Origin of the sequence: Novosphingobium barchaimii LL02, assembly GCF_001046635.1 — a bacterium.
Classification (GTDB): Bacteria; Pseudomonadota; Alphaproteobacteria; order Sphingomonadales; family Sphingomonadaceae; genus Novosphingobium; species Novosphingobium barchaimii.
In genome coordinates this window covers 112,911-167,187 of record NZ_KQ130458.1, presented here as the reverse complement: position 1 = coordinate 167,187, position 54,277 = coordinate 112,911, and the positions used below count along the sequence as shown (strand labels likewise).

Here is a 54,277-nt window from a genome sequence, read left to right as displayed (position 1 = left end):
CGCACGCGCCACCTCATAGAGCTGGGCGGCCTCGTCCAGAAAGCCGGCCTCGTCGAGCTGGCCGACGACGATCGCGCTACCCTCTACGGCGCGCTGCTCGATTTGGCCGCCCGCGCGCGCGACGAGAGCAATGCGCTGGCGCTCTGGAAGCGGCGGGGCAAGCGCGCGTTCGACGCGGAAGCGGAAGCAAGGGAGGCACCATGAACAGGCTCGATGTCGAAGCGATCCGCGCCCAGGTCCGCGCGCTCGATTATGTGCGCGGCACCTCCGCCGAAATGGCGATGTGGCGCGAAGGCGATGCCGAAGCTCGCGCCAATCTCGCGATCGAAGGCATGGACCTCGACGCCGACGAACACGTACTGTTCGACATGCTGCGCGAGGAAGCCGTGCCCCCTCCCCTCGCCACCGCGATCGTCCTCAAGCTGCTCGATCATCCCGACGCCGACCCGGCGCTGGCGATCACGCCGGCGACGATCGGGGCGGCGACGATCGCCGGCGACAGGTAAGCGGCTATGGAATGGTTCCGCCAGCTCGGCCGCGCAATCCGCAACCTCGCCCGCATCGCGCGCGAGCAACCGATATGGGCGGTCACGGCCCTCGTCACCAGCCCGGTCGTGCTCATCCGCCACCTGTTCGGCGTCGTGGTCCTGTTCCTCATCACCGGCCTGGTGCTGGGCCTCGGCGTGCCGCTGATCCTCGGCAAGCTGCTCGGCCTGCCCCGCGACTCCCATATCTACCAGATCGTGACGATGCTGACGGGCCTGGTCATCATCCTCGTCACGCTGCGCGCCCTCTTCCAACCGCTGATCCTGCGCTATGGCGGTCCTGCCGGCGACGACACCCACGGCTCGGCCCGCTTCGCCACCGATCGCGAGACAAAGCCCCTTGCCCAAAATGGCGACGGCTTACTGATCGGCCGTGATCGCAAGTCGGGCAAGCTGTTGCGCTATGCCGGCCCCTCCCATCTGCTGACGATCGCGCCGACGCGCACTGGCAAGGGTGTCGGCACCATCATCCCCAATCTGCTCGATTATCCCGGCCCGGTCGTCTGCATCGACCCCAAGGGCGAGAATGCCCGCATCACCGCCCGCCACCGCGCGAAGTTCGGCCCGGTCCATGTCCTCGACCCGTTCGGCGTCACCGGCCTACCCGCCGCCGCGTTCAACCCGCTCGATCGCCTCGACCCGGACGGCCTCGATCTCGCCGACGACGCCATGACGCTGGCCGACGCGCTGGTCTATGACGCTCCCGGCGAAGCCGGCGAGGCGCATTGGAACGAGGAAGCCAAGGCGCTGATCGCGGGCATCCTCCTGTGGGTGGCCTGCGACAGCTATGCGCAAGGCGAGGATCGCACGCTGGAAGCCCTGCGCGACTGCCTCACCTTCGCGCCCGACAATTTCCAGAAGATGCTCCGGGAAATGTCGCGCAGCACGCAGGCGCGGGGCCTGATCGCGCGTGCCGCCAACCGCCACCTGGGCAAGTCCGACCGCGAGGCGGCCGGCGTGCTGTCGGCCGCGCAACGCCATACCCATTTCCTCGATTCCCCGCGCATGTCGGCGGTGCTGGGAAAGTCGGATTTCACCTTCGCCGACGTGAAGGTGCGCGCCACCACCGTCTATCTGGTGCTGCCGCCCGATCGGCTCGCCACCTATGCCCGCTGGCTGCGCCTGATGCTGGCGCAAGGGCTGACCGATCTCGCCCGCGCGCCGGCCTCCCCTGCCCGCCCGGTGCTGTTCCTGCTCGATGAATTTGCCGCGCTGGGCCGTCTCGAACCCGTCGAGCGCGCGATGGGCCTGATGGCGGGCTACGGCATCCAGCTCTGGCCGATCTTGCAGGACGTTCACCAGCTCCGCGCGCTCTACGAGCGCCGCGCCGGCACCTTCCTATCCAACGCCGGCGTCTTGCAGATATTCGGCGTCAACGATCACGACAGCGCCAAGCTCGTCTCCGATCTGCTCGGCCAGGAGACGGTCGTGTTCGAGACCATGAGCCGCGCGATCGACAGCGACGAAACCGGCATATCGTTCGGCGTCCAGCATGTCGCGCGACCCCTGCTCACGCCTGATGAAGTCCGCACGCTGCGCGACAATTTGCAGCTCCTGTTCCTCGCGGGGCAACGGCCGATCGTCGCCGCCAAGCTCAAATACTATGCCGATCGCGAGTTCGCGGGCCGCTTCGACAAGGCGTGAGGGCGTTTAAACGGCAGCCCGTCAAATCGCCATCGTTCCGATATACAAACAATATCGAAGTGATGGCGTTCCGCGCACATCATGACCCAGCTAAATCGCCTGAAAGCGCGGAAAAGCGCGCTCTGGCGTGCGAAAGGTGAGTTTTGGGGTATCGGCTCACCGTTCGCATATCGCGCGGCGGTAGATCTCGGGGCGGAAAAATCGGCCGCCTGGGAAGCCCGTAGAGCGTCATGGGCGGTTTCGACGTCCGAAACCCTGCTCAACGGTCGGAATCGCGTTGTGCGGCCCGGAAATCGCCCCTGCCGGGACGTTTCCGCGTCCCCTGCCCTCTCCGATCGAGCGTGGCCCTATCCGCTTGGCTTTTCTGGAAAGCCATTTGCAACGCTGGGTTTAGGCGGTGTGCTTGCGATAGGAGCGCGAGGCTTGCCTTCATCCCCAAATCATCAAAAGCGTGCCGGCGAAGCCGGCTCATCATGGGGATGCCGGGTGGGAGGATCGCGTAGCGATCCGGGGCGGCCGAAGGCCGCGAGCCGGCGGGGCGAAGCCCCAAGAGGCGGTGCTTTTCTTCTTCTTCGGGCGTGTCGGTGCCGCTGGCTCAGAGTTATCCACAGGCAGGGATACCCCAAAACTCACCGTTCGCCTTCTGATTCAAAGATTCTTCTTAGATTCAAGATTCAGGGTGCCTCAAACCCGCAGAAAACTTGGAAAAATGGCCTCGAAAAGTGAGTGTTGGGGTCGAGTCGCGTGAGTTTTGGGGTGGCCTTCGGTGAGTTTTGGGGTCGGTAAAAGTGAGTGTTGGGGTCGAGTCCGGTGAGCTTTGGGGTATCCGCCAAATCGACGGTGAGTTTTGGGGTAGCCCCTCCCCTGATCGCGATCGGCGAGCTTTAGGATTTGCCTAGCTCACCGTTGCTGTTAAGGTGAGGGCATGGCTTTAGCAAACTCACCAGTGAAGGAAGGCAAGGCAAAGACTGCCTCGGGTGACGAAACCGCCCTCACGCTCGCCCAAAAGGGGCGCGGAAATCCGTTCGATCCCGCCAATTACGGGGAAATCGTCAAACCCGGCGAGCTGGTCGATATTGTTGAGCTGTCGCCCCTCACCCTCGCCGATCGGCGAATCTACAATCTGCTGATCGCGAACGCCTGGGACCGGATCGGCGAGCCGGTCATTCATCGCATCGCCAAATCCGCGCTCAAGGGAACGCATCAGGGCAATGAGCGCATAGAAAGCTCGCTGCTGCGCCTGATGGGCACGATCGCGATCGTCACCATCCGCAAGGCCGGCAAGAGCTACAAGCGCCGCGTCCAGCTTCTCGGCCCCAGCGACGAAAGCCTCGAAAAAGACGGCTTCCTCTATTACCGGATTCCCGAAGAACTGATCGAGATATTGCGTAACAGCGAGGTCTATGCCCGCCTTAAGACGCAAGTGATGTATTGCTTCGAGTCGAAATACGCGCTGTGCCTCTATGAAATGATCGAACGGCGGATCGGCCTCGAATACAAGCAAAGCGAAGAGTTCGCGATTGCGGAGCTGCGCGGGCTGCTCAACGTGCCGGAAGGCAAGTTGGAGCGCTTCGCCGATTTCAACAAATACTGCCTCAAGGTCGCGCAGGACGAAATCAACAAGCTCTGTCCCTTCTGGGTCGAGTTCACGCCGATCAAGAAAGGCCGCAAGGTCGAGCGGGTTTCGATGATGTGGCTCCCGAAAACCATGAGCGGCCGCCGCGACGCACAAAACCTGATCGACCAGCATAGCATCGTGCGGCGCGCGAAGCTGCGCGGCGACATACCCGAAATGCCGGTGCTGGTGGATTTCAGCGCGCCAGCGGCCGAACGGTGAGGACCTACCCCAAAACTCACCTTTCGCGCGCTAGGGCCGCCTAGCCTTCGGCAGCTCGGCCCGCGCCGCGTCTATCCCTCGCCGGCCCTATCCTTCGCCGGCATCGAGCGCGCGGCTGACGGTGAACTGAATCCACGCGCTCCGGCTGATCCCGCGCCGCTTGGCCGCAGCATCGACCTTGGCGAGAAGCGCGCGATCGAAACGCAGCATCACCGGCGACTTGCGCGGCTCGCCCCCCTGCCCCGCCTCGTCGGCCTCGGTCGCGATCGGCGCGGCCTCGGGCTTCGCCGCGCCAGCTATGAAGGCATCGGCCGCCGCCTCGTCGATCGGCGGCTTGGGCTTGCTGTTCGGTTTACGGGCGATAGCCATTAACACGCACTCCGATATTATCTTGATATACAAACCGCGCCGATCAGCGCCGTCAATTCGTCTATCGCCTTGGGGTCGCGCGGGGTCTGCTCGATAACCGCCCTGCCCTCGGCCGCCGCGTTCGGGAACGCCTTGCGCCGCACGATCGACGTGGGCAGCACTTCGATGCCGTCGATATCGCCGATCATCTCCAAGGCGGCTTCATTGTCGGCCCCTTGCGCGTCCGCGCCGTTCAGCACAGCGACGGCGCGCAAGCCCTCGTTGATCTCGCGCGCCTCGGCGACCAGCGCCGACACCTGATCGAGCGCCCACACGTCGAAGCTGCGCGGCTGCACCGGCACCAGGAGCGTGTCGGCGACGGTGAGCGCGGCGCGCAGCGAGCCGGTGTCGCGCCCGCCGACGTCGATGATGATATCGTCATATTTGCTGGCGAGCTGGCGGACCTGGCTGCGCAGCGCAGCGCCGGTGAGCGCCACGGCGGTATAGCCCGCTTGCCCAAGCCGCTCGGCGCGAAGCTGGGTGAAGGTGAGGGGGCTCTGTTGCAAAGATTGGCGGCAGTCAGAGGTAGGCTGTCGCTCTGCGCCGATCAGGCGGCTGCTGCGAAATGGTGGTTGAGCATGCCCATGGCCTCCGTCAGCGCCGAGGGCCCAATGCCAAAAGCTCTCTCCACAAGGCGCACCTCGCCCCTGATGCCGGGCTGCAGGCACCAGGGGCGAGCCTGTCCTTTGCGCAGGGCTCGCATGACTTCGAATCCCTTGATCGTGGCATAGGCCGTGGGGATCGATTTGAAACCGCGCACCGGCTTGATCAGTATCTTGAGCTTTCCGTGATCGGCCTCGATCACGTTATTGAGATACTTCACCTGCCGGTGGGCCGTCTCCCGGTCCAGCTTTCCTTCGCGCTTCAATTCGGTGATCGCTGCACCATAGCTCGGCGCTTTGTCGGTATTGAGCGTGGCAGGCTTTTCCCAGTGCTTCAGGCCTCGCAGGGCCTTGCCCAGGAACCGCTTCGCTGCCTTGGCGCTGCGGGTCGGCGACAGGTAGAAATCGATCGTGTCGCCCCGCTTGTCGACTGCCCGGTACAGGTAGGTCCACTTGCCCCGCACCTTGACGTAGGTTTCATCCAGGCGCCAGCTCGGATCAAAGCCACGCCGCCAGAACCAGCGCAGCCGCTTCTCCATCTCCGGGGCGTAGCACTGGACCCAGCGATAGATCGTCGTATGGTCGACCGAAATGCCGCGTTCCGCCAGCATTTCCTCAAGGTCGCGATAGCTGATCGGATAGCGACAATACCAGCGCACCGCCCACAGGATCACATCACCCTGGAAATGGCGCCACTTGAAATCCGTCATCGTTCCGTCCGTCCAATCTCCGCCAAGCATGCTCAAGCTTCACGATTTTTGCAACAGAGCCCGATCGGCGGCGAACGTAGCCAGATAGGGCCGCGCCTCGTCCGTGGCGATCCAGCGCCAGAAAGCATTGCCCTGGCCGAATAAGCCGCTCTCGAACATATCGAGCCGTGCTTGTGCGAAGTCGGTCAATTTGCGTCTCCTGACAATCGGGCGGTTCGGCAAAAAAAGGGAGGCCAAAGCCTCCCTTTGTCTTACTGGAACAGTTTGATGAAAGCGGGCGCGAGGCCAATGACTGCGAGGACGAAACCGACGCTGCCGATGACCCAAGTTTGCGCCGTCAGCTTGCTTTCGATTCCCTTGTTCGCCTCCTGAACCTTCACGGCGATATACTCCTCAATAGCCTCTACAACTTCCGCTGCGGCGTCGTCGGACAGATTAGCCGCTTTCAGTGCTCTAAACAATTTGATGTGCATCCGGTTCAGCGGCGCGGCGGCGTCGATCTGGTCGGCCATCGTCTCGATCACGCGCGCGCCCCATGCCCAACGGATAGCGCCGGAAGCATCCGAGTAATCGGATCCTCCGTCAGTTTAATTGCCCGAGCGGTTGCGCGACACGTCCGCATAAGGTTTGCGGCGGCACTGGCTGCACCGAAGCCGCGCGATGAGTTCGTATATGCGGGTATCGAAAGAAATGCGGCGTGAGCGGGCGAAGTCGCCCAGCGGGGCGACGACGCGGCGACCGCAAGCGCACTGGATGCGCAGATAGCAGCCTTGCCGATACCAGATAGGATCAATGGGCTTGGGGCGGTTGTAGTTCGCGGCCATTGGGCGCTTATGCGCCAAACGGAACAGGAGGGGAACGCGCCGCGCGCACGCCGGCTATTGGATTGGCAAGGGAAAAGGGCTATATAGGCAATGCTTCGTGTGCTGATTCATTTCACGCACCTACCTGAACCCGCCGTGCTGTCACACGGCGGGTTCAAACTTTTAGGGCGGGCGGCCCTGTCAGACCACCCGCCCCGCTGGATCAGCCCTTATCGGACTTCCCCAGCTTCACAATTGCAATCACGAGCGCGACGGCTGCGATCGTCAATTGAGCTGCTTCATATGCTGTCAAATCACATCACCTCCTTTGAGCGAGAGGATTTGCGAAAGGCCGCTGTCACAGTCCTTCGCCCTCGCTCGATGAAGGCTATACAACGGATTGACGACAATGCGCGCGAAACGCTCTTCACATTTTCGTGAAGCCATTGGATGATCGCCGGCGACCGTTGATGAAAAGGGGAAGCTATGGGCCTCGTATCGCAGGTTAGCGCCGATGACCGGGAAAGCGCATGGCGAATAGTCCGTCATCGCGAAATCATGGAACGACTGATTCCGCTTTGGGCCGTGCTCGGCGTTGCGCTGGTGTTGATGGGCGTGGACCTGGGCGGGCGTCTGCTGTGGACGCTGCCGATGATCGGATATGTCTTTGGGGTGATGGCGGTCGATCATGGCCCTGATTACCGCGCCGCGAATTATTGGGTGCCGGTCCTGGGAAGCCAAGCGGCGGCGCTGCTGCCTCTCATCACCAAATTCTAGATCTCTCTGGAGCGGTGGCAGCTGCCACCGCTCCACGCGCGTCAAGCTCTGCCCTCGAAGCGGGCGATCAGCTGCTCCGCTACGGAAGCAATTTCGGCGGGGTCGGCGGTTTGAGTGCAATCGCCGCCTACAACAGCGCCGAGCGTGCCGCCGTCCAGTTGGACAACGTGGACACGCCACACGTCGCGCCGGAGTTCGTATTGATCGGGAAGCGGCCTCTGCATGATTTCATGAAACACTAGGTCAACCCATTGGCGCGCGTCCGGATCGGAAGACGCATCGGCGTAGTCGGCGCGGCTCGCCATGACGCTGTATCGGTCGCCTAGCATGAATTGGCGTTCGCGCGCGCGCCGGTCCTGCTCGATCCGCGTTACGCGATCTTTTTCCGCCCGCTTCATCGCCTGTTTCATCCGAACATCGTCGGCGCTGCGCGTCAGCGCCGCCATGATGTTGGGGACGCGCGCGGGCATATAATGCCCCGCGCGCTCGGCCGCCTCGATCACAAATTGCAAATCGCTGATCTCGGTAGGCGAGAGGGTGACGCGAACGGCGCTCGCCGTGTTGCTGATTTTCATGGCTGCGGCTCCGGCTCTTCTTTCGCCTTGTAGGCGGCAAGGCCGATCCATGATCCGTTGTCGCCGCGAAACTGGCGCACAACATCGCCGCCGTCCCAATGGCCGGTGAAGATGCCGCGCCGGTTGATGCCGCCGACGGGGCGCGTGCGCGCCGCCAGAAGGCGGGCGCGGCGCGTGTCTCGATCTAGGTGGCGCATGGGTTGCATGGTCAATCCTTCCTATTCGCTGGCGGTGTCGAGGTTTGTGCCGATCTCGTCGGCGTCGAAGTCTTCAAGGGCTGAAATCGCGCTTTCCAGTTCGGAAACTGCGGCGTCCATCGCCTGCGCACGTTCGCTGTCCTCAAGGCTGGGTGGTAGATTCTCGCGGGCGGCCTGTTCGTCATCCTTGACGGTTTCAAGCATGTCGCGCGCCTCATCCAACAGGGCTTTGCCCTTGTCGATCAGCACGCGGGCGGCGGCGATCTGCTTGCGGCGTTCGCGGTTCATGCCTCTGCCCTCACGTCGCCGCTGTCGATCTGGAATCCTGCGCGGGCCAGCTCGTCACAAAGGGCGTGCTGCCTCTCTTCGCGGGTGCCGCTGGTGGCGATATAGCTGCATCGCCCCCAATGGAACGCGAAGCCTGCACGTTTCAGGCATCCGCGAAACCGCTGGTGGGTGCGGTCGCTCCAATCCAGTGTGCCCGCATAGTTGCGGAAAGCGGCGACGGCGCAGACGGAACCATAATTCTCATCACGCCAGCTAAGCTCGATAACCGGGGGCGATTTGGTCATGATGGCCTCCCTCAATATTCACTGGTTAGGAGAATGGTGAGCACGCGGGTTGTGGCATCGGGATTCCACGGTTCGGCGCTGCCAAATTCAAGATCGCGGTCGTAATAGTCGAACTTCCACATGACCGAGAGGGCTGGGCGCGTGCTGTCGTCAGTCCAGCGGGTATGCCATTGGCCGATCACATCGCGATAAAGGAAACCAGCGTCATGCTCGCCGTGCGGGTCGTTGTCGGGTGTGAAATCCTCAAAGCCTTCGATCATCTTGAGAATGTCGGTCTGCGTATTCTCGTCCAGCGCCGCGATGCCTTGCGTAATCACGGTGCGACAAGTCACGCCCATCGTTCGCCGCGCAATGTCGTTCAGCGCCGCGACGGTGGCGATCTGGTCAGTTGTCGCTTCCATTTTCCTCACTCCTTTAGGCGAAGCCGCTGCCTGCGGCCTGCGGCTCTGACCCGCTGGCGAAGCGCGGGATGGGGAGGGGGAAGCAAAATCGATGGGAGTGGTGCGGGCGGCACGGTTAGGGAGGCCCCGGCGCGCGCGAGCGCGCCGGAACTGGCCGAACTTGGCGTGCAACCCGGTCCTGTCGATTATGCTTCGGGAACGAAAGGGCGGGTGCCCTTGGTGTTCCCCGGTGGCAGCTGCCACCACTGGCAAGGCGCGGCCCTGGGCCGCTCGATCCTATGTGGCCCCTGTGCATTATCAGGACACGGATTCACGGTAGCGGTTTGATGAGCAGCGGCATGAGGCCGTTGGCGTCGAGATCGAGGTGATCGGACCAGACATAATCGCCGGTGAGATTGATGCGATCCCAACCCAACGGCGAGAGCCGGGACAGCATAGCTGGATCGATGGGGCTTCCTCGACGACGCATTTCGTCGACGGCGCGCCCCAGATAGCGACAGTTGAACAGGATAATCGCTGCGGTGACGAGGTTGAGCGCGGCCGCTCGGGTCTGCTGGTTCTCCAGGCCACGGTCGCGAAAACGGCCGAGCCGATGGAAGGCGACCGCCCGGGCAAGGCTGTTGCGGGCCTCGCCCTTGTTCAACTCGGCAGTGACGGTACGGCGCAGAGCCGGATCCTCGAACCAGCGGAGCGTGAACAGCGTGCGCTCGATCCGCCCGATCTCCCGCAGCGCCGCAGCGAGGCTGTTCTGCTGGCGGTAGGCGGACAGCTTCTTCAGGATCAACGATGGCGTGACGGTGCGGTGACGGATCGCGCCAATGACACGTTCAATATCGGGCCAGTGGCTGACGATCAGGTCCCGGTTGAGCCTGTGACCGAACAGTGGCGCAAGCCTGCCATAGCGCTTCGAGGGTTCGAAAGCGTAGAGGCGCCGGTCGGACAGGCGAGGAATGCGCGGCTCGAAATCGAGCCCGAGGAGATGCATCGTCGCGAATACGATGTCGGAAACGCCGCCTCCATCGACGTGCAGCGCGGTCAGATCGGCGTTGCTGTCATGGCCGAGGAGCCCATCGAGCGCATGGATGGCTTCTCCTGCCGTGCCGGCGATCACCGTCTGGTGCAGCGGCGCGTAGCGGTCGGTGATGGTGGTGTAGATCTTGACCACTGGGTCGCGACCATAATGGGCGTTGACCGCTCCGCCGGCTTCGCCCGGCCCGCCCAGGTAGAAGGCCTGGCCATCCGCGGAAGCCCGGTGTCCTTGCCCAAACCAGGCGGCGATCGGCTCGGCGTGGATGGCGTCGGTCAGACAGGCGAGCGCCGCCCGAAAGGTTTCCTCGCGCATGTGCCATGTCTGCATGCGCAGCAGCGCGCGGCGTGACCCTGCGCCGCATACCTCGGCCATGCGCGACAGCCCAAGATTGGTCGCTTCGGCAATCAGAGTGGCGAGGAAGGCCTGCTCATCGCCAGGCGGCAACCCGGTCGAGACGTGCCCGAAGTGCCGGGTGAAGCCGGTCCAGCGTTCGACTTGCGACAACACGTCGGTGATACGCGTGGCAGGCAGCATGTCGTAGCAGGCAAGCGTCAGGCGCCGTCCTTCGTCGTGCCTGGCATCATCGTCCTTCAGTTCCTTGGGAAATCGCAATCGCTCGCCAGCGAACAGGGCAGCATCGCGTCCGGCCAGATTGTGGGCGACGTCGCGCAAGGCGCTGTCGAGCTGCGCGGCGCGCTGATCGAGCCATGCGTGTGGATTACCGAGCGAGAACGGCGGTTGCAGCGCTGCGCCGGATAACGGCGCGAGCAGCACGTCCAGCGACCTGTGCAGCCTTGACCTCGGCACCCAGATATCACCCGAGGCCAGTGCATTGGTGAGCGCGCCGTAAGTCGCCATCTCCCAGTGCGTCCGGTCGATCTTGCCGGCGACCACGACATGGCGGTGCCAGCGCCGCTCGACATGACCGAGCGGAACGTCGGCAGGGAGGGGCTTGCGCCAGTCGCCATCAAGATTCGACAGGATCGCCATCGCGTCGCGCAATGCCGCGGTGCCGGCCCGACCGTGGAAATCGAGCGCTTGCAGGAATAGAGGCCCTGTTCGCTTGAAGGTCCGGTATTCGGCTGCGATCTCGCTCAGCACATCGTCCCTGTGAGGTGCCGCGGTACGACGGATGATTGCGGCATCAGCATCGAGCATGTCGAGAGGCACGATATCCCTGAGGGCCGCACCGATATCTCCGCCGGCGCGTGCTGCCTGGCTAACTGTTTCCAGCACAGTGGCGATCCGCATCAGCCGATCGCGGCCTTCGCGTCCCGAAATCGCGACCCTCTGCTCCAGGCGTTTGCGAGCACGAAGGTGAGCGCGTCCCATCAAGGCGCTGAACATGGCGATCGCCGCGTCGGTAAGCGTGGCCTCCATCTCGCGCAGCGTTGCAAGCAGGATGACCCGCCTGCGGGAGACGCGCATCTGTTGGAAAGCCTGGGCTGTATATCGCACGCCTTCGCGGGCGAACTGCGTCAGGCGGGGCTCGTGCAGGGGATCGACCGGAATGCTGGAAATACCGGTCCTATGGATTATCGCGACCTTCTCGAGGATTTCGGCAAGCGAGGCTGACGCGACGCGGGGCTCTGGTTCGCGCAGCCAGGACAAGCGGCTCTGCCGGTCATGTACCTTCTCATCGATCAGCATATCGAGACGCTGACGCATATCCGCATCGAGTTTAGCATCGACCGCGGCGACCAGATCGGTTTCCGTCCGAAGCATCGCCTCGGCCGCCATCCGCTCAACGACGCTGATGCCAGGGATGACGATGCGTCGCGTGCGCAGCTCGTCCAGCAATCGATCAAGCAAAATGCGCCCGTCCACGATAGCCATGGCTTCGGTTTCCAGCCAAGTCATCATGATGCCGCGCGCTGGCCGGCTCAGATCGGTGAATCCGAAGCGCGCCTTGATGGCGGCAAGCTGATCGTAGCGGGTCGGCGCTCGCCGCGCGAAGTCGGCGACGACGCCTGCATCCACTCCGACCTGTTCGGCGATGTGGTCGAGCATGATTGCAGGCAACAGCTCGCCTGTGCGCAGATGTCGCCCCGGATAGCGCAGGCAGCAGAGTTGCAGGGCATAGCTCAAGCGGGTCGCCGGAGTGCGTGCGAAGCCGATCGCAGCAAGGTCCTCGGCATCGAGGCCATGATGTCGCACCACCGCCGCCTCGCTGTCGGGCAAAGCAAGCAACGCGGCGCGCTGCCGCTGGGTCATCGGAATACGTGCGGGCATGTTTCATCCTCCAAAAACCTCTTGCCTTTTGTTGGCTTAGTGAAAGAGGATTGTGAAAGACCCAAGGCTGCGGAAATTGGTGCATGCTGTTTCCGCCTCCAGATACGGCCGTTTGTGAAAGGCAGGATTTGACCAGGGCACCCTATCTGATCGGCTATGCGCGGGTGTCGAAGGGTGACGAGCAGTCGAACGCCGCCCAGCGCCGCGCCCTCGACGCGGCTGGGTGCAGGCGCGTGTTCGAGGAAATTGCCAGTGGCGGGCGCTGGGACCGGCCAAAGCTCCTGGAGATGATCGGCCAGTTACGCGACAGTGACGTCGTCGTCGTCTGGAAACTCGACCGGCTATCGCGCAGCCTCAAGGATCTGCTGCACATTATGGAGCGGATCGAGGCGGCGGGCGCGGGCTTCCGCTCGCTGACCGAGGCGATTGACACCACCACGGCCGCAGGTCGCATGATGATGCAGATGGTCGGGAGCTTCGCCGAGTTCGAGCGCGCCATGATCCGCGAGCGCACCTCCGCCGGCCTCGCCCAGGCGCGCGCCGAAGGGCGGATCGGCGGACGCCGGCGCAAACTCGGCGAAAAGCAACGGCGCGAGATCGCGGAGTCCGTCATCTCCGGACGAAAATCCGGCGCCGAGATGGCGCGGCTCTATCATGTCAGCGAGCCGACCGTTTCGCGCATCGTCGCCGCGCACCGACAGACTATGGAGCTACCGGCATGAAACGCGGCCACGACCTGACCGGGCTGATGAAGTTCGCGACACGGCCCGAGTGGGCCGACGACCTGCATGACGCGCTCGACGATCATCTGGGGCCGGTTCTCACGCAGTTCGACATCGATTCCGACGAACTGCCCGGCATCATCGGGGATCACTGGGCCATGACCTTGTGGGGCTGCGCGTTCGAGGACCTGGTGACCCGCGTCTTCGAGCCCGATGGCCGCAACATCGTGGACGAATATCTCAAGCGCCGCGGATGGAACGAGGCCGGCCCCAACAAGCTCTACATGCGCGCGCTGAAGACCTCCGTCATGAGCGTCTATGAAGTCAGCGCGATCGAGCCCGGCGTCGGCTTCCTCGCGCGAGATCTGATCCGGGGCGGTGATCCCGTCCAGGTCCGCGAGCGCACCGCGTCCAGGACGCTGGGCCCGTGGGATCGGATCGGCGTGCGCATCATTCCGGTGAGCGGGCATAGGATCCTGGCAGGCGGCCTGCTGTCCTTTACAGCGGAAGCCACCAGCGCCCTTCTCGAGGCATTGCGCCTGGGACAGGGCAAGCGCGGCCCGCGCGCGAAACTAGTGATCGACGATGATCAACTGCGCGACCTGGCGCCGCTCATCTCGATGGTCTGGCTGTTCGACATCTTGCCCAGGATGCTCGAGCCTGTCGCCATCCCCACGCTGCATAACGCCGATGGCGAGGAGGTTGTTTTCCACCGTGTCCGTTTTCCGTTCACGCGGGGGACGACGCAGGCACTCATCGGCGACCGCCTCGATACCGTGCCCGCCCTGCAGCGGGAAACGTCACATTTCTGGAACTGGCTCGGCACCAGAACAAAACAGGGCAAGAAAGGCACCGGCCAGATGGCGTGGGGTGTGTCAATGGAAGACGGCACGCCGGTGCTTGGGAATCTGGAACTCAAGGGCCGCGCTCTGATCCTCTCCGTCACCTCGGCCGAACGTGCAGAACGCGGCGTTGCACTCGTCACCCAGGCGCTCGGCGCCCTGGTGGGAACACCTTTGACCGAGATCGAGACGATCGAACAGGCGATGGCTGCGCGTCAGGAAGGACGAACCGTGTCGGAGCCGGCACCGGACATCCCGGTCGAGGTCGCCACCCCGCTTGTCCACGGCATGCTCGATCGTCAATACCGGACACTCCTCGATGAGCCTGTCCCGATGCTCGGCGACAAAACGCCGCGACAATGCGCCGGCAGCAAGGCCGGACGCGACCAACTCGCCACGTGGCTAAAACATCTCGAAAATCTCAGTGGGAGACACGCTGACATCGATGATCCGATGGCGACGTACGACTTCGGGTGGATATGGCAGGAACTCGGGATCGAAGAACTGCGCCGGTGACGGCTTGACCCCGCAACGATGAAGGACATGCTGGCCGCCTGATAGACACTGGAGCCGCCTTCACCAACGGTGCCTGCGGATTTGTATTGCGCACGGCTGCTCGCAGGTGCAGCATGAGGATGCCTTTCAGGCATCCTCTCCTAAAACTATGGCCGGCCGTTGTGCCGGCCTTTTTGTGTGGCCGCGACGGCTTACGTAGCGCAATCCCTGGCAGAGAAGCTGGCGCCGACGTCCCTCAAGCTCGCCTACCGTGAATCTGTGGCCGAATAATGCACAGGGGCCGTATAGCCAAGAAAAAACCCTCCCGCAGAGCAGGAGGGTTTCTCACTTATCGCGATTTGAGAGGGTCGCGGATCAGAGCGTAAAGCGCAGACCGACCTGAAACAGCGAAGCCTTGGTTTTACCGAGGCGATATTCCACGTCCTCGTCCCCGAAGTTCAGCTTGCCGCTGCCGGTCTGACGATAGGTGTAATCGGCGGTCAGATCGATGCCCTTCGTCACCTTCACGGCTGCACCGGCGCGGAGCTGCCATGCGAAGCGAACCGAGCCGTCATCCTCGCCCAGCGCCTTGAGGTGTGAGCCGACCGCGCCGAGGCCCACGCCGACATAGGGCTTGAACGTGTTGCCGCCGAGCGGAATATCGTAGGTGACATTCGCCATCACGGCGAGCTGGCGCAGCTTAGCGACGGAGCCGTTGGTCGCGCTGATCGTGGTGCCGTTAATGTCAACGCCGTCCAAATCATCGACGCTGATAATGTCGAGTTCGCCAAGACCTTCGACAACATCGGAGAGGTCCTCGGCCGTGATCGCGGTGCCGTTCAGGCTCTTGAGCGTGATGCCCTTCACCTTGTTGCGCTGATAGGCCAGTTCGAGGCCGACGCGGACGCCGCCGAAATCATAGCCCAGCTCACCGCCAAAGGTTGCAGCGGACTTGGTGTTGAGCTTCGTGTCGAGGCGATTGTTCGGCTCGGACCATGTGTCGATGATGGCGAAATCGGGATTGTTGAGGTCAGCAACGCCGGTGCGAAGTTGGAAATACATACCCTTGTCGGCTTCATCCTGCGCGAAAGCAGGCGTAGCAAGAGCGGCAGACGCAAGAACGGCGCAAGTAATAATCTTCTTCATTAATAAACCCCCTAAGTAAACACGAAACATGACTAATTTTCGCGACCCTAGCGGGGGGGGGGTAACTGCTAAACTAAAAAATACAAGAAATATTTTGAGGTCAACTGAGTTTTTTCTAATATGTTGCGAAACCGCAACAATTTTCTCAATGGATTCATCACTATCCGCTAGGGCTGTCGCCCTGGCGGCCGAACAGGCGCGACCAGAAGCCGGGGCGGGAGCTGGGCTGCGAGACAGCGCGCTGATCGGTGAGGGCGAGCCGTTGGGCTTGCTCCCGCCAAGCGTTCCGTTCTTCACGCAGTTCGGCAACCTGCTCCCGCAACAGCCTGTTTTCAGCCTGTAAACCGGGGGTGTCACTGCCTGTTATGTTAGGCTGTAAAGGTTGCTGCACCCCATTTACAGGGGGCCAGACACGAAATAGCTCGACAGGTTCAATGCGCCATTCGCCGTTATCGGATTTTTCGGCGGAAACCCGGCCTGTCTTGATCGCCTTCATGAGCGTTTGGCGGGTGACACCGACCTTTTCGGATGCTTCTCTTAGGGTGATACCCATGATGTCACTCGCTGTTAAGTCGGCCTGTATAGTATCTATATATCGGTTGCATCGTCAGGGGGAGAGGCATCGGGCGCGCGGAGCCTGTTTCCTAGGCCGATGACGAGCTGGGATAGTTCCTCTTGCATCGCCGGATCGAGGTTCTGCTGTTCGGTGGCGGGCAGATCAGGCTCAATTCCATCTAGGAACGGTTGCGAAGGAGGGGGAAGTCCGTCGCCGTGCGGTAGCTGACGCTCACCTATCGGGGGAAGGCGGCGTAGTGGTTCTTGCTTGCCCAAAGTATCGCGGTCCGGCTGTTCGCTGTCGGAGACGACGACAGTTGCAGAAAATAGGCTGTATCTTAGCCCTTCACGTGGTCCAGACCAAACAACTCTATCGTTCAACACATATGCGTTGACAGTGCCGTTTTCACCAATCCGCCTGACTTCAATCCAATTTCCAGAAACAAGTGCAGTTATTGCTGTCTTAATAGTTGTAATTGATCTAACCCCTAGCAATTCTGCTAATGTCTTGTGACTTACTACAACAGCATTATTATCTCCGACCCGAGCGGCAAGCAGATGTAGTAAGGCCCCAGCCTTGGGGTTTGATGCGCTTAAGCGCGCCCAAGCCTCATGCGATGCACGGTCAGTCTGGACCCATCGGCTAGGCTGAGGCTTGGTGGCGGGCAAGGTGCGCGTATCTGTCACAGGGGTGTGACTCCAGTGTCGAGAAATCGGACATAGATTGGCTAGGGGCAGTCAATCTATGTCCGATTATCGCCAGAAAATTATCAAAAATCAACGTCAATTATCGACAATAAATTGGTGAAAATCGACAGACCCTAGCCAATCAGCTACTGGCTACCCCTAGCCAATCAGCTACTGGCTACCCCCCCCCGCCAACACATTGAAATTACGCAATAAAAAATCTCGCCCTTCTATATGATCTAAAGGGGGTGCAAGCGCGGACCTAAGCGCTGGCGAAGCAGCCCCTTTAGATAGGAACAAAAAGTGAACAATGAGCGCCGCTAATCGCGGCGCGCGTTATGGGTTGGAGACGCCCAGCTCATACGGTCGCATATTCCCGCAAAGGGCAGTTCCTACGGCAAAGTTCCTACGGGCTATCAGGGGGTGTAGGAGGCGATTTCCGGCCCGTAGGACGCAGGGAGGCGCTTGGGGGTGGCTTTTGTGCCATCCAAAGGCTCGGCGGCGCCCCTGCGGGACGCCAGAGGCAAATCGGAGTGAAGGAACTTGCGGGGGAGCAGTCAAAGAGGTATCATGTAACTTAGCATGATACCTATGGAGATTCACATGGCCGCGATCAAGCAAAGGGCTGACAAGGTAGATCGGCACCGCCAGCGGATGCGTGCGGCGGGGTTTCGGCCCGTCCAATTCTGGGTTCCCGACACGCGCGGGGCTGACTTCGCGGAGCGTGTGCGCCAGCAATGCTTGAAGTTGAAGGGCGACCCGGCGGAGCTGGACGCGCTGCGGTTTGTCGAGGAAGCGGCGGCGCAGGTCGAGGGCTGGCAGTGAAGCGAGGCGATATTGTCGCGGTTTCGTTGCAAGGTGACTACGGCAAGCCTCGCCCGGCCCTCATTGTGCAGTCGAATCTTTTGGCCGAGCTGGAAAGCCTCGTGATCTGCCCGATCACCAGCGCCGTGCGCGACGCTGCCTTTCGCATCACCGTCGAGCCGGACAACGCCAATGGGTTGCGTGTGCTCTCGCAGGTGATGGTGGACAAGCTCTCGACCCTGCCCCGCTCGAAAATCAGCAAGCCTTTCGGGCGGCTTGACGATGAGCGGATGAAGGCCGTGGACCGCGCCTTGCTCCTTGTCGTCGGGCTGATTTGAAGGGCGTCGGTCATTCCCTTGCCTGCAACGGCACCCAGTCGCCTTTGCACTTGCCTGTTTTGGCGTCCCATCGTGCGGTGCAGCCGTATAGCCGCTGTTCAATCTTGGGTTCCTTCGCCCACTGGTAGGCGAGGGCCGCGGCGAAGATCAGGCCCAGCCCGATCAGGGCGGCCGAGAGCCATTCCTTCAGCCGGTCCCACCATATCCCGGCACTGACCCGCTGGAGCTGCCCCGCCACGCGCTGGAGATCATCGACCGCCGTTCCCATCCGTTGCCCCCATTCGAGGCGCTGGCGGGCGTCCTGCTCGATCCGCTGGACCAGCGCGGCCGACTGCTGCGCGATCCCATCGGCCCCGGCCTGCCGCATCGCATCGAGCAGGACGCGATAATCCGCGCCGGGATCGGCAGGGGGCGGGGCGTCGAACTCAGCGGGGTCTAACGGGTCAGGCATCGGCGGGGCCGCCCTTGAAGGTCCAGCCATCGAACGCCTTGCGATCCTGATCGCGGCTGATCCGGCCCATCAGGTCATTGAGGCGGGATTCCCATGCGGGGTCTTTCATCGCGGCATCGAGGAGCAGGCCGCCGAGGATGATCTTGCGGCGGGCGTCCTGTTTGCGGTTCAGGGTGGCGGCGCGCGCTTCCAATGCCTGCAACCGGGCCTTGGCCTGTTCGACCTTGCGGCGGGCGTTTTCGATAGCCTCTGGCGTCGGAGCGGCCATGCACAATCCTTTCGCTGAGTGATATTGATAGCACCGGACCCGACTGAACGAAAGAGAGGAAGGGCGCACTTATGCAAACTTGCGTTTGCGTGCGGGAGGGGATACCCCTCCACCCCAGCGGGCTATCGCCCGCGCCATGCTCCCGCATGGCAAGGTAGGGCGCGGCGATGGCGAGTTTCCATCTTGCGGTGAAGGCGATAGGCCGTTCCGCCGGTCGCAGCGCGACGGCGGCGGCAGCCTATCGTGCGGGCGTCGAAATCACGGACGAGCGCACCGGCCTCGTCCACGATTACACCCGCAAGCAGGGCGTCGAGCATAGCGAGCTGATGTTGCCGACCGACGCGCCGGAGTGGGCGGCCGACCGCGAGCGGCTATGGAACGCGGCCGAGCTGGCGGAGACGCGCAAGAACGCGACCGTGGCGCGGGAATATGAAATCGCGCTGCCCGTCGAGCTGTCGGCCGACGAGCGCCGGGAGCTGGCCTTGGGCCTCGCGCGGGAAATCAGCGAGCGGCATGGGGTGGCGGTGGACGTGTCGATCCATGCACCTGGTCGCGAGGGCGACCAGCGCAATCACCATGCCCACCTGTTGACGACGACGCGCCGCCTTGGCCCTGAGGGGCTGGGGGAAAAGACGCGCGAGCTGGACCAGAAGCAGAGCGGCGAGGTCGAGCGGTGGCGGGAACGATGGGCCGAGATGCAGAATCGGGCGCTGGAACTGGCGAACGTCCCCGACCGGGTGGACCATCGCAGTCACCAGCGGCAGGGGATCGAGCAGGAACCCACCGTGCATATGGGGCCGAGTGCGACGGCGATGGAGCGGCGGGCCGAGCAGGTGGCCGCGCGGGAAGGGCGGGCCTATGAGCCGGTGACGGCGGTAGGTCAGCACAACGCCGGCGTCGTCGAGCGGGCCGGCCTGCGCCAGTATATCGAGCGCGGGACGGAATGGCTGCGAGACATGGGGCAGCGGATCGCGGGCAGGCTGCACGATGTTGCGGCCAGCTTGAGCGGTGCGGTCGAGCGCGATCGGCGCGAGGCGGCCGAGGTGCAACTCGCCCGCGAAGCGCAGGAGCGTCTAGCCGCCGATCGCGCCCGTCAGGAAGCGCAGGAGCGCCAGCAGGTGCGGGAACGCGAGCGGGTGGCCGAGAAGTTCAATACCATCGCCGGGAAGCGCGAGGCGGGCGCGCATGGCTATGGCGACCATAACAGCGACTGGAAGGCGACCCCGGAAGCGCTCCGCAAGGCGGTGGACGCCTATAACGGGGCCAACCAGCACACCAAGGATCTTTATATCGAGCAGATCCAGCGTGAACCGAAAATGGCGCGCGCCGTGGGTCAGCTCATCGGTGAGCGGGAGCTGATCCTGCAACGCGACCGGGGCATGAGCTTGTGACGGCGATATACGATCCGATCATATATGATTCGGTCGCATATGATCGGATCGTATAGGCCTCTGTACATTATTCGGACACAGATTCACGGTAGCGGCTTGATGAGCAGCGGCATGAGGCCATCGGCATCGAGGTCGAGGCTCTCGGACCAGATATAATCGCCGGTGAGATTGATGCGGTCCCATCCCAGCGGCGACAATCGGGACAGCATGGCGGGATCGACAGGTGTGCCGCGGTGCCGCAGTTCATCGACGGCACGACCGAGATAGCGGCAGTTGAAAAGAATGATGGCGGCCGTGACGAGGTTGAGCGCTGCCGCGCGGGTCTGCTGGTTCTCCAGGCCACGGTCGCGAAACCGCCCGAGCCGATGGAAGGCGACAGCGCGGGCCAGGCTGTTGCGTGCCTCGCCCTTGTTGAGTTCGGCGGTGACCGTCCGGCGCAGATCGGTGTCGTCGAACCAGCGCAGCGTGAACAGTGTGCGCTCGATCCGTCCGACCTCCCGAAGTGCCGCAGCAAGACTGTTTTGTTGACGATAGGCGGACAGCTTCTTCAAAATGGGGTGACTACACGAAAGTGACGCATCCGCACGCTAAGCGCGAACGTATGGTGAACGTCACGCGGCAAGTAGGGAGTTGACGGCGCGCAGCGGTCGCAAGGCGTCCGGATCGGGTTGATCTTCAACATTCCAGCTATAGTCACCGGTCAGCGAGATATGCTCCCAGCCCAATGGCGCGATGTGGCGTGCGATTTCGTCGGCTGTGCCGATGTCCGCCAGCGCCATTTCGAGATAGCGAGTGTTCCACAAGATGATGGCGGCGACGAGCAGGTTGAGGCCGGAGGCGCGATAGGTCTGGTTCTCGAACCGACGATCGCGCAGTTCGCCGAGCTGGTTGAAGAAGAGCGCGCGGGCGAGCGCGTTGCGGGCTTCGCCTTTGTTGAGGCCCGCCTGGGTGCGCCGGCGCAGGTCGATGTCGCGCAGCCAGTCGAGCATGAAAATCGAGCGTTCGAGGCGGCCCAGCTCGCGTAGTGCGAGGGCCAGTCCGTTCTGTCGCGGATAGGCGGACAAGCGGCGCAGCATTGCCGAAGCAGTGACGGTGCCGGTGCGGATCGACGTGGCGAACCGCAGCAGTTCGTCCCAATGCGCCGCGACATGACCCAATGCGATCGGTTCGGCCGTCATGCCGGCAAGCAAGGGGCCGGATTCTTGGCCGGGAAGGAGGTGTAAACGACGCTCCTTGATGTCGCGCAGGCGCGGCGCGAAGCGGTAGCCGAAGAAGGGCATGAGGCCGAACACATGGTCCGATGCCCCGCCTGTATCGGTGTAGTGCTCCTCAATCGTCAGGCCGGTCTGATGATACAGCAAGCCATCCAGCACATAAGGCGCTTCGCCGGCAGTCGCCGCGATCACCCTGCTCGCGAAGGGATCATATCGATCCGAGACATGGGTGTAGAAGGCGACGCCCGGTTCGTTGCCGCTGCGTGCGTTGATGTCGCCGATCGCGGCCCCACGACCGCCAGCGTGAAATTGCTGTCCGTCGCTCGACGAAGTGGTGCCGTCTCCCCACAGCGCGGCGAGTGGCATGGCGCGATGGGCGTCGATCAGCCTTCCCAGCGCTTCGCCATAAGCGGCCTCGCTAATATGCCAGTCGTGAAGATGGGCGAGCTGACGCAGACTTGCGCCCCGGCAGGTTTCCGCCATGCGTGTGAGGCCGAGATTGATGCCATCGGCGAGGATGACCGTGAGCAGCGCATTGCGATCGTCGGCTTCCCGGCCCGAACGACGATGGATGAAGCATTCGCTGAACCCGGTCCAGGCATCGACCTCCAGCAGAAGATCGGTGATCTTCACGCGCGGCAGTCGATCATAGGCGGCGCGACGGGCAATCTCGGTGGCGGGCGGTGTTGCCGCCTTCAGCGGCGAGATGATGAGACCGTTTTCGTCAAGCTTAACCTGGGGCAGCTCCCCTTGCCGTGCAAGGACCGTTACCTGCTCGATCGCCGTGTCGAGCCTGGTGCGCCGTTCCTCGATATGGCGCTCGAAATCCGTTTCGATGGCGAGCGGCAACGGCCCCTTCTCGCGCAGCGCCGCAAAGGTCGCCGGCGGTATGAGATAGCTGTCGAAATCGCGAAACTGCCGGCTTCCCGCGACCCATATATCCCCGGCTCGCAACCGCTCGCGTAGTTGCGACAAGGCGCATAGTTCATAAGCGGCACGATCAACGATGCCATCCCGCAGGACGAACGGGCGCCATGCGGGCGGCACAAAGCGTAGCGGCACGCGATCAGGCAAGCGCCGTTTGCCGGTCCGGTATAGCTCCGCGATGATGGTAAGCGCCGACAGGAGTCCCTGCACCGCACCGGCGCCGCGAAATTCGAAGGTGTTGAGAAAGGCACCGGCAAAGAGCTTCACCGTGCGATGCCGCTCGATCAATTCAGCGGTGCGATCGACGGTTTCCGGTCGCCCGAGTACTTCGGCCCGCGCGACCGCCACGGCGAAGCGCTGCCAATCCAGCGCCTCGATCTGCGCCAGAGAGTCCACACCGTTGGTGCGCGCTTCGATGAGAATGCGGCAAGACCCTGTGAGCGTCCGGAGATGGCCTTGCAACTCGCGCACCGTCTTGAGGGCTTTGTCACGGGTCCGGTTCTCGGCGCGACGCGACATGCTGCCCAACAGCTTGTCGAACATCGTCAGGGTGGCATCGGTCAGGCTTTCCTCAAGACGGATGCCCTGCGCCGCCAGCGTCGCATGGCGGCGCAGGGCATTGAGTTCGCCAAGGTGCTGGGGTGTGATCCGGCTGCCTTCGTCCGCCAGCCTGTCAAAAGTCAAAGCCGGGATCATGTCGGCACGGGCGCGATCGAGATCCAGCGCGCGGATATGAGTGAGCCGTTCGATCAGGCGTAGGATGTTGCGCGCTGCCGGCGACTGTGGTGCATTGCGCAGCCAGGATAGCCATGTCGCGGCTTGCCCTGTTCGTCGGGCCAGCAGATCGTCCAGCCCCTGCAGCGTATCGGGCCGCAGGCCGTTCGTGAGCACTTCATAGGTAAGCTGTTCGGCCTGCTGGCGAGCACGCCGGAGTACCGCTTCGAGAACCGATGAAGAAGGCAGGAGGATCTGCCGGCGCCGAAGTTCGTCAACGATGACCCCCGCCATCTGGCCGGGGTGGACGATGGTCTGTGCGATCGGGATCGAGAATGCGACAACTTCGTGGAAAGCCTTGCGGTCGAAAATCCTGAACCCGTGCGATCGTCGGATTTCAACGAGATGTTCGCGACGGGTCTGGTCCCGATGGGCGGCTCTGTTGCAAAAATCGTGAAGCTTGAGCATGCTTGGCGGAGATTGGACGGACGGAACGATGACGGATTTCAAGTGGCGCCATTTCCAGGGTGATGTGATCCTGTGGGCGGTGCGCTGGTATTGTCGCTATCCGATCAGCTATCGCGACCTTGAGGAAATGCTGGCGGAACGCGGCATTTCGGTCGACCATACGACGATCTATCGCTGGGTCCAGTGCTACGCCCCGGAGATGGAGAAGCGGCTGCGCTGGTTCTGGCGGCGTGGCTTTGATCCGAGCTGGCGCCTGGATGAAACCTACGTCAAGGTGCGGGGCAAGTGGACCTACCTGTACCGGGCAGTCGACAAGCGGGGCGACACGATCGATTTCTACCTGTCGCCGACCCGCAGCGCCAAGGCAGCGAAGCGGTTCCTGGGCAAGGCCCTGCGAGGCCTGAAGCACTGGGAAAAGCCTGCCACGCTCAATACCGACAAAGCGCCGAGCTATGGTGCAGCGATCACCGAATTGAAGCGCGAAGGAAAGCTGGACCGGGAGACGGCCCACCGGCAGGTGAAGTATCTCAATAACGTGATCGAGGCCGATCACGGAAAGCTCAAGATACTGATCAAGCCGGTGCGCGGTTTCAAATCGATCCCCACGGCCTATGCCACGATCAAGGGATTCGAAGTCATGCGAGCCCTGCGCAAAGGACAGGCTCGCCCCTGGTGCCTGCAGCCCGGCATCAGGGGCGAGGTGCGCCTTGTGGAGAGAGCTTTTGGCATTGGGCCCTCGGCGCTGACGGAGGCCATGGGCATGCTCAACCACCATTTCGCAGCAGCCGCCTGATCGGCGCAGAGCGACAGCCTACCTCTGACTGCCGCCAATCTTTGCAACAGAGCCGATCGACCGATTGCCGATCATCGGTTGACGATACGCGCATGTAGCCAACGAGCATGACGGAAAACCCCCAAAACCATGTTGTCGGACACATTTACAATCCGACAGTGTTTTTCGGACATTATGCGGGATCAGAGAGGCCGCGCAATAGCGTGCGCGGCGGAGATCGTCAGGAGTTGCGCCACGGCATGACGGGATTCAGGTGAAATCCGTGATTCGCCCCTAGCCCCTATAGGCCGATAGGGCACGCCGATACGCCCCTCGGCAGTGCCGCGCCGGCGTAGGGTGGCGGCGATATGGCGCTCGGCCGCTACGCGATCGGCGAAGGCATGACGCTGAGCTTGGCCGCGCGCGCCGATCAGCGGTCATTGTTCGCCGGCTTGACCTCGATCGTGCAGCGCACCGTCTTTTTCGCCTTGGCGGCAGCCGCGCCGCACGCTTCGATCGTCTCGCGATTGTCCCGCGCCAGATTGGCGGCCGCGACGATCCCCTCCCAGCTCGCCGGCGATGCGCGCTGCATCAGATGCGTGCCGGCATCCCATAGCGTCGGTTCGGCAAGCGCCCGCGTCGCCATGCGCTCCGGCAACTGCCAGCTATCGGGCATGGCGCGCGCGATCAGGCCGGCGAGAAGCGCATAGAGCAATATCCCCAGCACCACGCCGCCCAACCCGATCCAAAACAGCCACCGATCCTGTTGCCAGCGCGCGCGCGTCGTTCCGATCAGCCCCCGCAATTCCCGCGCCGCCTCGCTCATGTCCGATCGCGTGCTGTTCACCAGGTTGTGCAGCTCGCCCGTCGCACTCGCCACCGAAGCGTTTACACGCTCTCCCATCGTCTCCGGGGTGAGTTTCATCGCGGGGCTTTTCGCGATCACATCGACCCGCTGGGTGAGCGCCAGCAATATCTTCTCGGTGTTGGCGAGCGTCGGCTGATAATCGGGAATCTCGATGGACTCGCGCGCGCGGGCTAACCCCTCGACCGCAAGGCGCACCAGCGCCACCTCGCCGCGCAACTGCTCGAACGCCGCCTGCGGATCGTCGCCGGCCCTGCCGTTGTTGCGATAATTATCCTCGTCCATCATCCTCTCCTTACCGGCTCATTCCGCGCCCCATGCCTATCCCTAAATCCCGCGCCAGCTCGCGGCCAAGGTCGCCGCTGTTCATGCCGCGCCCCCGGCCCATGCCGATCTCAAGCCCCAGCTCGCGGGTGCGATTACGCAGGACCAATTCCACCTGGGGATCGCGCTCAAGGCTTTTCGCCATGCCCGCCATTTCCTTGCCCGTGCGCTCCCGGCCCGCCATGTCGCCGGCGCGATAGAGGCGGTCGCGCTCCTGTTTGAGGCCCTGCCAGCGTTCCACGAACCGATCGGCGCGCAAGTTCGGATCGGCCCGCACGCGCGCCTCCTGGGCCATCGCCTCGATCATCGGGCCGCTGCGCCCCGCCGCCGCCTCGCGCAGCAAGGCGGGATCGCGCTGCATCGCCGATGCGAGGTCACGCGAGGCTCCCGGCCTGATCTGGTCCAGCGCCTGTGTCGTGCGCTCGAGCGCGACCTTTTGATGCTCAAGGACCGGAGCGCCCGACGCCCGCGCCTGCAACACCGCCTCGGCCGAACGCGAGGCCCGCTCGACCGCGCGGGCATAGTCGCGGCCCTGGCCGCGATCGGCAGGGACCGGCGCGCGCTCCGCGCCCTTCAGCGGCGCGGCCGACAGCTTCAGCCCGTCGAACATGCCGCGCTTGGGGGCCGCCTTCTCGCGCTCGCCTGCCGGCGTCGATTCCGGCGCTGGGCGCTGCGGGGCAGGCCGGAAGCCGTCGAACATGCCTCGCCGCGGTTGCCGCTCGGCCGCGGCTTGTCCCGCGCCAGCGCCGCGGTCGCCGGCATCGCGAACCGTGCGTGGATCTTCGCCCATCTGGCGCATGGTTCCCGCGCGCGGGCCAAGGATCTCCACCGGCGAGCGTTCCGCCCGTTCCGGCAATCGGATCTCGCCCGACAATCCGCGCCGGTCGGCGAAAGCACGAATCTCCGCATCCCGGTCGCGGCCATAGTCGGACGCCATATCCTTCGCCCGCTCGCGCGACAGCGTGCGGACAAGCCGGCGATCGTCGCCGAAGTCGTCGCGGCCGTAATGGAGCTGCACCCCGTCGCGGTGCCGCGACAACGCCACATAGGCCGAATGGCGGTCCATGCCGGGGGTCGCCAGCACATGCGCGCGATCGACCGTCACGCCCTGCGATTTATGGATGGTGGCGGCATAGCCGTGATCGACATGGGCATAATCTTTCAGGTCAAACGCGACCGATCGGCCATCGTCCAGCTTCACCGCCATGCGCTCCGGCGATACCTGCTCGACCTTCCCCAGCGTGCCGTTCCTCACCCCTAGCCCGCGCTCGTTTTTCAGGAACATGATGCGGTCGCCGGTCGCGAAGTCCCGCGCGCCGCGCTCGGCCGACACGCGCACGTCCGGCCCCAGCTCGCCGGCGTCGCGCAGCCGATCGCGCGCGGCCAGGTTCAAATCGCGCACCTCGGCATTGGTATGGGTGAGGATGATCCGCGACTGATCCGGCGCGGCGATGCGCTCGGCATCCCAGCGGTCCACAAGATCGGCGCGGGCCAGCTCACGCGTCTCGGCCGCCTGCACCATGCCATGCGCCTCATAGGCATGGATCGCCTCGCCTGCCCGGCCCGTCGCCAGCGCCTTGGTCGCGTCGCGCTGCCAGTCCTCGCACTGCCGGCGTATCTCGGTGATCTCGGCCCAACCGTGGCGCTCGGTCACGGCCCGGAACGCCGCCCCGGCCTCGATCGCCTGCAACTGCTCGGGGTCGCCGACAAGAACGACCTTCGCGCCCGCCTGTTCGGCATGGGACAGCACGCACTCCATCTGGCGCGTGCCGATCATGCCGGCCTCGTCTATCACCAGCACGTCGCGCGGGCCTAGCAGTTCGCGGCCCTGCTCCCATTGATATTCCATGCTCGCGATCGTCCGCGACGCGATGGCGGACCCGCCTTCCAGATTCTCGGCCGCGATGCCCGACAAGGCCGCGCCGCGCACCTGATAGCCCTGCGCCTCCCACGCCTCGCGCGCGACCCCCAGCATCGCCGACTTGCCGCTGCCGGCATAGCCGACGACCGACGCAAGGCCCTTGTCGCCGGTGATATGCGCCAACGCCCCGCGCTGCTCGGCCGACAGGTCAAGCCCCCTGCCCTCGGCCGACGCCAGCGCGCGGGTCACATGGGCGTCGGCGACACCATGCCCCCGGTCGATCGCCAGCCCCTCGGCCGCGCGTTCCAACCGCTGCTCGGCCGCGATCATGTCGCGCGACGTGAACCGATCCTCGCCCTTCCCGTCCCGCCCCAGCGCCACCAGCTCGGGCGAGGATCGCACCGCGCTCATCACCTGGTCGAACTGATCCTTGCCGTCGCTGTGCCGGAACGCGAACTGCGCCAGGTCGCGCCGGGTGAACGTCGCCTGTTGGCGGGCGATCGCGTCCAATGCGATTTCCGGCCTGGCGATGATCTTCTCGCCGTTCTCGCGCGCGATCCGGGCATGGTCCTCGACCCGCTCGGCCTCAAGCCCCTGTTCGGGCATCCGCGACGCCGCCGGCCCGATCTTGTGTTGGGGTTCAAGGTCGATGCCCTGCGCCTCCAACGTCCGGTGATCTATGCGGGCGTCTATATCCAGCTCGGCCAACCGCTCGTTGACATGATCGGCCCAGGCCACGCGCCATTCCTGCAACAGCGCCGTGCTGTTCCACTCGCGCACCTTCTGGCCGAAGCCCTCCGGGCCAACCTCGCGCATCGACAGCATGACATGCGCGTGCGGCTTGGGTTGCCCGTCCTTGCCCATGTCCCAATGTACATTCATGTCCGCGACCATGCCGCGTTCGACGAACTGCTTTTCGACAAAATCGCGGGCGAGCTGGATGCCCTGTTGCTGGTTCAGCTCGCGCGGAATCGAGAACTCCACCTCGCGCGCCAACTGCGCGTCCTTGCGCTTCTCGCCGGCCTCAACCTCGTTCCACAAGGTCGCGCGATCGTTTAAACGCTCCGGCGCACCCTCGGGAGCCAAGATTTCCGAATGGACGACGCCGGCCTTGTTTGAGAAATCATGGTCGCGCCCTAGCCGGTCATCGTGCAGCCGTTCCGCCGCACGATAGGCCGCGCTGGCAACGGCGCTCGATCCGTTGGCGCGGCTGATGACCTTGGCCGAGAAATGGTAGATCGCCATAACGGCCGCTATACTGCCCTTCTTAGCGCAGGTCGGCAACGATGTATAAGCGCGCACTCACACTCTCTGCCGTTCGCGTGATTGACTTCGCCGCATTTCTTGATCGGAACGGTTCCTCGCGCGCGCTATCGTGCTACGCTGCGGCTCCATTCATGGGCGCGAGGGAGAGAAGATGCGAAAGGTGCGCGACTATGACGCGGAACTGCGGGCGCTGAACGACAAGGCCAAGGCTTTGAAGGCCCGCAAGGTCCAGCAACTCGGCGAGCTGGTCACGTCCACCGGGGCCGATGCGCTCGATCTGGACACGCTCGCCGGTGCGCTGCTCGCCGCTGTGGAAGCGGCCGACGCGAACGAAAAGGAGGCGTGGCGCTCGCGGGGCGCGGCCTTCTTTCAAGGACGCGGTCGCAAGGCTGGCCGACGCACTGGCGGCAACGGTGAAGGCGCAAGGCAAACTGGCGCAGGCAAGGAACAGGCTTGAAGCCGCCGCGCGCCGCACCGATACGAGAGGATGGGTCGTGGCCCGACGCGAGCGCACGCGCCATCTCATAGAGCTGGGCGGCCTCGTCCAGAAAGCCGGTCTGGTCGAGCTGGCCGACGATGATCGCGCCACCCTTTACGGCGCGCTGCTCGATTGTACAGCGCGCGTTCAAGGCGACGACGCTGGCAATGTGCTGGCGCTCTGGAAGCGGCGGGGCAAGCGCGCGTTCGACGCGGAAGCGGAAGGTGCGGGCAATGGCTGATCGGCCCGATTTCCATGTCATCACCGGCGGGCCTGGCTCCGGCAAAAGCACCCTAATCGAAGCGTTGGCGGTGGAGGGTTTCGACCACATGCCGGAAGCCGGTCGGGCCATCATCCGCGATCAGGTCGCGATCGGCGGCGCGGCCCTCCCCTGGGCCGATCGCGCCGCCTTCGCGGAATTGATGCTGGGTTGGGAATTGCGCTCATGGCATGAGGCCCACGATCGCGCAGGGCCGGTGATCTGCGATCGCAGCGTGCCTGATGTGGCGGGCTATCTGCGCCTGTGCGGCCTCCCCGTCCCGGCTCATGTCAGCCAAGCGGCGGACCTGTTTCGCTATCAACCCCGCGTGTTCATCGCCCCCTTGGCGCGAGATATTCGCGGCCGATGCGGAAAGAAAACAGGATTTCGCGGAAGCGCAGGCGACCTATCAGGCGATGGTCGCGGTCTATTCCGGCCTTGGCTACGAGCTGGTGACGCTTCCCCTCGCCTCTGTCGCCGAACGTGTGCGGTTCGTCCGCGCCGCAATCGAAAGGGAGGAATCCTAACATGGGGCCTCGCGCGATCTGGCGGGCGTTCGACGCGGAAACGGAAGGGAGAAGCGCACCATGAACATGCTCGACGTGGACGCAATCCGCGCCCAAGTCCGCGCGCTCGATTTCACGCGCGGCACACCGGCCGACGCCGCCATGCGGCGCGAGGATGATGCCGACGCGCGCGCCAATCTCGCGATCGAAGGCATGGCGCTCGACGCCGGCGAACACGCCCTGTTCGACATGCTGCGCGAGGAAGCCGCGCGATCGACAGCGACGAAACCGGCATATCGTTCGGCCAGCAGCATCTTGCGCGGCCCTTGCTCACGCCGGATGAAGTCCGCTCGCTGCGCGAGGATTACCAGTTCCTGTTCTTCGCGGGACAACGGTCGATCGTCGCCGCCAAGCTCAAATACTATGCCGATCGCGAGTTCGCGGGCCGCTTCGACAAGGCGTGAAGTCTTTAAACGGCCCCGTAGTCGAAGCGGCATCATTCCGATATACAAACGATATTGAATGATGGCGCTCTGCCATCCCTCCCTGGTCATAGAAATCGCTCGAAAGCGCGGAAAATCGCCTACTGGCGTTCTAAAGGTGAGGTTTGGGGTATGACCTCACCATTAGCGATCGACGCAGCGGTGGATGATCCCCTGAAGGTCGAAGATCTAGCTTCCAAAAAATCGGCCGCCCAGGAAGCCCGTAAAGCGCATTTGCTGCTCCAACCTCATTTCCTGTCCCCCACCCCGAAATGCGCCCCAGCGGCTCGGAAATCGCACCAGGGGCGACGTTTCCGCCTGCTCCGCCCTCTCAATTGGATCACCACCCTATCCGTTTGGCTTTCCAAGAAAGCCAATTTGCTACTTGGCCGTTGGCGCTGTCGTTGCGGTAGGGACGTGGTGTTTAAACATTTCTAATCAAACAAAAAGCGTACCGGCGGAGCCGGTCCATCATGGGGATGCCGGGTGGGAGGATCGCTAAAGCGATCCGGGGCGGCTGAAGGTCGCGAGCCGGCGGGGCGAAGCTCCAGGAGACGGTGTTCTTCTTCTTCTTCTTCGGGTCTGACGATGCGGCGAGTTCGGAGTTATCCACAGGCAGGGCTACCCTAAAACTCACCTAAAACTCACCGTTCGCGTTCTGATTCAAAGATTCTTCTTAGATTCAAGATTCAGGGTGCCTCAAACCCGCAGAAAACCAAGAAAAATTGCCCCGAAAAGTGAGTTTTGGGGTCGAGTCGCGTGAGTGTTGGGGTAGCCTTCGGTGAGTTTTGGGGTCGGTAAAAGTGAGTTTTGGGGTCGAGTCCGGTGAGTGTTGGGGTAGCCGCCAAATCAACGGTGAGGTTTGGGGTATCCCCTCCCCACCCTCCATCGGGGAGCTTTAGGAATTGCCTAGCTCACCGTTGCTGCTAAAGTGAGGACATGACTCGCGCAAGCTCACCTGTAAATAACGGAAAGGCAAAGATTGCCCTAGGCGATGATACCGCCCTCACCCTCTCGCAAAAGGGGCGCGGAAACCCGTTCGATCCCGCCAATTACGGGGAAATCGTCAAACCCGGCGAGCTGGTCGATATTGTCGAGCTGTCCCCCCTCACCCTCGCCGATCGCCGAATCTACAATCTGCTGATTGCCAACGCCTGGGAGCGGATCAGCGAGCCGGTCATTCACCGCATCGCCAAAACCGCGCTCAAGGGCACGCACCAAGGCAACGAGCGCATAGAAAGCTCGCTGCTGCGCCTGATGGGCACAATCGCCATCGTCACGATCCGCAAGGGCGGCAAGAGCTACAAGCGCCGCGTTCAGCTTCTCGGCTCCAGCGACGAAAGCCTCGAAAAAGACGGCTTCCTGCATTACCGCATCCCCGAAGAACTGATTGAGATTTTGCGTAACAGCGAGGTCTATGCGCGACTTAAGACGCAAGTGATGTATTGTTTCGAGTCGAAATACGCGCTGTGCCTCTATGAAATGATCGAACGCCGTATCGGCCTCGAATATAAGCAAAGCGAAGAGTTCACGATTGCGGAGCTACGCGGCCTGCTCAACGTGCCGGAAGGCAAGTTGGAACGGTTCGCTGATTTCAACAAATACTGCCTCAAGGTCGCCCAGGAGGAAATCAACAAGCTCTGCCCCTTCTGGGTCGAGTTCACCCCGATCAAGAAGGGGCGCAAGGTCGAGCGGGTTTCTATGATGTGGCTCCCGAAAACCATGAGCGGCCGTCGTGACGCGCAAAACCTGATCGACCAACATAGCATCGTCCGCCGCGCCAAACTGCGCGGCGATATACCCGAAATGCCGGTGCTGGTGGATTTCAGCGCGCCCGCCGCCCAAAGGTGAACCCCTACCCCAAAACTCACTTTTCGCGCGCCGGGGCCGCCTCGCCCTAGCCGGCCCTACCCCTCGCCGGCATCGAGCGCACGGCTCACCGTGAACTGTATCCATGCGCTGCGGCTGATCCCGCGCCGCTTGGCCGCTGCATCGACCTTCGCCAGCAACGCGCGATCGAAACGGAGCATCACCGGCGACTTGCGCGGCTCGGCCCCCTGCCCCGCCTCGTCGGCCTCGGTCGCGATCGGCTCGGCCTTCGGCTTGGCCGCCCCGGCAATGAAGGCATCGGCCGCCGCCTCATCCATCGGCGACTTGGGCTTGCTGTTCGGTTTACGAGCGATAGCCATCGAAATTCACTCCGCTATCATTATGCTATACAAATACCGCGCTGACCAATGCGGCCAGCTCGTCGATCGCCTTGGCGTCACGCGGCGATTGCTCCCCTACCGCCCTGCCCTCGGCCGCCGCGTTCGGGAACGCCTTGCGCCGCACTATCGACGTGGGCAGCACCTCGATCCCCTCAATGTCGCCGATCATTTCCAAGGCGGCCTCATTGTCGGCCCCTTGCGCGTCCGCGCCGTTCAGCACGGCGACGGCGCGCAAGCCCTCGTTGATCTCGCGCGCCTCGGCCACCAGCGCCGCAACCTGGTCAAGCGCCCACACGTCGAAGCTGCGCGGCTGCACCGGCACCAGCAACGTGTCAGCCACGGTGAGCGCGGCGCGCAGCGAGCCGGTATCACGGCCGCCCACGTCAATGATAATATCGTCATATTTGGCCGCGAGCTGGCGGACCTGGCTGCGAAGCGCCGCGCCGGTGAGCGCAACGGCGGTATAGCCAGCTTGCCCAAGTCGATCGGCGCGCAGCTCGGTAAAGGTGAGGGCGGTCCCCTGCTCGTCGCCGTCCACCAGCAAGAGGTCGCGGCCCGCAAGCGCGCGCGCCACCGCGAGGTTGACGGCAAGGGTCGTCTTGCCGACACCGCCCTTAGTGTTTCCGACTGCCAATATCATTCTGCTCTCGCTCCGCTGGCAATATGGTTGCGCTGTAGCATGGTTTGTAATGCTAAGGGATATACATTTGATTGGGGCGCTTATTCCCCCTCGTCGCCCTCATCCTCGCTGTCGTCGTCCAGCGGCTCTGGCTCATCTGGCCGTGATCCTCGATCGGGCAAAGCGGCGCTCCGGCCTGCTCAAGCCATTTGCGCGCGGTCCTGACGGTATGTCCCAGCACTCGCCGATCACCTTACGCTTCTGCCAAAGTAGTGCTAAGTTAGAGACAAAGGCCTGATTACTGCTCGTGCCGCAGCGACCTCAGCTACAAGTCTCGCTTCCCATTGTTTATTGCCACATGCGAGCAGCGAAATAGCCATGGCGTGGCGTATGTGCGCAAAGAACACGGCCGCATCAATGTTGTCGTGGCTCCAGAGGCCAAGCGCTCCGCCGAAATAGGTGTTGATCATACTGGCGAAATCTTCCGGAGACACGTGGCCCACCAAATCGCCACTCTGCCAGATCGCCAAAGCGACCGCATGCCAGTGCCGCACGCCTTTATTCATGAAAGCCGGGCGCAGTTCGGCGTCGGAAACACCGAACAGGAACCGTAACAGCGGCCTGAAAAAATCCGGGTCAGATACGTAGAACTCGACTGCCAAGTCGCCCATGTCGAAAGCATAGCTGAGCGGATCGAAATTGGGGTCGGCCTGGCTGGGCAAATTGGTTATGCGATCGATTGCGCGATGCAGAAGGGTGTAAAGGACCGTGCCCTTGTTCCCGATCAGGTTGTAAGACGTATAATGGCTGATATGTGCGCGCGCAGCGAGTTCTCTCATCGAGAACTCCACAGTGCCCAGTTCCCGGATCAGCTTTTCAGCAGCGCCGAGAATACGACTGCGGCGTTCCTCCTTGTTCTGTTCACGTACCACTAAAGCCGGATCCCCAGAGATACTGCGCCCAATGTAGGCCTTGGCCCCTATCGTAAAAAGCCCGGTAATCCAACGATCTTTCCTTTGCGTGTTTCAGGGCGTCCGTCGCCGACAATATGGAAAAATTGGAGGCAGACTAATTTAGGCTTTACACTAAAAATGAGATCGGCGATTATCCGAGTCGAAAGCAGCCGGGCTTCGCGCGGCTTTTTCCAAGCAAATATCAGCAAGACAATGAAATGCAGGGAGAGGTTTATGAGCGAGGTCAGATCTTTGGCGCTGGTCACGTGCGCGGTTTCGGCGGCGTTGGCGGTGCCGGCGTGGGGACAGGATGGCCCTGCCGCAGGTTCCGGCGATGAAATCATCGTTACGGCCAACAAGCGCAGCCAGAATCTGCAGGATGTCGGCCTTTCGGTTTCCGCGATCAGCGGCGATGCGCTGAAGAACCAGCAGATATCGAACCTTGCCGATGTCGCGCAGATCGTGCCCGGCCTGACATTCTCGCAGACCGCCAACGACACACCGGTCTATACGCTGCGTGGTGTCGGCTTCTTCGAATCGACGCTGGCCGCCTATCCTGACGTCAGCGTCTATCTGGATCAGGTGCCGCTCCCTTTCCCGACGCTCACATCGCTGACCGCGTTCGATCTCGATCGGCTTGAAGTGCTCAAGGGGCCGCAGGGCACGCTGTTCGGCCAGAATTCAACCGGCGGCGCGATCAACTATATCGCGGCCAAGCCCACCAGCGACCTGTCGGCCGGTGGATCGCTGTCCTACGGCCGGTTCGATACGGTTGAACTGGAAGGTTTCCTGAGCGGACCGCTCACCAACACGCTGCGCGTCCGCCTTGCAGGCCGGGTCGCGCGCGGTGACGAATGGCAGAAGAGCCATACCCGCGATGACAGGCTGGGCAAGAAGGACACCAAGGCGATCCGTTTCCTGGCGGACTGGAAGCCGTCTGAACGCCTGTCCTTCGAACTCAATCTCAATGCCTGGCAGAACAAAAGCGATCCGCAAGCGCCGCAGGCCATCGCTATCGTGCAGCAGAATGCGGCGATCCCGTCAGACTATCCGGCGCTGAACATCGCTTTCGCCCCGGCCAACGGCCGGGCGGCGGACTGGTCTCCGGGAATCCGGCCGTTCGCCAACAACAAGTTCCGTCAGGCGTCCCTGCGATCGGACTGGGAAGTGGTCGACGATATCACGCTGACCTCGCTGACATCCTATGTCGATTACGATCATCATCAGGGCATCGAGGGTGACGGCACCGGCTCTGTTGCAAAAATCGTGAAGCTTGAGCATGCTTGGCGGAGATTGGACGGACGGAACGATGACGGATTTCAAGTGGCGCCATTTCCAGGGTGATGTGATCCTGTGGGCGGTGCGCTGGTATTGTCGCTATCCGATCAGCTATCGCGACCTTGAGGAAATGCTGGCGGAACGCGGCATTTCGGTCGACCATACGACGATCTATCGCTGGGTCCAGTGCTACGCCCCGGAGATGGAGAAGCGGCTGCGCTGGTTCTGGCGGCGTGGCTTTGATCCGAGCTGGCGCCTGGATGAAACCTACGTCAAGGTGCGGGGCAAGTGGACCTACCTGTACCGGGCAGTCGACAAGCGGGGCGACACGATCGATTTCTACCTGTCGCCGACCCGCAGCGCCAAGGCAGCGAAGCGGTTCCTGGGCAAGGCCCTGCGAGGCCTGAAGCACTGGGAAAAGCCTGCCACGCTCAATACCGACAAAGCGCCGAGCTATGGTGCAGCGATCACCGAATTGAAGCGCGAAGGAAAGCTGGACCGGGAGACGGCCCACCGGCAGGTGAAGTATCTCAATAACGTGATCGAGGCCGATCACGGAAAGCTCAAGATACTGATCAAGCCGGTGCGCGGTTTCAAATCGATCCCCACGGCCTATGCCACGATCAAGGGATTCGAAGTCATGCGAGCCCTGCGCAAAGGACAGGCTCGCCCCTGGTGCCTGCAGCCCGGCATCAGGGGCGAGGTGCGCCTTGTGGAGAGAGCTTTTGGCATTGGGCCCTCGGCGCTGACGGAGGCCATGGGCATGCTCAACCACCATTTCGCAGCAGCCGCCTGATCGGCGCAGAGCGACAGCCTACCTCTGACTGCCGCCAATCTTTGCAACAGAGCCATGCATATGTTCGGCACCGGAGCGTCGCCCCGAACGGAAGCAATCATCCGCCCGGTCGGAAAACGCTCCGAAACGACAGGCCGGAGCATTCCATCCGATGCGATCAGGCCGAAATGTTCAAAAATCCATCGGCTTCGAAAACCTTTCTGGCACGTTCCTCAATCCGATCCGCAAGTGACCTGCGAAGCGGCATGCCGTTCGAGACTTTTCTCAGCGTGTTATAGCTGAAGCCGAATGTTTCGAATATCTCCTCATTATTTCTCATCGTCGACAATGATGTGATCCGATCGGCGATCGAGGGATCCAAACAGCGCATTCCATTAGGCATTCGATCTTCCCCTACTGACGAATTCCAGCCGGTGCACGGTCGCAACTTGCCTGCCCGCGCAGTTCATCGGGCTCTGTTGCAAAGATTGGCGGCAGTCAGAGGTAGGCTGTCGCTCTGCGCCGATCAGGCGGCTGCTGCGAAATGGTGGTTGAGCATGCCCATGGCCTCCGTCAGCGCCGAGGGCCCAATGCCAAAAGCTCTCTCCACAAGGCGCACCTCGCCCCTGATGCCGGGCTGCAGGCACCAGGGGCGAGCCTGTCCTTTGCGCAGGGCTCGCATGACTTCGAATCCCTTGATCGTGGCATAGGCCGTGGGGATCGATTTGAAACCGCGCACCGGCTTGATCAGTATCTTGAGCTTTCCGTGATCGGCCTCGATCACGTTATTGAGATACTTCACCTGCCGGTGGGCCGTCTCCCGGTCCAGCTTTCCTTCGCGCTTCAATTCGGTGATCGCTGCACCATAGCTCGGCGCTTTGTCGGTATTGAGCGTGGCAGGCTTTTCCCAGTGCTTCAGGCCTCGCAGGGCCTTGCCCAGGAACCGCTTCGCTGCCTTGGCGCTGCGGGTCGGCGACAGGTAGAAATCGATCGTGTCGCCCCGCTTGTCGACTGCCCGGTACAGGTAGGTCCACTTGCCCCGCACCTTGACGTAGGTTTCATCCAGGCGCCAGCTCGGATCAAAGCCACGCCGCCAGAACCAGCGCAGCCGCTTCTCCATCTCCGGGGCGTAGCACTGGACCCAGCGATAGATCGTCGTATGGTCGACCGAAATGCCGCGTTCCGCCAGCATTTCCTCAAGGTCGCGATAGCTGATCGGATAGCGACAATACCAGCGCACCGCCCACAGGATCACATCACCCTGGAAATGGCGCCACTTGAAATCCGTCATCGTTCCGTCCGTCCAATCTCCGCCAAGCATGCTCAAGCTTCACGATTTTTGCAACAGAGCCGTTCCTCACGCCCCTGCTCGGCCTCGCCGCCTGCACCCCCGCTGCGCCCGACCCTCGCGGTGTCGATCGCGACGAAACCGTGCTGACCGTCACCGGCACGGGGCGCGCCGAAGCCACCCCCGATCAGGCGTTGTTCACTGCCGGCCTGTCGAGCATCGCCGCCGACGCGCAGGCCGCCAGCGCCCGCAACGCGGAAACCATGAACAAGATCACCGCCGCGCTCGCCAGGCTCGACATTCCGGCGCGGGATATTCAGACCCGCAACCTCTCGGTCAACCGGATCGACTATGGCGCGAACAAGGGCCGCTATGAGGCCAGCAACAGCGTCGCCGTGCGGGTCCGCGACAACAAACGGGTGAGCGAAGCTCTCGCCGCCGTCACCGCTGCCGGGGCCAACATCGTCTCCGGCCCCAATCTCTCGGTCGCCGATCCCGAAAAGGCCAACCTCGGCGCTTATGGCACCGCCTACAAGGCCGCGCGCGCCAAGGCCGATGCCTATGCCGCCGCCGCCAACCTGCGCGTTACGCGCGTGCTGGCGATCAGCGATGGCGGCCAGGGCGGCTATATGCCGCAAATGGCCGACATGGAGGCCCGCATCGCCGCTCCCCCGACAGTCGTGCCACAGGCAGCGCCCCCGGTGATGGCGGGGACCAACATGAACATCGTGACCGTGCGGGTGGATTTCGCCCTGGCGGCGAAGTGATCCGGCATGGAATGGTTCCGCCAGCTCGGCCGCGCGATCCGCAACCTCGCCCGCCTCGCGCGCGAGCAACCGATTTGGGCGATCACGGCGCTGACCCTTAGCCCGCTCGCGCTCATCCGCCATCTGTTTCGCACCGCGATCCTGTTCCTGATCGTCGGCATCGTCCTGGCCGGCGGGATGCAATTCGTCCTCGCCTCCCTGCTCGGCCTGGCTCGCGATTCCAATCTCTACCAGCTCGGCATGATGCTGACGTTCCTCGTCATCATCCTGGTCACGCTGCGCGCCCTCTTCCAACCGCTGATCCTGCGCTATGGTGGCCCTGCCGGCGACGATACCCACGGCTCGGCCCGCTTCGCCACCGATCGCGAGACGCGCCCCCTCGCCCAAAATGGCGACGGCCTGCTGATCGGCCGCGACCGCAAATCGGGCAAGCCGCTGCGCTATGCCGGCCCCGCCCATCTGCTGACGATCGCGCCGACGCGCACCGGCAAGGGCGTGGGCACCATCATCCCCAACCTGCTCGACTATCCCGGCCCGGTCGTCTGCATCGACCCCAAGGGCGAGAACGCGCGTATCACCGCCCACTATCGCGCACGCTTCGGCCCGGTCCATGTCCTCGATCCCTTCGGCGTAACGGGCATGGTCGGGGCCGCGTTCAATCCATTGGATCGTATCGACCCTGCCGGCCTCGATCTCGCCGACGACTGCATGACGCTGGCCGACGCACTGGTCTATGACGCCCCCGGCGAAGCGGGCGAGGCGCATTGGAACGAGGAAGCCAAGGCGTTGATCGCCGGCCTGATCCTGCATATCGTTTGCCAGGAGCCGGCGGGCACACGAACCCTTGCCACGCTGCGCGACCGGCTCACCCTCGCTCCGCAAGCCTTCGCCGCCCAGCTCGAAGCCATGCAGGCGCAAGGCGGCCTCACCGCCCGCGCCGCCAATCGCCACCTCGGCAAGTCCGATCGCGAAGCCGCTGGCGTGCTGTCGGCCGCGCAGCGCCATACCCATTTTCTCGACAGCCCGCGCATGACGGCGGTGCTGGGGCACTCGGATTTCACGTTCGCCGATGTGAAGGCGCAGCCTACCAGCGTCTATCTGGTGCTGCCGCCCGATCGGCTCGCCACCTATGCGCGCTGGCTGCGCCTGATGCTCGCGCAAGGGCTGACCGATCTCGCGCGCGCGCCGGCCTCCCCTGCCCGCTCCGTCCTGTTCCTGCTCGATGAGTTCGCCGCCCTCGGCCGCCTCGAACCCGTCGAGCGCGCTATGGGCCTCATGGCCGGCTACGGCATCCAGCTCTGGCCGATCCTGCAAGACGTTCACCAGCTCCGCGCGCTCTACGAGCGCCGCGCCGGCACCTTCCTGTCGAACGCCGGCGTCTTGCAGATATTCGGCGTCAACGATCACGACAGCGCCAAGCTCGTCTCCGATCTGCTCGGCCAGGAAACGGTCGTGTTCGAGAGCATGAGCCGCGCGATCGACGCGGAAGAGACCGGCATATCGTTCGGATCGCAGCATGTCGGCCGCCCCTTGCTCACGCCCGATGAGGTCCGCACGCTGCGCGAGGATTTGCAGCTCCTGTTCCTCGCGGGGCAACGGCCGATCGTCGCCGCCAAGCTACGCTATTTCGCCGATCGCGAGTTCGCGGGGAAGTTCGACAAGGTGTAGAGCGTTTAAACCGTCTCAAACACAAGGTATTTCGACCATGCCTAATGAACGATTTGAGGAATTTGCCGATCGATTCATGAAAAGCATCGGCGAGCCGGGCTGTGACCTACAAGCATTGGTCGATGAGCTGATAGAACTGCACGCTGTCGAGCGCGACGAATTTAACCGTGTCCGCCTGATAAGTATGCACATTGCGTTGACCAACATCGCTGCCGAAGGCTTGGCCAAGGCACAAGCCCCAGGCTCTCAGATCATCGGCTTTCTGGCCGATAACCTTTCGACTTACCATCTCATGCTCCGCCAGGAGAGTTTGGTTGACGGGCAGATCGACAAGGCCGTGCTTTTGCGCGTGACCGAACGCGAAATCACCGCTGGCCGCATGAAGGGCAACGATCCTCTCCGGGCATTTGCCGAAGGCGGCGAGTATATTCGCGACAATCCGATGGAGGGCCTTTTCCACGCTGATCCATCGGCCGACGACAAACCCGTCCTGAATTGAAGCGATAGCACCACGCGCCACAGGGCGCGAATGTATAGGCGTATACAAATATACAAGTTCGCCGTCTGTTCGGCCTGGGCGTTGTTTAGCGGACTTTCCGCGCCCTCCCCTGCCGGTTCTTAGCGTAGGATTCCGCCCTCTCCCGCAACGATGATCGGGCCAGGTTCGCGAAATCGTTGTCTGGCGCACAAATCTTGAAGCTCGCCGCGCCGATCGCGGCCGCTCGGACCCGATGTTGCCGTTTTTCAGCCCTAGCGTCCATAAAACGCACTTCCGTGTCGTCGCGCGCGATCGTGCGAGGATCTAGCTTCCAAAAAATCGGCCGCCTAGGAAGCCCGTAGAGCGGCATCGGGCGCTCGACCTCTCCAACCCTGCCGAACGCTCAGAATGACGCCCAGCGGCCCGGAAATCGCCCCTGCCGCGACGTTTCCGCCTCCCCTGCCCTCTCGGCTTGATCGCTGCCCTATCCGCCTGGCTTTTCTGGAAAGCCAATTGCGACGGTGCCGCTGGCGCTGTGGTCGCGGCAGGGGCGCAGCGTTTAAACGATCCCTAATCCAACAAAAAGCGTGCCGGCGAAGCCGGCTCATCATGGGGGATGCCGGGTGGGAGGATCGCAAAGCGATCCGGGGCGGCCGCAGGCCGCGAGCCGGCGGGGGCGAAGCCCCCAAGAGGCGGCGCTTTTCTTCCCTCTGACCGTGCTTCAAGCACTGCGCCAGTGAGTCGCGCTGCCTCTGTCCCGATTTCCGGGACAGGTTGTCCGATCTGGCGGGATGCTGGTGGGTGAAACCACGTCGCGGCAAAAGTTATCCACAGGGCGGCCTAGTGTTAATATATGGGTTAAAGAGTCGTGTTACGGGATTTTGGCGTCTCCGTAAGATACTGAATATAATAGTGAAATCGGCCATTTTTTGGCCTTGGGCGTCAACGGAACCCCGAATCCGGTGACTCCAGAACCCCGAATCTGCGTCAACGAAACCCCGAATCGTCGGCGAGCGTCAATGAAACCCCGAACTTTTTCGTTGCGTCAATGAAACCCCGAATCTACGGTGGCCGTCAATGAAACCCCGAATCGAGCCTGACCGTCAACGAAACCCCGAACTTCCGCTTGCCGTCAACGAAACCCCGAACGGCGCGGAGGGTCGCCCTCCCCTGTTGCCGGTTCGCTATCCCGATCCCGATCTGTTCATTTGCGATGTTCTCGACGCCATCCCCAAGGATGACATGGCCTCGATGGAGCATCCGATTTTCTCGCTCGCGACCAAGCCCGATCGGCGCGTGTTCCGCTACGAGCATAACGGCAACAAGCTCGAAATCGTCCCCAGCGTCAAAGGGCTGGCGACGATCCACGACAAGGATATTCTGATCTACTGCATCTCCCAGCTCATCGGGAAGATGAACCAGGGCGAGCGGCCGAGCCGCACCTTGCACCTCACGGCGCGCGATCTGCTAGTGTGGACCAACCGGCAAACCGATGGCGACGGCTATGACCGACTGCGGAGCGCGTTCGAGCGCCTGTCGGGGACGCGGATCACCACGAACATCAAGGCCGATGGCGAGGAAATCACCGAAGGGTTCGGCCTCATCAACGAATGGCGGATCGTGCGGCAAACCCGCTCCGGCCAAATGTCGGAAATCAAGGTCACGCTCTCCGATTGGCTGTTCAAGATGGTCGAGGGGCGCAGTGTCCTGACGCTGCACCGCGACTATTTCCGTCTCCGCAAGCCGCTCGAACGGCGCATCTACGAGCTGGCGCGCAAGCATTGCGGCGCGCAGGAAAAATGGTCGATCTCGGTCGAAACGCTACAGAAAAAGACTGGCGCGAGTAGCCATCTGCGCGTGTTCCGCTCGATGCTGCGCGATCTCGTCGCGCACGATCATCTGCCCGACTATGCCGTGGAAATGAACGGCGATACGGTCACGTTCCGCAATCGCGAGGCGCTGGATACGGTCGAGGCGATCGAGGCGGAACCCGAACGGCCCTATATCGACCCCGAAGGCTTCCACGACGCCAAGAGCGTTGCGCCTGGCTATGACGTGTATGCGCTCTATGACCAATGGGTGTCATGGTGGATCGACAGCGGACGGCCGGAACTGAAAAGCCCCCGCGCCGCCTTCATCGGCTTCTGCCGCAACAAGCACAAGACCGCCCCCTTGCGCTAGTATAGGCGTATACAGCTATACACCTATACTAGCTGGTGATGCGCCCCCTCCCCTTCTTCACGAACAGGTCGTCCAGCGCCTCGCCTAGCAGGCTTTGAACGGTCGTCCCTTCCTCGGCCGCGATAATACGAAGCTGTGTGCTGACCTCCGGGGGGAAATGCCCGCCAATCAACTTGGTCCCCTGTCGGCCGCTCGGCGGGGCCTTGCGGGACACGTCTACCGGCTCGATCGCCGGCGCTGGTGCCGGGGCCGCGTCTCCGTCCGCCTTGGCGCGGTTCAGCACCGCTTGCAGACTGTTTCCGCCCTTCGCCATCACGCCGCCTCCGCTTCATTGTATAGGCGTATAGTTGTATACTCGTATAGCCGGTGGATTTCGTCGGCCGCTGGTCCGTGCGGCTCGAACTCCTGCACGGCCTGGCCTGCGGCTTGGGCGCGGAAAAAGGCTTTGCGGTTGCCGATCGTCACCGGGCAAACCGTCGCGCCCAGCTCCGCCACGGCCTGAATCGCATCGCCGGTTTCCTGACCTTGTGGGGGCACGAAGGTAAGGACCACGGCAAAGGCGCGGTCGAGCTGGCGCACAACGTCGAGCGTGTGCGTCATGCTCATGGTGTCGAATACGGCCGTCTTGGTCGGGATCAGGATGAAATCGGCTTGGCGCGCTGCCTCATAGGCCACGTCGCGCGCGACCGCCGCCCCGTCGATCACGACAAGATCGGTGCCGGCATCCTCGCAGGCTTTGAGCATGGCGGGCAGGCGCACCGGCTGAATCGACGCCACGGCGGGCGTGTCGAGCTGGCGCACGTCTTTCCAGAACGAGGCCGTCGCCTGCGGGTCCAGGTCGATGATCGCAGCGACCTTGCCGGCCTGCTCGGCCGCGACCGCCAGACAGGTGGCGAGCGTCGTTTTCCCGACGCCCCCTTTCTGTGAGAGAATGGCGAGAACCTTCATGCTACACTCCTACACGTATAGTCCTATACTTGTATACGCGGTGAACCGAGAGGGAAAGCCCTATCGTCGCTGAAATGACGATAGGGCGGCGCTGAATCTGAACTGACGAAAGCGCGGCGCATCATTCCTCCGGCTCGGCCTCGTCATCGTCCAGCGGCTCATGCTGCATCTGGCCGTGATCCTCGATCGGGCAAAGCGGCGCTCCGGCCAGCTCCAACCATTTGCGCGCGGTCCTGACGGTATAGCCGCACGTCGCGCACTCGCATTTGAGCATCCGGGTTTTCTGCTTCTTGGGCGCGGTCGACTCTCCATCCGTATCAAGGCGGGCATGGGGGAGGGGGCCGACGCTCTCCAAGATCGGCGCGATGGCCGCAAGGAACGCCTCGCCGGGGGTGGTGGCGCGCATCGGCCCGACTAGGCCCAGCCCAAGGGCGGCCCGTTTAAACGCCTTCCCATGCCCTGCCGGGATGCCGACTGCGGCATGGACCAGCTCATGCGCGAGGATGGCCGCGATCTGCGCCGGCATGGCGTCGGGCGCGTGCGCCAGGTCGGGCCGGATGAAGATTTCAAAATGGCCGTCCGCGCTCAAGCGATTATCCCAGCACTCGCCGATCGCCTTGGCCTTCGCGCCTCTGCTGGTGAAGCCGATCGCCACGCGCACGCGGTCGGGCAGGGGGGCGTCCAGCGCCTCGAACAGCGGAGCCATGCCCTGCGCCACCGCATTGAGCCAGCTTTCACGGGTTTGGTGGGTCATCGTCCTTACTCCCTTCAAATCGCCTGTCCGGCGATGGCCATGCCATCGGCCGGAACACGGACGCCCAAGAACGCCGGCGGGAGAGGGGGGCAGCGGGATTCGATGGGGGTGGAGCGGCCGCAGCGCAGCGAGGCACGGCCCCGTCTAATCCCGTTGCGGGGGAGAGAAGGCCGGGACCGGCTTTCCCCCACAAGGCAGACGACGCGCCGGCGAACGCCGGCACCTTGGCTAGCGAGATCCGCTTGCGATCTCGCCCCCGCCATGTGGGTCGTCACCTTGGGCCAAGACCGCTTGCGGGCTTGGGGAGCGCAGCGAGTAGGGCCACGGTGCCGCGCAGCGGCAGGCGCAAATCCCAGCCTCCGAACGCCCAAGGCGAAGGAGCTTGAATTAATGTCTCCGTTTTGATACACCCAGCCTCATGAAGCCGGTAGAGTGGTTGGGAAGTAGCAAGGCCGATGTTCGCGCCTTCCCCGAAGATGCGCGAACAGATGCCGGTTGGCAGCTTGAGCTTGTCCAACGCGGCGACGATCCCGACGACTGGAAGCCCATGAAAACCGTGGGGCAAGGCGTTCGGGAAATTCGCATCCGGGAAGCGTCGGGCGCGTTCCGGGTGATCTATCTGGCGACGTTGGAAGACCGGGTTCTGGTGCTTCATGCGTTCCAGAAAAAGACGCAGGCAACGGCAAAGAAAGACCTCGAACTCGCGGCGCAAAGGTTGAAACGATGGAAGGCGGAGCAATGACATCGGAAATCTATGAGAACGTGTGGGACGCGCTCGCTGATACCGAGCAGGAGGCCGCGAACCTGAAACTGCGCTCGTCCTTGCTGTATGAAATCCGCAAGGTGGTGCAGGGCTGGAATGTCTCACAGGACGAAGCGGGCAAGCGGCTTGGGCTGACACGGCCCCGGACCAATGATCTGCTGCGCGGCAAGCTGGCCAAGTTCTCCCTGGATGCGCTCGTCAACATTGCAGCGTCGGCCCATCTGCACGTCGAGTTGACGCTGAAAGAAGCGGCCTGAGCGACGGGCAAAATGGCAGGCCATCGCCCGTTTCGCGATCTTGTGGCTGATCGCATGAAGGATTGGAGTCCAGAGCGCCGCGCCCAGTATGAGGCGCGCAAGGCGCAGTTCGAGGCCGAAATGGCGGCGACGGCCGAGCTGACCGGCCAAGCCGCGACGCGCGCGGCGATCGAGGAACTGGAAGCGGGGAAGGGGGCACGCTTCCCCAGCGTCGATGCGCTTATGACGGATTTGCATGATGGCGATTGATCGGCCGCGCAAAGGGGAAACGGCTGCGGAGTTTTTCAGGCGGCGTTCCAAAGGCTCCACATTGGATGGTCTTGACCGCATCTTGGCCAAGGTGCCCGATCGGCCTCCCGAACCCGGCGACGAATTGCCCGAAGGCTGGACGCCCGATCGGCTCCGGGACAACCGGCTATGAGGGCGATTTTCATCCGCCACGGCCAAAGCACCGGCAACGCCGGCGTGCCCTGCGATGATCTCGGCGCGATCGAGCTGACGGAGCTGGGCCAGGAACAGGCGCGCGAAGTCGCGGCGAGCTGGACGCAAGCGCCCGCGCTCATCGTCACGTCGCCCTATACGCGCACCCGGCAGACGGCCGCGCCGACGATCGCGCGCTTTCCCGGCGTGCCGGTCGAAGTGTGGCCGATCGAAGAGTTCACCTATCTGCAACCGGCGCGCTGGAACGGCACGCGCAGCGCGGAGCGGATGCCGCACCTCGAACGCTATTGGAGCGCGGCCGATCCTGATTATTGCGACGGGGAAGGGGCGGAGAGCTTCGCCACCCTGCTACGGCGCTGCGAGGCCGCGCTGGCGCGGCTCGCCGCCATGCCGGCTGCATCGCTGGTCTATGTGTTCGGGCATGGGCAGTTCATCCAGGCCGCGCGCGCGATCGTCGCTGACGCCCATCTGGACGAACGGGCCAAGATGCGGGCGTTCTGGCGCAAGGGCGAGCCGCCCGCGATCGCCAACGCGCAGCGGGTAGGATTTCATTGGGAAGGTGGCCGCTGGTCCTGTGCGCCGGCGCTGGCCGGCACGGCCTAAAACTGCGCGGAAAGCCGGGGCCACAAAGCCTGAAAATCTGCTTGCAGCGTCGCCCAGCTCGCGGAGTCCAGAAACTCGCCCTGGTCGTTATCTTCAAGCCGGTGATATTGCATGACGGCCGCCTCGGCTTCGGCCTGGTGCGCCGCAAGCCATGCCTCCATCTCGCGCACGATCTCATGCTGTTCCGGCCTCAACAGCTTCGGATTGACGTAGGTTCGCACAACGAAATTCGTCGGGGTGGGGTAAAAGACGGTGTGATTCCGCATACAATATTTGTTGAAGGTCACATGGCCGCCTGAATTGTCGATCTTTGGTTCGGCCTGGAAGCGACCGAGTAGCAGGCCGCCGGCGAACGGTATGGCGAGCGGCGATCCGTTCGCCTGCCCCCCGGTCGCGCGCACGGCCAAGGCCGGCAGGATATAGGTTGTCGCCAGTCGCCGCGCGATCGAGCGCACCGCCGCGTCATGTTGGCCCCTGTGCATTATCAGGACACGGATTCACGGTAGCGGTTTGATGAGCAGCGGCATGAGGCCGTTGGCGTCGAGATCGAGGTGATCGGACCAGACATAATCGCCGGTGAGATTGATGCGATCCCAACCCAACGGCGAGAGCCGGGACAGCATAGCTGGATCGATGGGGCTTCCTCGACGACGCATTTCGTCGACGGCGCGCCCCAGATAGCGACAGTTGAACAGGATAATCGCTGCGGTGACGAGGTTGAGCGCGGCCGCTCGGGTCTGCTGGTTCTCCAGGCCACGGTCGCGAAAACGGCCGAGCCGATGGAAGGCGACCGCCCGGGCAAGGCTGTTGCGGGCCTCGCCCTTGTTCAACTCGGCAGTGACGGTACGGCGCAGAGCCGGATCCTCGAACCAGCGGAGCGTGAACAGCGTGCGCTCGATCCGCCCGATCTCCCGCAGCGCCGCAGCGAGGCTGTTCTGCTGGCGGTAGGCGGACAGCTTCTTCAGGATCAACGATGGCGTGACGGTGCGGTGACGGATCGCGCCAATGACACGTTCAATATCGGGCCAGTGGCTGACGATCAGGTCCCGGTTGAGCCTGTGACCGAACAGTGGCGCAAGCCTGCCATAGCGCTTCGAGGGTTCGAAAGCGTAGAGGCGCCGGTCGGACAGGCGAGGAATGCGCGGCTCGAAATCGAGCCCGAGGAGATGCATCGTCGCGAATACGATGTCGGAAACGCCGCCTCCATCGACGTGCAGCGCGGTCAGATCGGCGTTGCTGTCATGGCCGAGGAGCCCATCGAGCGCATGGATGGCTTCTCCTGCCGTGCCGGCGATCACCGTCTGGTGCAGCGGCGCGTAGCGGTCGGTGATGGTGGTGTAGATCTTGACCACTGGGTCGCGACCATAATGGGCGTTGACCGCTCCGCCGGCTTCGCCCGGCCCGCCCAGGTAGAAGGCCTGGCCATCCGCGGAAGCCCGGTGTCCTTGCCCAAACCAGGCGGCGATCGGCTCGGCGTGGATGGCGTCGGTCAGACAGGCGAGCGCCGCCCGAAAGGTTTCCTCGCGCATGTGCCATGTCTGCATGCGCAGCAGCGCGCGGCGTGACCCTGCGCCGCATACCTCGGCCATGCGCGACAGCCCAAGATTGGTCGCTTCGGCAATCAGAGTGGCGAGGAAGGCCTGCTCATCGCCAGGCGGCAACCCGGTCGAGACGTGCCCGAAGTGCCGGGTGAAGCCGGTCCAGCGTTCGACTTGCGACAACACGTCGGTGATACGCGTGGCAGGCAGCATGTCGTAGCAGGCAAGCGTCAGGCGCCGTCCTTCGTCGTGCCTGGCATCATCGTCCTTCAGTTCCTTGGGAAATCGCAATCGCTCGCCAGCGAACAGGGCAGCATCGCGTCCGGCCAGATTGTGGGCGACGTCGCGCAAGGCGCTGTCGAGCTGCGCGGCGCGCTGATCGAGCCATGCGTGTGGATTACCGAGCGAGAACGGCGGTTGCAGCGCTGCGCCGGATAACGGCGCGAGCAGCACGTCCAGCGACCTGTGCAGCCTTGACCTCGGCACCCAGATATCACCCGAGGCCAGTGCATTGGTGAGCGCGCCGTAAGTCGCCATCTCCCAGTGCGTCCGGTCGATCTTGCCGGCGACCACGACATGGCGGTGCCAGCGCCGCTCGACATGACCGAGCGGAACGTCGGCAGGGAGGGGCTTGCGCCAGTCGCCATCAAGATTCGACAGGATCGCCATCGCGTCGCGCAATGCCGCGGTGCCGGCCCGACCGTGGAAATCGAGCGCTTGCAGGAATAGAGGCCCTGTTCGCTTGAAGGTCCGGTATTCGGCTGCGATCTCGCTCAGCACATCGTCCCTGTGAGGTGCCGCGGTACGACGGATGATTGCGGCATCAGCATCGAGCATGTCGAGAGGCACGATATCCCTGAGGGCCGCACCGATATCTCCGCCGGCGCGTGCTGCCTGGCTAACTGTTTCCAGCACAGTGGCGATCCGCATCAGCCGATCGCGGCCTTCGCGTCCCGAAATCGCGACCCTCTGCTCCAGGCGTTTGCGAGCACGAAGGTGAGCGCGTCCCATCAAGGCGCTGAACATGGCGATCGCCGCGTCGGTAAGCGTGGCCTCCATCTCGCGCAGCGTTGCAAGCAGGATGACCCGCCTGCGGGAGACGCGCATCTGTTGGAAAGCCTGGGCTGTATATCGCACGCCTTCGCGGGCGAACTGCGTCAGGCGGGGCTCGTGCAGGGGATCGACCGGAATGCTGGAAATACCGGTCCTATGGATTATCGCGACCTTCTCGAGGATTTCGGCAAGCGAGGCTGACGCGACGCGGGGCTCTGGTTCGCGCAGCCAGGACAAGCGGCTCTGCCGGTCATGTACCTTCTCATCGATCAGCATATCGAGACGCTGACGCATATCCGCATCGAGTTTAGCATCGACCGCGGCGACCAGATCGGTTTCCGTCCGAAGCATCGCCTCGGCCGCCATCCGCTCAACGACGCTGATGCCAGGGATGACGATGCGTCGCGTGCGCAGCTCGTCCAGCAATCGATCAAGCAAAATGCGCCCGTCCACGATAGCCATGGCTTCGGTTTCCAGCCAAGTCATCATGATGCCGCGCGCTGGCCGGCTCAGATCGGTGAATCCGAAGCGCGCCTTGATGGCGGCAAGCTGATCGTAGCGGGTCGGCGCTCGCCGCGCGAAGTCGGCGACGACGCCTGCATCCACTCCGACCTGTTCGGCGATGTGGTCGAGCATGATTGCAGGCAACAGCTCGCCTGTGCGCAGATGTCGCCCCGGATAGCGCAGGCAGCAGAGTTGCAGGGCATAGCTCAAGCGGGTCGCCGGAGTGCGTGCGAAGCCGATCGCAGCAAGGTCCTCGGCATCGAGGCCATGATGTCGCACCACCGCCGCCTCGCTGTCGGGCAAAGCAAGCAACGCGGCGCGCTGCCGCTGGGTCATCGGAATACGTGCGGGCATGTTTCATCCTCCAAAAACCTCTTGCCTTTTGTTGGCTTAGTGAAAGAGGATTGTGAAAGACCCAAGGCTGCGGAAATTGGTGCATGCTGTTTCCGCCTCCAGATACGGCCGTTTGTGAAAGGCAGGATTTGACCAGGGCACCCTATCTGATCGGCTATGCGCGGGTGTCGAAGGGTGACGAGCAGTCGAACGCCGCCCAGCGCCGCGCCCTCGACGCGGCTGGGTGCAGGCGCGTGTTCGAGGAAATTGCCAGTGGCGGGCGCTGGGACCGGCCAAAGCTCCTGGAGATGATCGGCCAGTTACGCGACAGTGACGTCGTCGTCGTCTGGAAACTCGACCGGCTATCGCGCAGCCTCAAGGATCTGCTGCACATTATGGAGCGGATCGAGGCGGCGGGCGCGGGCTTCCGCTCGCTGACCGAGGCGATTGACACCACCACGGCCNTTGGCGGCAGTCAGAGGTAGGCTGTCGCTCTGCGCCGATCAGGCGGCTGCTGCGAAATGGTGGTTGAGCATGCCCATGGCCTCCGTCAGCGCCGAGGGCCCAATGCCAAAAGCTCTCTCCACAAGGCGCACCTCGCCCCTGATGCCGGGCTGCAGGCACCAGGGGCGAGCCTGTCCTTTGCGCAGGGCTCGCATGACTTCGAATCCCTTGATCGTGGCATAGGCCGTGGGGATCGATTTGAAACCGCGCACCGGCTTGATCAGTATCTTGAGCTTTCCGTGATCGGCCTCGATCACGTTATTGAGATACTTCACCTGCCGGTGGGCCGTCTCCCGGTCCAGCTTTCCTTCGCGCTTCAATTCGGTGATCGCTGCACCATAGCTCGGCGCTTTGTCGGTATTGAGCGTGGCAGGCTTTTCCCAGTGCTTCAGGCCTCGCAGGGCCTTGCCCAGGAACCGCTTCGCTGCCTTGGCGCTGCGGGTCGGCGACAGGTAGAAATCGATCGTGTCGCCCCGCTTGTCGACTGCCCGGTACAGGTAGGTCCACTTGCCCCGCACCTTGACGTAGGTTTCATCCAGGCGCCAGCTCGGATCAAAGCCACGCCGCCAGAACCAGCGCAGCCGCTTCTCCATCTCCGGGGCGTAGCACTGGACCCAGCGATAGATCGTCGTATGGTCGACCGAAATGCCGCGTTCCGCCAGCATTTCCTCAAGGTCGCGATAGCTGATCGGATAGCGACAATACCAGCGCACCGCCCACAGGATCACATCACCCTGGAAATGGCGCCACTTGAAATCCGTCATCGTTCCGTCCGTCCAATCTCCGCCAAGCATGCTCAAGCTTCACGATTTTTGCAACAGAGCCTCGGCGCGCAAGGAAGGGACCGAAGTCGACGAAGACGAGCTCGCACGCTTCGAGGACAAGGCGCGCGATATCGAGAAGCTCCTCGCACGCTGCCGACCCCAACGTCTGCACCTCTACGAGCATAATGGCCTGATGTTTTCCCAACCGCTCGAGGTTCTCGAGTTGGTGATGATGGGCCGCGCCGGCAGGGTGCCGCTGGTCCGCGGCCATCTTGGTTCCGCCATCTATGGGGAACGCGTTATCTTCGGCCGCGAGACGGTCGAGGTGCGCGCGCATGATACGAGCCGCTTCGTCGGCCTGTTCGGTATCCGCGAATATCCGGCCATGACGCGACCCGGCCAGATGAACGCGCTCCTCAGCCAGGATTTCGCGTTCGTCGTCACGCAGTCCTTTGCGTTCATGGGCAAGGCGCGGGCCTCCGAGCGCTTGCGGCGGCGTCAGAACCAGATGGCATCGACCGAGGATGCCGCTGCAAGCCAGGCGCTTGAGCTGGCCGACGCGGCCGACGATCTGCAGAGCAATCGCTTTGTCCTGGGCGAGCATCATTTCTCGCTCGCGGTCTTCGGTGAAAATCAGAAACGCCTGGCCGAGAATCTTTCGACGGCACGGGCCGCGCTCGCCGATGCCGGTCTGGTCTCGGCGCGGGAAGGCCCGGCGCTGGAAGCCGCTTTCTGGTCGCAGCTGCCGGGCAACTTTGCGTGGCGTGCGCGGCCGGCGGCGATCACGTCACGCAATTTCGCCGCACTCTCCCCCTTTCACACCTTTCCTGCCGGCAAGGCGGAGGGCAACCATTGGGGTGCTGCCATCGCGTTGATGAAGACCGCGGCTCAGTCGCCCTTCTACTTCAATTTTCATGTGAACGATCTTGGCCACACGCTGATCATCGGTCCGTCGGGAGGCGGCAAGACTGTCGTCCAGAATTTTCTGATGGCGCAACTCGAGAAAACGGGCGCGCAGCAGATCTTCATCGACAAGGACCGAGGCGCCGAGATCTATGTGCGGTCATCCGGTGGTACGTATCTGGCGCTGCGCAACGGCGTGCCGACCGGCTTCGCGCCGCTCCGCGCGCTCGAGCAGAACCCGGGCAACATCGTCTTCCTCGGCAGGCTGATCCGGCATCTGGTGACCCCCTCGGGCACCCAGCTCGGCGTCACGCAGGAGCGGATGATTGACGAGGGCATCCTCTCGATCGGACGCCTTCCCCCGGAGGAGCGGTCCATCCTCGCGCTGCGACAGTTGCTCGGGCAGCGCGATCCGGAAGGTATCGGCGCGCGGCTTGAGAAATGGTCGCGCGGCGGAGCGCTTGGCTGGGTGTTCGATAATGACCGCGATGAGTTGACGCTCGAAGCCCGGTTCATCGGTTTCGACATGACGGATTTCCTCGACAATCCCGAGATCCGCACCCCGCTGATGATGTACATGTTCCACCGGGTCGATGCGCTGCTCGATGGCCGTCGCCTCGTAATCGACATCGACGAGTTCTGGAAGGCGCTGGGCGACGACGCGTTCCGCGCCTTCGCGCAGGATGGCCTCAAGACCTACCGGAAGCAAAATGCCTTTCTGGTCTTCGGCACGCAAAGCCCGGCCGACGCGCTGCGCTCGGACATCTCGCATAGCATCATGGAGCAGGTCGCCACCAAGATCCTCTTGCCCAACCCCCACGGCCGGGAGGTCGACTATATCGATGGGCTTGGCCTCACCCGCGCCGAGTTCAAACTCATCAGAAACGATCTGATCCCCGAAAGCCGGCGGTTTCTGGTCAAGCAGGGGCACGATTCCATAGTCGTGGAACTCGATCTCGGCGGCCTGTCCGACGAACTGGCCGTCCTCTCGGGCACCACCGAAACCGTTGGAATCCTCGATCAGGTTCGCCGCGAACATGGCGACGATCCCAGCGACTGGCTGCCCGTCTTTCACGAGCGCCGTCGGGTCACCACCAGAAGGAAAGGATAAGGTCATGATAGCAATTCGAGCGCTCGCGATTGTCGGCGGACTGGCAATGTCCATGCCGGCGTTCGCGCAAGGCATTCCGGTCTATGACTCCAGTACCTTCCTGCAGACGCTCTCGACGGTGAAGAACACGCTGTCGATGATCGAGCAGGGCAAACAGCAGATTTCGCAGGCAACCGAGCTCTACAACAGCGTCAACAAGCTGACGAACGTCAATCAGATTGCCTCGTCCCTGAACACCGATGCTGTTCGCCACCTCTTGCCGAGCGAAGCACGGGATATTCAGCGCCTCATGTCATCCGACACCACAGGCCTCGGTAGCCTTGGGACCGCCGCAGATCGGATCCGTAGAAGCAACCGTGTCGAGCTTCCCGAGCTGCGCCCGGATGCGACGGCTTTCGAGCGCTCGAACCGCGATTCCATCTCCCGAAATGGTGACATGGCGGCGCGCGACGCGGCCATTGCCGAGGCAGCGTATGGCGTCACCGCCCAGCGGACGACGGGTCTCGAGGAACTGCGCTCGTCGCTCGACACCGCGTCAGACGCGAAGGACGTGATGGATATCCAAGCCCGTGTCGGCGTGGAAAATGCTCATATCCAGAACGACGCAGTGCAACTTCAGGCTCTCACAATGAGGCAGCAAGCGGAGCAGCGGATTCGATCGCAGCAGGAGAGCGAGCAAATCTTAGCAAGAAAGCTTGGGAGCCTCCATCAATGAAGGCAACCATCTTCAAGACATTCGCGCTTTTGGTCCCGGCATTTCTGGTCGCGTGCCAACCCCCCGCGCGCGGAAAGGATTACCTCAAAGCCCACCCCCAAGAGCTCGCGGAAGTCCTGAAGGCGTGCGCCGATGGCACGCATCGCGACGCACAGGAATGCTCAAACGCAGAGAGTGTGAAGACGCTTGATCAAAAGCTGCGCTCGCTGTCGCCGGCCCATTGACCGTGATGGAAAGATGAGATGGCCGACGGGCTCTTCACCACTCTCTACACCAACATCGACGGCAAGCTCGACATGTTCCTCAACGAGCGCTTGAACAATGTCATCGAGGTTATGCGCGGCCCACTCGCGCTTGGTTTGGTCATCTATATCGCGCTGTTCGGCTACATGGTGATGCGCGGCATCGTCAGCGAGCCTTGGGGCGAGCTTGTCTACCGAATGGTGAAACTGTGTTTGCTCTACGTTGCGGCCACAACGGTCGCATACACGGAGTGGGTAACTAATCCCCTGTTTCACGGCATGCCTGATGCGATCTCGCAGGCGTTGGCGGGGCACACCGTCACAAGTGTTGGCAACGTGTTCGACGACTATTTCAGCCAGTGTGACGTTATTATCGCGAGGATCGAGACCGAGGCGGCAACCTACAGCGATATCAACCCATACAAGCTCGTTTTGTACGTCTTGAGCCTGGGTCTTAAA

The 54,277-nt window shown here is 63.0% G+C and carries 59 protein-coding genes and 3 pseudogenes (2 of these 62 only partly in view); 31 read left to right on the top strand and 31 right to left on the bottom strand.

Annotated elements, in window-relative coordinates:
• The 4 genes from V474_RS21400 to V474_RS21385 form a co-directional block, all read left to right on the top strand.
• A protein-coding gene (locus V474_RS21400) for a conjugal transfer protein TraD (RefSeq protein WP_059153306.1) crosses the window boundary here: on the top strand, positions 1-204 show its 3' portion. 15 nt of this gene lie to the left of the window's left edge; 204 of the gene's 219 nt are visible here — the last part of the coding sequence; the start codon falls outside the window, past its left edge; it ends in the stop codon at positions 202-204.
• On the top strand, positions 201-506 hold the full coding sequence (locus V474_RS21395; RefSeq protein ID WP_059153305.1) for a hypothetical protein: 306 nt from the start codon (positions 201-203) through the stop codon (positions 504-506). Before V474_RS21400 ends, V474_RS21395 begins: the two co-directional genes overlap by 4 nt.
• A 6-nt stretch (positions 507-512) precedes the next feature.
• Positions 513-2,189: a type IV secretory system conjugative DNA transfer family protein gene (locus tag V474_RS21390; protein WP_059153304.1), complete on the top strand. Its 1,677-nt coding sequence runs from the start codon at positions 513-515 to the stop codon at positions 2,187-2,189.
• Positions 2,190-3,114: 925 nt separating this feature from the next.
• The gene (locus V474_RS21385; protein WP_059153303.1) at positions 3,115-4,026 is read left to right on the top strand and encodes a replication initiation protein; all 912 of its coding nucleotides are present in this window, start codon (positions 3,115-3,117) and stop codon (positions 4,024-4,026) included.
• Between the two features lie 87 nt (positions 4,027-4,113).
• On the opposite strand, the gene V474_RS21380 is transcribed toward V474_RS21385, so the two are convergent.
• The 6 genes from V474_RS21380 to V474_RS21360 form a co-directional block, all read right to left on the bottom strand.
• A complete protein-coding gene (locus V474_RS21380; protein WP_059153302.1) occupies positions 4,114-4,395 on the bottom strand; it encodes a hypothetical protein in 282 nt (93 codons plus the stop codon).
• Between the two features lie 17 nt (positions 4,396-4,412).
• Positions 4,413-4,871: an AAA family ATPase gene (locus tag V474_RS21375; protein WP_236711376.1), complete on the bottom strand. Its 459-nt coding sequence runs from the start codon at positions 4,869-4,871 to the stop codon at positions 4,413-4,415.
• A 110-nt stretch (positions 4,872-4,981) separates the two neighbouring features.
• Positions 4,982-5,746, bottom strand: coding sequence for an IS6-like element IS6100 family transposase (locus V474_RS21370; protein ID WP_001389365.1), 765 nt, complete (start codon positions 5,744-5,746; stop codon positions 4,982-4,984).
• A 39-nt stretch (positions 5,747-5,785) separates the two neighbouring features.
• The gene (locus V474_RS26330; RefSeq protein WP_169795121.1) at positions 5,786-5,935 is read right to left on the bottom strand and encodes a hypothetical protein; all 150 of its coding nucleotides are present in this window, start codon (positions 5,933-5,935) and stop codon (positions 5,786-5,788) included.
• 62 nt (positions 5,936-5,997) lie between these two features.
• Positions 5,998-6,270, bottom strand: a complete 273-nt coding sequence (locus tag V474_RS21365) for a hypothetical protein (protein ID WP_236711375.1) — start codon at positions 6,268-6,270, stop codon at positions 5,998-6,000.
• A 63-nt stretch (positions 6,271-6,333) separates the two neighbouring features.
• Positions 6,334-6,570: a hypothetical protein gene (locus tag V474_RS21360; RefSeq protein ID WP_008831822.1), complete on the bottom strand. Its 237-nt coding sequence runs from the start codon at positions 6,568-6,570 to the stop codon at positions 6,334-6,336.
• Positions 6,571-7,035: 465 nt separating this feature from the next.
• On the opposite strand from V474_RS21360, the gene V474_RS21355 reads away from it, so the two are divergent.
• Complete coding sequence (locus V474_RS21355) at positions 7,036-7,326, top strand: hypothetical protein (protein ID WP_008831821.1); 291 nt, start codon at positions 7,036-7,038, stop codon at positions 7,324-7,326.
• 41 nt (positions 7,327-7,367) lie between these two features.
• Here the strand turns inward: V474_RS21355 and V474_RS21350 are convergent, their stop codons facing one another.
• From V474_RS21350 to V474_RS21325, 6 genes are all read right to left on the bottom strand, one after another.
• Complete coding sequence (locus V474_RS21350) at positions 7,368-7,901, bottom strand: hypothetical protein (protein ID WP_037520606.1); 534 nt, start codon at positions 7,899-7,901, stop codon at positions 7,368-7,370.
• Positions 7,898-8,098 carry a hypothetical protein gene (locus tag V474_RS21345; protein ID WP_020819821.1) on the bottom strand — a complete coding sequence of 67 codons (201 nt, stop codon included), beginning with the start codon at positions 8,096-8,098 and terminating at the stop codon, positions 7,898-7,900. The genes V474_RS21350 and V474_RS21345 overlap by 4 nt, the downstream gene beginning before the upstream one ends.
• A 21-nt stretch (positions 8,099-8,119) precedes the next feature.
• A complete protein-coding gene (locus tag V474_RS21340) occupies positions 8,120-8,386 on the bottom strand; it encodes a hypothetical protein (protein ID WP_008831641.1) in 267 nt (88 codons plus the stop codon).
• Positions 8,383-8,670 carry a hypothetical protein gene (locus V474_RS21335; RefSeq protein ID WP_030541545.1) on the bottom strand — a complete coding sequence of 96 codons (288 nt, stop codon included), beginning with the start codon at positions 8,668-8,670 and terminating at the stop codon, positions 8,383-8,385. The genes V474_RS21340 and V474_RS21335 overlap by 4 nt, the downstream gene beginning before the upstream one ends.
• 11 nt (positions 8,671-8,681) lie before the next feature.
• On the bottom strand, positions 8,682-9,071 hold the full coding sequence (locus V474_RS21330) for a DUF3768 domain-containing protein (RefSeq protein ID WP_021223019.1): 390 nt from the start codon (positions 9,069-9,071) through the stop codon (positions 8,682-8,684).
• 310 nt (positions 9,072-9,381) lie between these two features.
• A complete protein-coding gene (locus V474_RS21325) occupies positions 9,382-12,333 on the bottom strand; it encodes a Tn3 family transposase (RefSeq protein ID WP_228168062.1) in 2,952 nt (983 codons plus the stop codon).
• A gap of 83 nt (positions 12,334-12,416) precedes the next feature.
• Here V474_RS21325 and V474_RS21320 point away from each other — a divergent pair, with 83 nt between their 5' ends.
• Entirely contained in the window at positions 12,417-13,055 is a 639-nt protein-coding gene (locus V474_RS21320; protein WP_059153301.1) for a recombinase family protein, read from the top strand.
• Complete coding sequence (locus V474_RS21315; RefSeq protein ID WP_007683476.1) at positions 13,052-14,413, top strand: hypothetical protein; 1,362 nt, start codon at positions 13,052-13,054, stop codon at positions 14,411-14,413. The genes V474_RS21320 and V474_RS21315 overlap by 4 nt, the downstream gene beginning before the upstream one ends.
• A gap of 354 nt (positions 14,414-14,767) precedes the next feature.
• On the opposite strand, the gene V474_RS21310 is transcribed toward V474_RS21315, so the two are convergent.
• Both V474_RS21310 and V474_RS25190 read right to left on the bottom strand, forming a co-directional pair.
• On the bottom strand, positions 14,768-15,538 hold the full coding sequence (locus V474_RS21310; RefSeq protein ID WP_037493360.1) for an outer membrane beta-barrel protein: 771 nt from the start codon (positions 15,536-15,538) through the stop codon (positions 14,768-14,770).
• 160 nt (positions 15,539-15,698) lie between these two features.
• Complete coding sequence (locus V474_RS25190) at positions 15,699-16,091, bottom strand: hypothetical protein (protein WP_013044867.1); 393 nt, start codon at positions 16,089-16,091, stop codon at positions 15,699-15,701.
• A gap of 1,292 nt (positions 16,092-17,383) precedes the next feature.
• Here V474_RS25190 and V474_RS21300 point away from each other — a divergent pair.
• Together V474_RS21300 and V474_RS21295 are read left to right on the top strand one after the other, a co-directional pair.
• Entirely contained in the window at positions 17,384-17,605 is a 222-nt protein-coding gene (locus tag V474_RS21300; protein ID WP_013044873.1) for an antitoxin MazE family protein, read from the top strand.
• Positions 17,518-17,922 (top strand): type II toxin-antitoxin system PemK/MazF family toxin, encoded by a 405-nt coding sequence (locus V474_RS21295; RefSeq protein ID WP_236711374.1) that lies wholly within the window; start codon positions 17,518-17,520, stop codon positions 17,920-17,922. Before V474_RS21300 ends, V474_RS21295 begins: the two co-directional genes overlap by 88 nt.
• A gap of 10 nt (positions 17,923-17,932) precedes the next feature.
• Here the strand turns inward: V474_RS21295 and V474_RS21290 are convergent, their stop codons facing one another.
• Positions 17,933-18,373, bottom strand: a complete 441-nt coding sequence (locus V474_RS21290; RefSeq protein WP_013044871.1) for a hypothetical protein — start codon at positions 18,371-18,373, stop codon at positions 17,933-17,935.
• Entirely contained in the window at positions 18,366-18,641 is a 276-nt protein-coding gene (locus tag V474_RS21285; RefSeq protein ID WP_013044870.1) for a hypothetical protein, read from the bottom strand. The genes V474_RS21290 and V474_RS21285 overlap by 8 nt, the downstream gene beginning before the upstream one ends.
• Positions 18,642-18,808: 167 nt before the next feature.
• Between V474_RS21285 and mobQ the strand changes: the two genes are divergently transcribed.
• The gene (gene mobQ / locus V474_RS21280; RefSeq protein WP_013044869.1) at positions 18,809-20,032 is read left to right on the top strand and encodes a MobQ family relaxase; all 1,224 of its coding nucleotides are present in this window, start codon (positions 18,809-18,811) and stop codon (positions 20,030-20,032) included.
• Between the two features lie 83 nt (positions 20,033-20,115).
• Here mobQ and V474_RS21275 read toward each other — a convergent pair.
• Positions 20,116-20,586 (bottom strand): annotated as a pseudogene (locus V474_RS21275) (Tn3 family transposase); the annotation flags it as partial.
• A 57-nt stretch (positions 20,587-20,643) separates the two neighbouring features.
• Entirely contained in the window at positions 20,644-23,355 is a 2,712-nt protein-coding gene (locus tag V474_RS21270; RefSeq protein ID WP_082699941.1) for a Tn3 family transposase, read from the bottom strand.
• 28 nt (positions 23,356-23,383) lie between these two features.
• Between V474_RS21270 and V474_RS21265 the strand changes: the two genes are divergently transcribed.
• Positions 23,384-24,148 (top strand): IS6-like element IS6100 family transposase, encoded by a 765-nt coding sequence (locus tag V474_RS21265; protein ID WP_001389365.1) that lies wholly within the window; start codon positions 23,384-23,386, stop codon positions 24,146-24,148.
• Between the two features lie 409 nt (positions 24,149-24,557).
• On the opposite strand, the gene V474_RS21260 is transcribed toward V474_RS21265, so the two are convergent.
• Together V474_RS21260 and traA are read right to left on the bottom strand one after the other, a co-directional pair.
• Entirely contained in the window at positions 24,558-25,280 is a 723-nt protein-coding gene (locus V474_RS21260; RefSeq protein WP_015460630.1) for a DUF6118 family protein, read from the bottom strand.
• A gap of 7 nt (positions 25,281-25,287) precedes the next feature.
• Positions 25,288-28,422: a Ti-type conjugative transfer relaxase TraA gene (gene traA, locus V474_RS21255; protein WP_015460623.1), complete on the bottom strand. Its 3,135-nt coding sequence runs from the start codon at positions 28,420-28,422 to the stop codon at positions 25,288-25,290.
• Positions 28,423-28,594: 172 nt separating this feature from the next.
• On the opposite strand from traA, the gene V474_RS21250 reads away from it, so the two are divergent.
• The 5 genes and pseudogenes from V474_RS21250 (at position 28,595) to V474_RS21235 (ending at position 32,019) form a co-directional block, all read left to right on the top strand.
• Positions 28,595-28,900: a conjugal transfer protein TraD gene (locus V474_RS21250; protein ID WP_015460622.1), complete on the top strand. Its 306-nt coding sequence runs from the start codon at positions 28,595-28,597 to the stop codon at positions 28,898-28,900.
• Positions 28,901-28,937: 37 nt separating this feature from the next.
• Positions 28,938-29,162, top strand: a complete 225-nt coding sequence (locus V474_RS21245; RefSeq protein WP_015460621.1) for a conjugal transfer protein TraD — start codon at positions 28,938-28,940, stop codon at positions 29,160-29,162.
• A pseudogene (locus V474_RS25175) lies at positions 29,089-29,707 on the top strand (AAA family ATPase). Before V474_RS21245 ends, V474_RS25175 begins: the two are co-directional and overlap by 74 nt.
• Positions 29,708-29,958: 251 nt before the next feature.
• Positions 29,959-30,150 carry a type IV secretory system conjugative DNA transfer family protein gene (locus V474_RS26700; protein ID WP_443018597.1) on the top strand — a complete coding sequence of 64 codons (192 nt, stop codon included), beginning with the start codon at positions 29,959-29,961 and terminating at the stop codon, positions 30,148-30,150.
• A 957-nt stretch (positions 30,151-31,107) separates the two neighbouring features.
• On the top strand, positions 31,108-32,019 hold the full coding sequence (locus V474_RS21235) for a replication initiation protein (RefSeq protein WP_015460618.1): 912 nt from the start codon (positions 31,108-31,110) through the stop codon (positions 32,017-32,019).
• Between the two features lie 56 nt (positions 32,020-32,075).
• Here the strand turns inward: V474_RS21235 and V474_RS21230 are convergent, their stop codons facing one another.
• The 4 genes and pseudogenes from V474_RS21230 to V474_RS21220 all read right to left on the bottom strand — a co-directional run bounded on the left by V474_RS21230 (position 32,076) and on the right by V474_RS21220 (position 33,929).
• Entirely contained in the window at positions 32,076-32,357 is a 282-nt protein-coding gene (locus tag V474_RS21230; RefSeq protein WP_015460617.1) for a hypothetical protein, read from the bottom strand.
• A gap of 25 nt (positions 32,358-32,382) precedes the next feature.
• A complete protein-coding gene (locus V474_RS21225) occupies positions 32,383-33,018 on the bottom strand; it encodes an AAA family ATPase (RefSeq protein ID WP_015460616.1) in 636 nt (211 codons plus the stop codon).
• An 80-nt stretch (positions 33,019-33,098) separates the two neighbouring features.
• A pseudogene (locus tag V474_RS26695) lies at positions 33,099-33,232 on the bottom strand (transcription elongation protein SprT); the annotation flags it as partial.
• 40 nt (positions 33,233-33,272) lie between these two features.
• Positions 33,273-33,929, bottom strand: a complete 657-nt coding sequence (locus V474_RS21220; RefSeq protein WP_059153299.1) for a TetR/AcrR family transcriptional regulator — start codon at positions 33,927-33,929, stop codon at positions 33,273-33,275.
• 255 nt (positions 33,930-34,184) lie between these two features.
• Here V474_RS21220 and V474_RS21215 point away from each other — a divergent pair, with 255 nt between their 5' ends.
• On the top strand, positions 34,185-35,294 hold the full coding sequence (locus V474_RS21215) for a TonB-dependent receptor (protein WP_059153298.1): 1,110 nt from the start codon (positions 34,185-34,187) through the stop codon (positions 35,292-35,294).
• Positions 35,260-36,024 carry an IS6-like element IS6100 family transposase gene (locus tag V474_RS21210; RefSeq protein WP_001389365.1) on the top strand — a complete coding sequence of 255 codons (765 nt, stop codon included), beginning with the start codon at positions 35,260-35,262 and terminating at the stop codon, positions 36,022-36,024. Before V474_RS21215 ends, V474_RS21210 begins: the two co-directional genes overlap by 35 nt.
• A gap of 505 nt (positions 36,025-36,529) precedes the next feature.
• Here the strand turns inward: V474_RS21210 and V474_RS21200 are convergent.
• Entirely contained in the window at positions 36,530-37,294 is a 765-nt protein-coding gene (locus tag V474_RS21200; RefSeq protein WP_001389365.1) for an IS6-like element IS6100 family transposase, read from the bottom strand.
• Positions 37,295-37,434: 140 nt separating this feature from the next.
• On the opposite strand from V474_RS21200, the gene V474_RS21195 reads away from it, so the two are divergent.
• The 4 genes from V474_RS21195 (at position 37,435) to V474_RS21175 (ending at position 42,385) form a co-directional block, all read left to right on the top strand.
• Positions 37,435-38,058 (top strand): SIMPL domain-containing protein, encoded by a 624-nt coding sequence (locus tag V474_RS21195; RefSeq protein WP_236711373.1) that lies wholly within the window; start codon positions 37,435-37,437, stop codon positions 38,056-38,058.
• A 6-nt stretch (positions 38,059-38,064) separates the two neighbouring features.
• Entirely contained in the window at positions 38,065-39,726 is a 1,662-nt protein-coding gene (locus V474_RS21190; RefSeq protein ID WP_013038680.1) for a type IV secretory system conjugative DNA transfer family protein, read from the top strand.
• Positions 39,727-39,763: 37 nt separating this feature from the next.
• Positions 39,764-40,225: a hypothetical protein gene (locus V474_RS21185; protein ID WP_013038681.1), complete on the top strand. Its 462-nt coding sequence runs from the start codon at positions 39,764-39,766 to the stop codon at positions 40,223-40,225.
• 1,056 nt (positions 40,226-41,281) lie between these two features.
• Positions 41,282-42,385, top strand: a complete 1,104-nt coding sequence (locus V474_RS21175) for a replication initiator protein A (protein WP_004213366.1) — start codon at positions 41,282-41,284, stop codon at positions 42,383-42,385.
• Between the two features lie 28 nt (positions 42,386-42,413).
• On the opposite strand, the gene V474_RS21170 is transcribed toward V474_RS21175, so the two are convergent.
• The 3 genes from V474_RS21170 to V474_RS21160 all read right to left on the bottom strand — a co-directional run bounded on the left by V474_RS21170 (position 42,414) and on the right by V474_RS21160 (position 44,087).
• Positions 42,414-42,698 carry a ribbon-helix-helix domain-containing protein gene (locus tag V474_RS21170; RefSeq protein WP_013038654.1) on the bottom strand — a complete coding sequence of 95 codons (285 nt, stop codon included), beginning with the start codon at positions 42,696-42,698 and terminating at the stop codon, positions 42,414-42,416.
• Positions 42,698-43,333 (bottom strand): nucleotide-binding protein, encoded by a 636-nt coding sequence (locus tag V474_RS21165; RefSeq protein ID WP_004213364.1) that lies wholly within the window; start codon positions 43,331-43,333, stop codon positions 42,698-42,700. The genes V474_RS21170 and V474_RS21165 overlap by 1 nt, the downstream gene beginning before the upstream one ends.
• A 121-nt stretch (positions 43,334-43,454) precedes the next feature.
• A complete protein-coding gene (locus V474_RS21160) occupies positions 43,455-44,087 on the bottom strand; it encodes a transcription elongation protein SprT (RefSeq protein WP_013038655.1) in 633 nt (210 codons plus the stop codon).
• Positions 44,088-44,505: 418 nt separating this feature from the next.
• Between V474_RS21160 and V474_RS21155 the strand changes: the two genes are divergently transcribed.
• The 4 genes from V474_RS21155 to V474_RS21140 all read left to right on the top strand — a co-directional run bounded on the left by V474_RS21155 (position 44,506) and on the right by V474_RS21140 (position 46,151).
• Positions 44,506-44,829, top strand: a complete 324-nt coding sequence (locus V474_RS21155) for a type II toxin-antitoxin system RelE/ParE family toxin (RefSeq protein WP_013038657.1) — start codon at positions 44,506-44,508, stop codon at positions 44,827-44,829.
• On the top strand, positions 44,826-45,107 hold the full coding sequence (locus V474_RS21150) for a helix-turn-helix domain-containing protein (protein WP_013038658.1): 282 nt from the start codon (positions 44,826-44,828) through the stop codon (positions 45,105-45,107). The genes V474_RS21155 and V474_RS21150 overlap by 4 nt, the downstream gene beginning before the upstream one ends.
• Positions 45,108-45,119: 12 nt before the next feature.
• A complete protein-coding gene (locus V474_RS21145) occupies positions 45,120-45,356 on the top strand; it encodes a hypothetical protein (RefSeq protein WP_013038659.1) in 237 nt (78 codons plus the stop codon).
• Between the two features lie 168 nt (positions 45,357-45,524).
• Positions 45,525-46,151: a histidine phosphatase family protein gene (locus tag V474_RS21140; RefSeq protein ID WP_013038661.1), complete on the top strand. Its 627-nt coding sequence runs from the start codon at positions 45,525-45,527 to the stop codon at positions 46,149-46,151.
• Here V474_RS21140 and V474_RS25790 read toward each other — a convergent pair.
• Together V474_RS25790 and V474_RS21130 are read right to left on the bottom strand one after the other, a co-directional pair.
• The gene (locus V474_RS25790; RefSeq protein WP_148225650.1) at positions 46,148-46,606 is read right to left on the bottom strand and encodes a hypothetical protein; all 459 of its coding nucleotides are present in this window, start codon (positions 46,604-46,606) and stop codon (positions 46,148-46,150) included. The two genes, V474_RS21140 and V474_RS25790, sit on opposite strands and share 4 nt — an antisense overlap.
• Positions 46,607-46,648: 42 nt before the next feature.
• The gene (locus V474_RS21130; RefSeq protein ID WP_228168062.1) at positions 46,649-49,600 is read right to left on the bottom strand and encodes a Tn3 family transposase; all 2,952 of its coding nucleotides are present in this window, start codon (positions 49,598-49,600) and stop codon (positions 46,649-46,651) included.
• An 83-nt stretch (positions 49,601-49,683) separates the two neighbouring features.
• Here V474_RS21130 and V474_RS21125 point away from each other — a divergent pair, with 83 nt between their 5' ends.
• Positions 49,684-50,064, top strand: a complete 381-nt coding sequence (locus V474_RS21125; RefSeq protein ID WP_456237694.1) for a recombinase family protein — start codon at positions 49,684-49,686, stop codon at positions 50,062-50,064.
• An 18-nt stretch (positions 50,065-50,082) separates the two neighbouring features.
• Here V474_RS21125 and V474_RS21120 read toward each other — a convergent pair whose 3' ends face one another.
• Positions 50,083-50,847, bottom strand: coding sequence for an IS6-like element IS6100 family transposase (locus V474_RS21120; protein ID WP_001389365.1), 765 nt, complete (start codon positions 50,845-50,847; stop codon positions 50,083-50,085).
• A 28-nt stretch (positions 50,848-50,875) separates the two neighbouring features.
• Between V474_RS21120 and V474_RS21115 the strand changes: the two genes are divergently transcribed.
• The 4 genes in view from V474_RS21115 to V474_RS21100 are tightly spaced (at most 18 nt apart) and all read left to right on the top strand, a layout consistent with a single transcriptional unit that may run on beyond the window.
• Positions 50,876-52,861 (top strand): VirB4 family type IV secretion/conjugal transfer ATPase, encoded by a 1,986-nt coding sequence (locus tag V474_RS21115; protein WP_236711372.1) that lies wholly within the window; start codon positions 50,876-50,878, stop codon positions 52,859-52,861.
• Positions 52,862-52,865: 4 nt separating this feature from the next.
• Positions 52,866-53,576 (top strand): type IV secretion system protein, encoded by a 711-nt coding sequence (locus V474_RS21110; protein ID WP_021243514.1) that lies wholly within the window; start codon positions 52,866-52,868, stop codon positions 53,574-53,576.
• Positions 53,573-53,800: an EexN family lipoprotein gene (locus V474_RS21105; RefSeq protein WP_021243513.1), complete on the top strand. Its 228-nt coding sequence runs from the start codon at positions 53,573-53,575 to the stop codon at positions 53,798-53,800. Before V474_RS21110 ends, V474_RS21105 begins: the two co-directional genes overlap by 4 nt.
• A gap of 18 nt (positions 53,801-53,818) precedes the next feature.
• On the top strand, positions 53,819-54,277 hold the start of the coding sequence (locus tag V474_RS21100; protein ID WP_021243512.1) for a type IV secretion system protein. 486 nt of this gene lie beyond the right edge of the window; the window shows 459 of its 945 coding nt (coding positions 1-459); the start codon lies at positions 53,819-53,821; the stop codon falls past the right edge of the window.

Excerpts from the sequence above, each read along its gene's own strand:
- V474_RS21145 (WP_013038659.1), top strand. The coding sequence starts at position 45,120 with ATGGCAGGCCATCGCCCGTTTCGCGATCTTGTGGCTGATCGCATGAAG.
- traA (WP_015460623.1), bottom strand. The coding sequence starts at position 28,422 with ATGGCGATCTACCATTTCTCGGCCAAGGTCATCAGCCGCGCCAACGGA.
- V474_RS21120 (WP_001389365.1), bottom strand. The coding sequence starts at position 50,847 with ATGACGGATTTCAAGTGGCGCCATTTCCAGGGTGATGTGATCCTGTGG.
- V474_RS21235 (WP_015460618.1), top strand. The coding sequence starts at position 31,108 with ATGACTCGCGCAAGCTCACCTGTAAATAACGGAAAGGCAAAGATTGCC.
- V474_RS21265 (WP_001389365.1), top strand. The coding sequence starts at position 23,384 with ATGACGGATTTCAAGTGGCGCCATTTCCAGGGTGATGTGATCCTGTGG.
- V474_RS21300 (WP_013044873.1), top strand. The coding sequence starts at position 17,384 with ATGGCCGCGATCAAGCAAAGGGCTGACAAGGTAGATCGGCACCGCCAG.
- V474_RS21340 (WP_008831641.1), bottom strand. The coding sequence starts at position 8,386 with ATGAACCGCGAACGCCGCAAGCAGATCGCCGCCGCCCGCGTGCTGATC.
- V474_RS21200 (WP_001389365.1), bottom strand. The coding sequence starts at position 37,294 with ATGACGGATTTCAAGTGGCGCCATTTCCAGGGTGATGTGATCCTGTGG.
- V474_RS21355 (WP_008831821.1), top strand. The coding sequence starts at position 7,036 with ATGGGCCTCGTATCGCAGGTTAGCGCCGATGACCGGGAAAGCGCATGG.
- V474_RS21370 (WP_001389365.1), bottom strand. The coding sequence starts at position 5,746 with ATGACGGATTTCAAGTGGCGCCATTTCCAGGGTGATGTGATCCTGTGG.
- V474_RS21155 (WP_013038657.1), top strand. The coding sequence starts at position 44,506 with ATGAAGCCGGTAGAGTGGTTGGGAAGTAGCAAGGCCGATGTTCGCGCC.
- V474_RS21175 (WP_004213366.1), top strand. The coding sequence starts at position 41,282 with ATGAAACCCCGAATCGAGCCTGACCGTCAACGAAACCCCGAACTTCCG.
- V474_RS21350 (WP_037520606.1), bottom strand. The coding sequence starts at position 7,901 with ATGAAAATCAGCAACACGGCGAGCGCCGTTCGCGTCACCCTCTCGCCT.
- V474_RS21325 (WP_228168062.1), bottom strand. The coding sequence starts at position 12,333 with ATGCCCGCACGTATTCCGATGACCCAGCGGCAGCGCGCCGCGTTGCTT.
- V474_RS21115 (WP_236711372.1), top strand. The coding sequence starts at position 50,876 with ATGCTCAAGCTTCACGATTTTTGCAACAGAGCCTCGGCGCGCAAGGAA.
- V474_RS21110 (WP_021243514.1), top strand. The coding sequence starts at position 52,866 with ATGATAGCAATTCGAGCGCTCGCGATTGTCGGCGGACTGGCAATGTCC.
- V474_RS21160 (WP_013038655.1), bottom strand. The coding sequence starts at position 44,087 with ATGACCCACCAAACCCGTGAAAGCTGGCTCAATGCGGTGGCGCAGGGC.
- V474_RS21320 (WP_059153301.1), top strand. The coding sequence starts at position 12,417 with ATGCTGTTTCCGCCTCCAGATACGGCCGTTTGTGAAAGGCAGGATTTG.
- V474_RS21185 (WP_013038681.1), top strand. The coding sequence starts at position 39,764 with ATGCCTAATGAACGATTTGAGGAATTTGCCGATCGATTCATGAAAAGC.
- V474_RS21210 (WP_001389365.1), top strand. The coding sequence starts at position 35,260 with ATGACGGATTTCAAGTGGCGCCATTTCCAGGGTGATGTGATCCTGTGG.
- mobQ (WP_013044869.1), top strand. The coding sequence starts at position 18,809 with ATGGCGAGTTTCCATCTTGCGGTGAAGGCGATAGGCCGTTCCGCCGGT.
- V474_RS21140 (WP_013038661.1), top strand. The coding sequence starts at position 45,525 with ATGAGGGCGATTTTCATCCGCCACGGCCAAAGCACCGGCAACGCCGGC.
- V474_RS21385 (WP_059153303.1), top strand. The coding sequence starts at position 3,115 with ATGGCTTTAGCAAACTCACCAGTGAAGGAAGGCAAGGCAAAGACTGCC.
- V474_RS21390 (WP_059153304.1), top strand. The coding sequence starts at position 513 with ATGGAATGGTTCCGCCAGCTCGGCCGCGCAATCCGCAACCTCGCCCGC.
- V474_RS21395 (WP_059153305.1), top strand. The coding sequence starts at position 201 with ATGAACAGGCTCGATGTCGAAGCGATCCGCGCCCAGGTCCGCGCGCTC.
- V474_RS21285 (WP_013044870.1), bottom strand. The coding sequence starts at position 18,641 with ATGGCCGCTCCGACGCCAGAGGCTATCGAAAACGCCCGCCGCAAGGTC.
- V474_RS25190 (WP_013044867.1), bottom strand. The coding sequence starts at position 16,091 with ATGGGTATCACCCTAAGAGAAGCATCCGAAAAGGTCGGTGTCACCCGC.
- V474_RS21170 (WP_013038654.1), bottom strand. The coding sequence starts at position 42,698 with ATGGCGAAGGGCGGAAACAGTCTGCAAGCGGTGCTGAACCGCGCCAAG.
- V474_RS21315 (WP_007683476.1), top strand. The coding sequence starts at position 13,052 with ATGAAACGCGGCCACGACCTGACCGGGCTGATGAAGTTCGCGACACGG.
- V474_RS21335 (WP_030541545.1), bottom strand. The coding sequence starts at position 8,670 with ATGACCAAATCGCCCCCGGTTATCGAGCTTAGCTGGCGTGATGAGAAT.
- V474_RS21380 (WP_059153302.1), bottom strand. The coding sequence starts at position 4,395 with ATGGCTATCGCCCGTAAACCGAACAGCAAGCCCAAGCCGCCGATCGAC.
- V474_RS21105 (WP_021243513.1), top strand. The coding sequence starts at position 53,573 with ATGAAGGCAACCATCTTCAAGACATTCGCGCTTTTGGTCCCGGCATTT.
- V474_RS21310 (WP_037493360.1), bottom strand. The coding sequence starts at position 15,538 with ATGAAGAAGATTATTACTTGCGCCGTTCTTGCGTCTGCCGCTCTTGCT.
- V474_RS21190 (WP_013038680.1), top strand. The coding sequence starts at position 38,065 with ATGGAATGGTTCCGCCAGCTCGGCCGCGCGATCCGCAACCTCGCCCGC.
- V474_RS21290 (WP_013044871.1), bottom strand. The coding sequence starts at position 18,373 with ATGCCTGACCCGTTAGACCCCGCTGAGTTCGACGCCCCGCCCCCTGCC.
- V474_RS21295 (WP_236711374.1), top strand. The coding sequence starts at position 17,518 with ATGCTTGAAGTTGAAGGGCGACCCGGCGGAGCTGGACGCGCTGCGGTT.
- V474_RS21165 (WP_004213364.1), bottom strand. The coding sequence starts at position 43,333 with ATGAAGGTTCTCGCCATTCTCTCACAGAAAGGGGGCGTCGGGAAAACG.
- V474_RS21230 (WP_015460617.1), bottom strand. The coding sequence starts at position 32,357 with ATGGCTATCGCTCGTAAACCGAACAGCAAGCCCAAGTCGCCGATGGAT.
- V474_RS21225 (WP_015460616.1), bottom strand. The coding sequence starts at position 33,018 with ATGATATTGGCAGTCGGAAACACTAAGGGCGGTGTCGGCAAGACGACC.
- V474_RS21345 (WP_020819821.1), bottom strand. The coding sequence starts at position 8,098 with ATGCGCCACCTAGATCGAGACACGCGCCGCGCCCGCCTTCTGGCGGCG.
- V474_RS21330 (WP_021223019.1), bottom strand. The coding sequence starts at position 9,071 with ATGGAAGCGACAACTGACCAGATCGCCACCGTCGCGGCGCTGAACGAC.
- V474_RS21215 (WP_059153298.1), top strand. The coding sequence starts at position 34,185 with ATGAGCGAGGTCAGATCTTTGGCGCTGGTCACGTGCGCGGTTTCGGCG.
- V474_RS21150 (WP_013038658.1), top strand. The coding sequence starts at position 44,826 with ATGACATCGGAAATCTATGAGAACGTGTGGGACGCGCTCGCTGATACC.
- V474_RS21270 (WP_082699941.1), bottom strand. The coding sequence starts at position 23,355 with ATGCTCAAGCTTCACGATTTTTGCAACAGAGCCGCCCATCGGGACCAG.
- V474_RS21260 (WP_015460630.1), bottom strand. The coding sequence starts at position 25,280 with ATGATGGACGAGGATAATTATCGCAACAACGGCAGGGCCGGCGACGAT.
- V474_RS21130 (WP_228168062.1), bottom strand. The coding sequence starts at position 49,600 with ATGCCCGCACGTATTCCGATGACCCAGCGGCAGCGCGCCGCGTTGCTT.
- V474_RS21360 (WP_008831822.1), bottom strand. The coding sequence starts at position 6,570 with ATGGCCGCGAACTACAACCGCCCCAAGCCCATTGATCCTATCTGGTAT.
- V474_RS21250 (WP_015460622.1), top strand. The coding sequence starts at position 28,595 with ATGCGAAAGGTGCGCGACTATGACGCGGAACTGCGGGCGCTGAACGAC.